The organism is uncultured Thomasclavelia sp., assembly GCF_944324745.1.
Taxonomy (GTDB): Bacteria; Bacillota_I; Bacilli_A; order Erysipelotrichales; family Coprobacillaceae; genus Thomasclavelia.
The window spans coordinates 1-57,671 of the sequence record NZ_CALUXO010000046.1; the positions used below are offsets into that span (position 1 = coordinate 1).

Genomic DNA, 57,671 nt, shown 5'->3' on the forward strand with positions numbered 1-57,671 from the left:
TTAAGTATTAATTGTTTTATCCATCTGATAAATTTATTTACTGATTTTAATCGCGATATCGCGATGTCACCATCACTCCAAAGAATTCTGATGGTACTAACTGTAAATGCATTGACTCTTTGTTTGTTGATTGTAATGAAAAGAGTCAAAATTATTCCATCAAATAAAATATTAGAGAAGCAAAGTAAATTATTTACTGTTTTAAACTATCTGGTTTTATATGCACTGTTGATTATTTTTAGTATTGAAGTTGTGGAAGTTTATAATTTAGTGACATTATTAGTCTTTGGATTATCAATTATCTGGGCTTTATTCATTAAAATATTATCACTATACATTGAAACAACTATTAAAAATGAAGAATTAATCATGGCAGAAATGTCTAATCAGTATATAGGAAAATATATTGATTTTTATCGTCAGGAAAGTGAAAATCTTCGAAAGATCCGGCATGATTTAAAAAATCATCAGATGATCCTTAAAACAATAAATCAAGTAGGTGCGTATAATCAATATATTGATGAAATCTTTTCTGGGGTAAATGATTTAATAATCAGCGGTAATATTTTTGTGGATGCCTGTTTATATGTAAAACATCAAGAATTTCCCCAAATTAATTTCAATTATGATTTAGCAATCAAAGATTTAAAATTCAATGAAAAAGATTTAACGTCAATTTTATTTAATTTAATTGATAATGCCTGTAAAGAAGCTTTAAAAAATGATTGTCAAGTAGGAGTTACTGTTAAATTTAAAAACAACATTTTAATTATTCAAGTTACTAATACAATAAGATATAAACCGAATTTTATTTCTAGTCAGGGTAGTAATCATGGTTATGGCTTAAAAATAGTCAGAAGTATTGTTAATAAATATGATGGCTTAATTTTTGTCGATTATCAGGGAGATAAGATTATATTTAATATCAAAATCAACGTTTGATGAAAAAATATAACGTTTAGTGCAATCTTGAATTAATTATTGCTTATTTATGCTATATTAATTATAGATGATAGAACTTTCCCTATATTAAGGGAATCTCTTATTTAATTAGATATCAAATAGGATATGGAAGGAGGATCGGGTAGTATTTCCACGATATTTAAGCAAATAAGTATTTATACAAGTATAGTAATAGGTTGTATAAGTGGGGTTGGAAGTTTAAATAAAATAAGCAGTAAAATATAATGGTATAAAAGAAGTTAGTTTATAATATCAAATAACTTCAAATAATTAGTTTTTTCATAATATCGGATATAGCCAGGGAACCTGGCTATATTTTTTTATATGATGCTTTAGGTAAATATCAGTAACTTTTTTAATTAAACTTTAATTTTTAGTTCATGAATAGTTAATATTAAGACCCTATACTAAATACATTGAAATGGGGAATAGTGTAATGAAAGAAAGATTTTATACTTTTATGCAAGGTAGATATGGAGTCGATCAGTTAAATACTTTTTTAATGATCATCTGTATTGCCTGTTTTGTAATTAGTTTATTTATTCAAAATGTAGTTATTACTTTTTTAGCATATGCTTCATGGCTGGTTGTTATTTTTAGAATGTTTTCTAAAAATATCTTTGCTCGTAATCGAGAAAATGAGAAATATTTAAATTTCTTTAAGCCAGTTAGTCGCTTTTTTGAATTGAAGCTAATGAGTCGTCAAGACCCAATGCATAAATATTTTTGCTGTCCTAAGTGTAAACAAAGAGTTCGTGTGCCTAAAGGGCGTGGCAAAATTATTATTACTTGTCCAAGTTGTCAAAATAAATTTGAAAAGAGAACTTAAAGATGTTTGGATATGTAGTTGTTAATAAGCCAGAATTGAAATTTAAAGAATTTGATGTATATCATTCGTTTTATTGTGGGTTATGCCGGACTTTAAAAGAAAAATATGGTCTAAGGGCGCAAATAGCCTTGAATTTTGATTTGAATTTTATTAGTATCTTATTGTCTGGTTTATATGAACCAGAAACCAAGGTGAACCAAGAGCGATGTCTTGTTCACCCGATTAATAAACATTTAGCCCGTTATAACGAATGTGTTGATTATGCAGCTAAAATGACTATTGTCTTAACATATTTTAAATGTGAGGATGATTGGTTAGATGAAAAAAAATTATCGAAGCAGGCTTATAAAAAGTTAATAAATAAAGCTTATCAAAAAGTTAAAAATGAATATCCTGATAAAGTGAATCGAATTGAGGGATGCTTGCATCAAATAAATCTTGATGAACAGGCTGGACATGTTAATCTTGATGAAATATCAAATCAATTTGGTCAAGTCATGGGTGAGATTTGTGCGTATAAAGATGATGAATGGTATGATGAATTATATCATTTAGGTTTTTATTTAGGTAAGTTTATTTATTTTATAGATGCTTATGAAGATATTGAAGATGATTTAAAAAAAGGATTGTTTAATCCATTAAAAGAATTATATCAAAGTGATAAATTTGAAGATAGATGTAAAGAAATATTAGAATTGATGATTTCAGAAGCTACGATGGCTTTTGAACGATTACCGATTATTGAACATGCTTCCATAATTAGAAATATTCTTTATGGTGGCGTGTGGACTCGATATGAAATGGTAAAACAAAAACGATTGGAAGGTAGGTAGAAATGAACCCGTATCAAATATTAGGAATATCACCAGATGCAACTGATGATGAAGTAAAAAAAGCTTATCGAACATTAAGTAAAAAATATCACCCTGATGCTAATATCAATAATCCCCGTCAGGCTGAATATACTGAGAAGTTTAAAGAAGTGCAAAACGCTTATAAAACAATTATGGATGATAGAAAACGCGGTTTTACTAATCGTACTTATGGTAATAATCAAAATACGGGTTATAACGGACAATCTAGTTATCAATATCAATATACTAATGATCAAAGTGCTTTTAATGAAGCTGCTGGTTTTATCAATGCTCGAAGATATCAAGAAGCTTTGAATGTTTTAGAACAAATTAAAACTCATAATGCCATGTGGTTTTATTATAGCGCTATTGCAATGAATGGAATTGGAAATAATATTACTGCAGTTGAATATGCGCAAACAGCGGTTCAAATGGAACCTGGTAATTTGCAATATATAATGCTATTGCAACAATTACAGGGTGGCCAACGACAGTATCAGCAAGGACAGCAAACTTATGGCTCACCATTTGGTAATCCAATTCAATGCTGCTATAGCATTATGTTGATCAACTGTTTATTAAACTGCTGTTGTGGTGGTTATGGCAGAATGTGGTAAAGGAGAGAGTTAAATGAGCAAAGTAATTGGAATTGATTTAGGAACAACTAATAGTTGTATGTCATATATGGAAGATGGAAAAGCGATAATTATTCCTAATGCTGAAGGAAACAAAACTACCCCTAGTGTTGTGGCTTTTACTAGTGATGGAAAAAGGCTAGTAGGTGAAAATGCTAAAAGACAGGCAGTTACTAATCCATCAAATACAATTGTTTCTATTAAAAGAGAAATGGGGACGAATTATCGCAAGAAAATCAATGGTAAGTATTATACTCCTCAGGAAATTTCAGCAATGATATTGCAAAAATTAAAAATTGATGCTGAAGCATATTTACACGAAACAATTAGTGATGCTGTTATCACAGTTCCAGCTTATTTTAATGATGCTCAAAGACAAGCAACTAAGGATGCCGGAAGAATTGCTGGATTAAATGTAAAAAGAATTATTAATGAACCAACAGCTGCTGCATTAGCTTATGGTTTAGAAAATAGTTATGGTCAAAAAGTTATGGTATTTGATTTAGGTGGTGGGACATTTGATGTTTCAATCATCGAAATTGGTAGTGGGGTCATTGAGGTTTTATCAACTTCAGGTGATAATCATTTAGGCGGTGATGATTTTAATGAAGTTGTTGCTAAATATATTTTAGACGAATTTAAAAAGGCTGAAGGAATTGATTTAAGCAAAGACCAGGTAGCCATGCAGCGAATTAATGAAGCCGCTGAAAAAGCTAAAATTGAATTGTCAATTATGATTACATCAATAGTAAATTTACCGTTTATTACTAACACTAAAAATGGTCCTAAGAACTTAGAGGTTGAAATTACTCGTAATAAATTTAATGAACTGACAAAACATTTAGTAGATCGCGTTGTTTTACCAATGCAAAATGCTTTAAATGATGCTCGATTAACACCAAGTGAATTAAATAAAATTATTTTAGTTGGTGGTTCTTCAAGAATTCCGGCAGTTCAAGCCAAAATCAAAGAAATTACTGGGATGGAACCAAGTAAATCATTAAATCCTGATGAATGTGTTGCTCAAGGTGCAGGGATCCAGGGTGGTAAATTATCTGGAGATGTAGCAACAACTGGTAATTTTGATGTGTTATTATTAGATGTAACACCATTAACATTATCAATTGAAACAGTAGGTGGTGTAGCAACACCATTGATTGAACGTAATACGACAATTCCAACTAGTCATAGTCAAATTTTTACAACTTCTGCTAATTTCCAGACCCAAGTAGAAATCAATGTTTTACAAGGAGAACGACCATTAGCTAAAGATAATAAGAGTTTAGGTAAATTTAAGTTAAAGAAAATCAAACGTGCAATGCGTGGGGTACCCCAAATCGAAGTTACTTTCGATATTGATGCTAATGGAATCGTTAATGTTTCGGCCAAAGATCTTGCCAGTGGAAATATGCAAAGTATTACGATAGAAAATACTTCTAATATGTCAGAATCTGACATTGAACGTGCAATCAATGAGGCAAAACAATTTGAAGCTCAAGATGCAATGTTAAAAGAAAGATTAGTATTTAAAAATGAAGTTGAAACATTAGTAATGCAAATTGATTCGGCTTTAGTTCAGCATGGTAAAAAATTAGATAAAGCAACTAAATCAACTATTAAAAATGAATTGGCTAGTTTTAAAAAGTTAATTAAAAAAGTTGATTTTGAAACATGTGATCAAGCTAAATATGATGAGATTAAAAGTGCTAAAATTAATTTAGAAAATGTAGCGGCACAATTGTTATCCATTCAATCATAAAACACAGACTTTAATCGTCTGTGTTTTTTTGATAGCGATATGCTCCCCACCAATCGGGCATTAGTTCTTTTAAAGTTATAGTTTTTCTTGTTTGATAGTCAACCATGATTTCCATATCTTCATTCTTAGGATCTAATTGCATTAAAAACTCCCGACAAGTACCACATGGCATGCCGCTTCCTTGATCGAATGGGGCCTTATCCCGAAATGCGATTAAACGTTTGATAGTTGTTTGGCCACTTTGAATATACATATTTAAAGCAGCTACTCTTTCAGCACATAAATCCATGACACCGCAACAGCTTTCAATACAAAATCCAGTGTAGATTTGACCATTGCCGCTTTCAATAGCACAGACAACATGGTGACTGTAAATAAATGGTGAAACCTCTTCAGGATGATATTCCACTTTTGCTGCATTATATAACTTTTCCCAAATATCCATAATATCCTCCAATCATTTTATGGATTTATTATAGTATTTTTTTAGTTAAGGTAAAACATTTTAAACTTGTTAATATTTTCACTTGACATTATACAGGATTTATGGGATATTTATACTCAATATAGTATAATGAATGGGGATATCATAATGAAAGAAATAATCGAAGAAATTGATCAATTAAAAAAAGAAAAAAATGCTGTTATTTTAGCCCATTATTATGTTGATGGTGCTATACAGGATATTGCCGATTATTTAGGTGATTCTTATTATTTGTCTAAAATTGCAATTGACTGCCCACAAGATGTAATTGTTTTTGCAGGGGTAGAATTTATGGGTGAAAGTGCTAAGCTTTTAAATCCCAATAAAACTGTTTTAATGCCTGATCTTGATGCTGATTGTCCAATGGCTCATATGGTTGAAGAGGCATTTATTAAAAAGATGCGTCAAGAATATGATGATTTATGTGTTGTTTGTTATATCAACTCTACAGCTAAGATTAAATCACTGTCAGATGTTTGTGTAACGTCATCTAATGCTAAGACAATTGTTGGAGCTTTACCAAATAAAAATATTCTATTTATTCCAGATCAAGATTTGGGTCATCATATTGCTAAGATGTTTCCAGAAAAGAATTTCTTGTTCTGTGATGGATATTGTCCAAGCCACTATCAAATTACCGTTGATGATTTAAAGATGGCCAAAAAGGCACATCCAAATGCTTTGATTTTGATTCATCCAGAATGTAAGCCAGAATGCGTTGCTATGGCTGATTATGCTGGAAGCACATCTGGAATTATTGATTATGCTACTAATGATAAGGAACATGATGAATTTATTGTTGTTACTGAAGCTGGAGTACTTCATGAAATGCAAAAACAAAATCCAGATAAGAAATTTTATTTGGCTAGTGATAAGCTAATTTGTCCTGATATGAAAAAAAATACATTAGAAAAAGTTCGTGACTGTTTAAAATATGGTTTAAATAAGGTAGAATTAGATGATGAGTTTATGGAAAAAGCTCGAAAACCGTTAGAAAGAATGCATGAACTTGCAAAATAAGAGGATAAATAACCATGGAATATAATTATGATGTAATTATTGTTGGGACTGGTGCAGCTGGTCTGTTTGCTGGACTTTGTCTTCCAACATCTTTAAAAATTTTAATGATAACTAAAGATAAAATCGAAAACAGTGACTCATATTTAGCTCAAGGAGGAATCTGTACTTTAAAAAGTGCTGACGACTTTGATGCTTTTTATCAGGATACTTTAAAAGCGGGGAAAAATGAAAATAATCCTGAATCAGTAAAAATCATGATTCAACAATCGCCACAAATTATGAAAGATTTAATGGATTATGGTGTTGAATTTGATCGAGATATCAATGGAAATTTGGCCTATACTCGTGAAGGAGCACATTCACAATACCGTATTCTACATCATCAAGATGTTACGGGAAAAGAAATAACTTCTAAATTAATTAAACAAGTAAAAACTCGTGAGAATATTGATATTGTTGAAAATATGACAATGTTGGATATTATCAATAAAAATAATAAAGCCAGCGGTATTGTTGTTGAAAAGGATGGAAAAAATTATCAGATCAATGCCAAAGTAATAATTTTAGCTACTGGTGGTTTGGGTGGTTTATTTCAACATTCGTCTAATTTTAGACATATTACAGGTGATAGTTTCGCCATTGCGCTTAGAAATAATATCGTATTAGAAAATATTAATTATATTCAAATTCACCCAACAACTTTATATACTACCAAACCTGGCCGTAGCTTTTTAATTAGTGAATCTGTCCGTGGTGAAGGAGCTTATTTATTAAATCCGAGAATGGAACGTTTTGTGGATGAATTATTGCCTCGTGATGTTGTTAGTAATGCTATTAAAGCTGAAATGGATAAATATAATGCTAAATATGTCTATTTATCAGTGATTCATATGGATCATAAACAAATTAAAGAACGATTCCCAAATATTTATGAAAAATGTCTAGAAGAAGGATATGACATGTTTAAAGATCCAATTCCAGTTGTGCCAGCGCAACATTATTTAATGGGTGGTATCAAAACAGATACTTGGGGACAAACTTCAATGGAAAATCTTTATGCTGTTGGTGAAACGGCTTGTAATGGGGTTCATGGTGCTAATCGCCTGGCAAGTAACTCATTGCTTGAAAGCTTAGTTTTTGCTAAAAGGGCAGCAAAGAAGATTAGTGATGAAATCGATGATATTTTATTGATCGATCGAGTTGTTGATTTAGACAGCTATGATAAAGATCAACTCGCAATTGAAAATAAACAATTGATCATGGATGAAATAAAAAGAAAAGATGGTGACTTCTATGATAAATGGTGTAAATCTTAAAGTAAATATTGATGAATATATCTTAAATGCTTTAAAAGAAGATATTACTAGTGAAGATGTAACAACCAATGCCATTATGCCCAGAGCTCAAAAAGGGAAAGTGGAGCTAATTTGTAAACAAGATGGTATTCTTTGTGGTTTAGAAGTTTATGAAAGAACTTTTAAATTATTAGATCCGGATACTTGTTTTAAAACATCGTATCATGATGGTGATCAAATTAAAAATGGTGATTTGATTGGTGTAGTTACTGGTGATATTCGGATATTATTATCAGGTGAACGGGTTGCTTTAAATTATTTGCAACGTATGAGTGGAATTGCCACGTATACTAATAAATTAGTTAATATTTTAAAAGATACTAAGACTAAGTTATTAGATACTCGTAAAACTACTCCAAACAATCGTGTGTTTGAAAAATATGCCGTTAAAGTAGGTGGCGGAACTAATCACCGTTATAATCTATCAGATGGAATTTTAATCAAAGATAATCATATTGGTGCGGCTGGAAGCATTTCTAAAGCAGTTGCTTTAGCTCGTGATTATGCGCCGTTTGTACGTAAAATTGAAGTTGAAGTTGAAACACTGGAACAAGTTCAAGAAGCAATCGCGGCTAAAGCTGATATTATCATGTTAGATAATATGGATAATGAAACGATGAAACAGGCAGTTAAACTGATTGATCATCAGGCTCAAACAGAGTGTTCTGGTAATGTTACAGAAAAACGATTATTAGAGATTGCTGAAATTGGGGTTGATTTTGTATCATCAGGTGCAATAACTTATAATGCACCAATATTAGACTTTTCAATGAAAAATTTAATACCGATTGAATAAAACAGTATCATTTCGATACTGTTTTAATTTAATTTGGTGTTTTGTTTTTCATTTTCACCATAGATTAGACAAGTTGTATAAATTTTGGGTGTCAGCTGTTCTTTATCTAGGTTGCCGTCTTGGTGAATTAGTTTATCTAAAGTAAAATAATAGCAGTATTTTCCATAAATATTGATCAATGGATGATTTAAATCATCTATTTTTTTGGCAATGATAAATAAATAGACATTATTATGATATCGTTTGGCTAAGACATTAAACTTTTGGATACTATCATTTGGCAGTTCTTTTAAAATATATTGGACATTTTCAAGATTGATTTCTTCTAATTCCTCTATTTTTAAGCCACTTTCTCCTTTAAAAAAAGAACTATTGATAATTTTTAAGATCATTTCCGGGGTACAAAACGTTTCAATAAATTGTTCATTAGTTATTTTGTCCATCTTTTTTCCTCCTCTAATATTTATATATTCCCCTAAAATAGATTTTTCTTTTTTTAAATAAAAAAGATTACAGTTACCTGTAATCAGATTTATTTATTTGCTTCGTTATTTTGACGTTCCTGATTTCTCTTTTGCATATCTTGATATGAATAAACACAACCACAATAACTTTGGCGATATAGATTATAACTTCTAGCTAGTTGAACAGACTTAAGATAACCATTATTTTTCTTAAAATCACTGTATAAAAATTTAGTAGTATCCTGAGGAAAACTAGCGCCAATTTCATTGATCCATTGGCTATTTTTATGAGGAGAAACACTCAATACAGTGGTCCAATAATCAAAGTGATTATCTTTGGCAAAGTTATAGGCATCATTCATTCGTTTTTGATAACAAAGATAACAACGTTTCCCTCCTTCTGGTTCGTCTTGATAACGGCTGATATCTTCCAAATATAATTTTGGCTGATATGGGTTTTCAATAACTTGAATATTTTGGTTGTAGTCCTGGTTAAAGCGATTGATAAAATCTAATAATTCCTGATAACGACGATGATATTCTTCACTAGGATAAATATTAGAATTAGAGTAATAAATTGTAATATTAAAAAGTGTACAGATTTCTTTTAATACATTACAGCTACAAGGGCCACAACAAACATGTAATAATAAAGTTGGATAAGAATCTTTAATTTTTTGTAATTCTTCTTGAAATTTTTTATCATAATTAATTTTCATAGCCTTATTATAACATAGATATAAAAAAAGACTATTTTAAAAATAGTCTTAGATAATCAACATACTATCACCAAAGCTAAAGAAACGATATTTTTGTTCAATCGCTTCATGATAAGCTTTAAAGATAAAATCTTTTGTGGCAAAAGCACTAATTAACATCAATAAAGTTGACTTAGGTAAATGGAAATTAGTAATTAAACAATCAATTGCTTCATATTGATAGCCAGGATAAATAAAAATATCAGTATTTTCATGAGTTGCTGTAAACTTACCATATTTTTTAATGTTAGCTTCCAAAGTTCTTGTTGATGTTGTTCCAACAGCAATGATTCTTTGACCATTAGCTTTAGCTTCATTTAGTTTATCAGCAACATCTGGTTCTATCATATAATATTCACTATGCATATGATGATCTAAAATATCATCGACTTTTACTGGTCTAAAAGTACCCAGACCAACATGTAAAGTAACATCAAGAATCTCAACACCTTTAGCCTTAATTTTTTCGATTATTTCATCAGTAAAATGCAAGCCAGCAGTTGGAGCTGCAGCACTTCCTTCAATTTTAGCATAGACAGTTTGATAGCGGTTTTGATCATTTAATGTTTCTTTGATATATGGTGGCAAAGGCATAGTCCCTAATTTATCAAGAATTTCGTAAAAAATTCCATCATAAATCATTTTGAAAACACGAATACCTTCATCTTTAACTTCCAAACATTTAGCTTTCAATAACCCTTCACCGAAAGTAATTTCAGTATCTACTTTGACAATTCTAGCATTACCAACTAAACATTCCCAAGTATCATTTCCTAAATCTTTTAATAATAAAACTTCCACATGTCCATTAGTGGCTTCTTTGATTCCAAATAAACGAGCAGGGATAACTTTGGTATTATTTCTAACTAAAACATCACCAGGTTTTAAATAATCAACAATATCATAAAAATGGCGATGCTCAATCGTTTGTTTTTCACGATTTAAAACCATTAGTCTCGAAGTATCTCGTTTATCAACTGGATGTTGTGCAATTAGTTCTTCTGGTAAATCAAAATCAAATTCACTTAACTTCATTTAAAACGCCCTCTTATAAACATCATGACCATATTGGTCTAAAAATTCTTCTTTAAAATCTAATAAACGATCATTTTTAATTGCTTCACGAATATCTTCAGCAAGTTTTAATAAGAAATAAACATTATGAATTGATAATAACGTCTTGCCAAAGATTTCATCACATTTATGTAAATGACGGACATATGCTCTAGTATAATTTTTACAAGTATAACAATCACAATTAGGATCTAAAGGTGTAAAATCTGCTTTAAATTTTTCATTATTAATATTTAAGCGTCCTTGGCTGGTCATTACGGCGCCATGGCGAGCCACTCTAGTTGGTAAAACACAATCATACATATCAATCCCACGAATTGCACATTCAATTAAATCGATTGGATTACCAACACCCATTAAATAACGTGGCTTTTCTTCAGGTAACCATTTAACAGAATCTTCAACCATTTTATACATTACATCTTTAGGTTCTCCAACGCTAGTACCGCCAATTGAATATCCAGGAAAGTCCATATTAACTAATTCTTTGGCGCACATCTCTCTTAAATCACTGTAAGCACCACCTTGAACAATTCCAAATAGAGCTTGCTTTTCAGTATTGTGGTGAGCATCTTTACCACGTTTAGCCCAGCGGATTGTTCTTTCGACACTATTTTTCATATAATCGTAATCACATGGATAAGGAGCACATTCGTCAAACGACATAATAATATCAGCTCCTAATTTGTTTTGAATTTCAATTGATTTTTCTGGTGATAAAAATAGAGAACTTCCATCAATGATACTTTTAAACTTAACGCCTTCTTCTTCAATTTTACGAGTTTTACCAAGTGAAAAAACTTGAAAACCACCACTATCAGTCAAAATTGGACCATCATAATTCATAAACTGATGTAATCCGCCCGCTTGTTCAACAATATCAGCGCCAGGCCGTAACCATAGGTGGTATGTATTAGCCAGGATAACTTGAGAATGCATTTCTTTTAACATTTCCGGAGCAATTCCTTTAACTGTTGCTAAAGTTCCCACTGGCATGAACATTGGAGTTTCAACATCACCATGGGGTGTATGTAAGATACCATAACGAGCCCCTGATTGTTTACAGACATGTTTTAATTCATAACTTATTGCCGCCATATTTTTCCTCCTTTTTACAAGCATTTTTTATTATAACCTAAACTAGTTTCAAAAACAATTTTAAAAGCGCTATTTTCATAACGCTAGATTAACTCTAATTGCTTCATTGCATATTCAATACCATCATCATCAATGCTTTTAGTAACCAAATAAGCTAAATCAAATAATTCGGGATTACCATTTCCCATGACAATCGCATATTTGACGTATTCCAGCATAGTTCGATCATTGAAACTGTCACCAAAGACATATGCATCTTCTAAATCTAAATTGAAGTAGTCAAGAAGAAACTGAATACCTGTAGCTTTAGAAAAGCCTGCAGGAACAATTTCTCCAAAATCGTCACCTCTAACAATATAATCAAAATCATGGCTGATTTCTTGTTTAAATGCTGATAAATTGGCACTGTCATCAAACCAGATCGTAAATTTATCAAATTCAATATCAGGTTCATCAAAATCTAAAACATTGCAACCATCAGCTTGGTAGTGTTCTTTTATTTCCTGTAATACTGGATGTTTGATTTCGTGATCAAAATATACTGCTTTAGAACCTTCTAAAATACCATCAATTTTATTTTTTCTAAGACTGGCAACTATTTCTAAACAACGTTTTTTATCCAACGTTTTAGAAAATAAAACTTGATCATGAAAATCTATATAGGTACCACAACCACAGATATAACCATCAGGATTTAAATCTTTAATTTTTTGATCGATTGTCGCTAAAGGACGGCCGGTATTAATAAAGATTAAATGATTGTTTTGCTTAGCTTTTTTGATTGCTTCAATTGTACTGTTACAGACAGTATGAGTTGTTTCTGATAATAAAGTACCATCAATATCAAAGAAAAGTATTTTATTAGTTTTCATCTATATCCACCCCGCTACGATTATACATGATTTATGATATGACAACAATTATTTTATGAGATGATATCTTTGAAAAGTGGCCAAAGCTTCTTTATAGCGACGTTTACTGATAGGAAGTATGGTGCCATTGTTTAAAATCGCCTGATGATCAGCAATTTTAGTAACATATTTCCAATTGACTAAATAAGACTGGCTAATCATAAAAAAATGTTTTGAATTAATCATGGATATTAATTCCTTAAGCTGATAACGGGTTTTAATGATATTTTTGGTAGTATGTAGAAAACAAAGATGTTTCTGATTTTGACAATATATTATATCACTTAGATTAATTGAATGATATTCATTTTTAGTCTTGATTAGGATTTGCGGGTTTATTTTCTCTAATTTTTTTATCAAATCATTAATTGTTTGTTTTAAATGGGTATTTAAGTTATTTTTAGTTAAAAAATCAAATGGATGAACAATAAAAGTCAGAAATACTAATTCAGAATAATCAGAAATAAAGATAATTTGGCTATCATAATGACTGTTTAAATATTGTTTTGCTAGTTCAATGCCATTAATATCACCCATTTTTACATCTAAAAATAATGCATGATAGTTTTCTTTGAAATTAAATTGATCAGGATCAAGATATTCAGTAATTGAAAGTTCGAGGTGGTATTGTTGATAAATTGTTTCAATGATGTCTTTAATTTGTTTGATAACTGTTTCATCTTGATTAATTATGGCATAACGGTGCATTTTAATTCTCCTTTATTGTTTTTGATATTATAACAAGAAATGTAATAGTTTTAACTAAATATTCTAAAAAAGACCCGTATGGGTCTTTGAAGTCAACTGTTATTAGTGACAACGTATTTATGATAATAGCAATTAATCAACGAATCAATGAAAAAAAGTAGTTTATATTTTCCAAGCGATTCTTCGTCATGATTTCCTAATACAATTATATCACTAAATTGTTGTGAAAATTTGATTTGACTATTTTGCGTTATTAAGACATTTTTTGCTAATGAAATGATTGCTGGAATTGTAATCGCCTTTTCCATTAATAGAGTACCTTCTAGAGAAATAAAAATACATTAATCATCTTTGTGAACTTGTTTGACAATCTCAATTTGATGTTCTTTTCTTGGATAAAATTCTACATATTTTCCAGAAGTCAATAAAGCTCTTTGTAAAATGTTAGCTAAATCACCAGGTATATGGGTTGCAAAAATAAAGACACGATTAGCGTTAAAAATCATGTCACAAAGTTTACTAATCGATGTGTCTATTTTTTTGAGTTTATGTTTTTAAAACAATTACTTATTTGATTTAAAAATATGTCAAAGTTAATTTTTTGAAAAGCATTGTTATCAAGAATAGTTTCATTAAGTTCTTCTTGAATTCCAATAATATCGTTTTTAAAGTCATTGAAATTTGTATAGCCTAATTTATGTGAAAATCTGCTCATACTAGATGGAGATGTAAAACATAAATTTGATAAATCTTGCAAAGAAGTTTTCTTTTTAATGATACTTGTATTTTTTAAAAGACATCGTGCAATGCTAATATCAGTATTATTATTGTCAGGTGAAGTATTGACGATGTTTTGAAGTTTATAGATTAATCCCGCCATAATTATTTAATAGATTTACCTCTCTAAATTATTCTTCTTTGTTTTTATTATATTACTTATGGCATTATATTTCAAAAAATGTCAAACAAAAACGTAAAATAAATTACTTTTTTTAATATGATTTTTTCAAAATTACCATAATTTAAAAGTGTTTTCATTATTTGAAAATTATATCAAAAGTGAAAAATCAAACCTAATTTGTATGTTGCAGCGATAATATGCAAATTTTAAAATAAAGTTAGAAAAGGGAAAGAAAGGAGGATAAATAGAAGATAAATGAAAAAAACTACAGCTTATAATAAAAATATAGGAAAAGGAAAATGTTATGAAAAAAAGAAAATTAATAGCTGCCTTAATTGCTAGTATGATGACAATTGGAATGTTTAATCAAAATGTTAATGCAACTGGTAATGAGTACATGGCAAATCCATCTTTTGAAAACGAAATTGATAAAAATACTATTCAGTTATATAAAGCTGAAAGAACAAATGAAAGAGCTTATGATGGAAATTATTCTATCAAAGTTGGTAATTATAAACCAGAAAATGAACATGAAGTACCTATCTGGTCATATAATTATGGTAAGGGAAGCGTAAATGTTATAATCAATAATGTTAAACCTAATACAACTTATAAAATAACTAGCCATTATTTTAATGAAACCGGTGTTAAAATGTCAACAGGAGTACTTGATGTAGATGGTGATTATTCTCAAGATTATCCATGGAAATTAGCTTCTGATATCAAAACTAATTCGCAAAAGAGTACAGAATGGCAAACTAATGTGCATACAATAACTACAGGACCAAGAACTAATCAAATATATGCATTTGCTTATACTGAATGGACAGGGAACGAAAGTGGTGCAGGTGTTTTCTATTTTGATGATGTTCAGATTGAAGAGGTGGGAACTGTTGAAAAGGAGGTACAAACTATTGATTATGATACAAAAATGAGTGCTTTTCCTAATACTATCCCACCAGTTCAAAATTTTGAACAGACAACTGGAATTTTTAAATTAACTAAGAAAAATCAGCTGTTTTCAACAGATGAATTTTCTAAAAATAAAACAGAGTATTTGGCTGAGTCGATGAAGGCTAAAGGAATTATTGAAGATTACCGTATCAATGTAATTAATAGTCTTGATGAGGCTAAAGGAATTACATTATTTAAACAGCCAGTTACTTTTGAATTAAATGAATTGGTTAATGATCGTGAATGTGAAAAAGATGCGTATCAAATTGATATTAATGAAAACTCAGTTAATCTATATTCCGATTATATTGAAGGAATTCAAAATGGTTCTATGACGCTTTTACAAGCATTTGTGCAAAGAGATAGTCTTAATTGTGGAGTCGTTAGTGACTATACGGATCAAAATATTCGTGGATTACAAGTAGATTCAGGAAGACGTTATTATTCTATTGACTGGTTGAAAAAGCAAGTCGAGCAAATGGCTTATTACAAACAAAATGTATTACAGTTAAGATTAAAAGATAATGAAGGAATTCGTTTTGATTCAAAAGTAGCACCAGAATTAGTTGATCGAAAAGGTGGCTTTTGGACAGCTGACGAGATTAGCGAATTAGTAAATTATGCTGCTAAATTTAATATTGAAGTAATACCAGAAGTAGATTTTCCAGGACATTCAGGTCAAGAAGCTGATTATCATCAAGAATGGAAAATAACTGATAATTGTTCTAATTTAGATTTTTCAAAACCAGAAGTAAGAGAGTATATTTATTCAATTTATCAGGAAGCTGCTGATTTATTTAATGCCAAAACAATTCACATTGGTGGTGATGAGTACTTCCAAACATCAGGATGGAATAGTGAAGGGGATCAAAAATTAGCTTCTTGGGCCCAAGAAGTTACTCAAAATTCAGCGGCCGATGAAAATGATGCTCTTAAATTATTTTTTAATGAAGCTGCTAAGCCATTTTTAGATAATGGTATTAAAGTATTGGTATGGAATGATAATTTATTTTCATTTGATAGTGTTGTTGATTTAGATGAAAGAATTGTAATTGATTTTTGGGGTGGTGGCATTTATGGTTCTATTAAAGCTTCTCAAGCAGTAGAAGCAGGTTATAATGTAATGTCTAGTTCATCATCAAATTATCACGACTTATGGCCACAACAAGATCAAAATAAGTTAGATCGTCCAGCACCAAAAAATCTTTATGAAAATTTTACTAGATATACTTATTCATGTAGTGCTTTTGGATATCCGTTCTATCATGTGGATGAAGTACTAACAAAAAATCTCGATTTAGTACAAGGACAAGTCTTCCCAATTTGGGATGATGCACATGGATATGTTCCAGAATATATTTTATCACGTACTTTATTTCCACGTTATGCTGGCTTTGCTTATAAAACTTGGGGAAGTGAGTATGCTGCTGATTTTAGTTATGAAGAATTTGAACGCTTAGCTTATGCAGTTGAGTCACCAAAATCAGCATTGTTAGGCAATCAAGTTGCTAAAAACTATACTTTATCTGATTATCAATCAATTGTAAATTCGTTAAAAATAGCGCTAGCAAATATCCAAACAGATAATTTAGAAGTACAAGCAAATATCGATGAATTAAATGAAATTTTAAATAAAGAAAATAATAAAATACTATATTCAGTTAACGAAATTGAAGAATTGATTCACAAATATGAAAATATTGAATATACTAGTGATAAAGGAAAAGTTATAGTAAAATATGTTGATGAAGATAATAATGATTTATGTAATGCAATTATTATCGAAGATGAAGTTGGAACAACTTATACTAGCGAAGCTAAACAGTTTGAGGGGTACAGTTTAATTATATCTCCTGAAAATGCAACTGGAATCATTGAAAAAGAGGAACAACAAGTAGTTTATACTTATCATAAAGATCAAACTACTGAAAATCCAGGACCATCAGGCGATGAAAATGTTCCAGATCAGACAGTAGATACAGATGATAAGGGAAGTGTCGAGATGGATAATTCAAAGACTGATTCTCAAAAAGCTGTTTCAACTGGAGACCAGATATCATTAGTAGTTCCTTCAGCTATTGCGATGATTTCAATAATTGGTATAGCTTTAGCAATTCGATTAAAGAAAAGAAAAATTTAAATTAGGAATAAACTGAGGTATTAAGATATCTCAGTTTTTACTATGTCTATAAATTATACTGTAATGCTTTATAACTATTGTACTTTTAGATAATTGTTAGTTAAAATATTTTTAGGCTAGGAATAAAAGAATAATTTTTGAGATATTATGTTTTTTTCTTTATGATAAGTTATTAATGAAATAAAAACGTTAAAAATCATTGTTTCTTTTATTCAACAAAGTTATAATAAAAAAAGTGAAGAGAAAGTAGGGGAATAATGCATGTATAAGATTGTACGTAAAGAAGTATTAAACGATGTAGTCGAATTAATGGAAATTCATGCTCCTTATGTCGCTAAAAAATGCGAACCAGGTCAATTCATTATTCTTCGTGTTGGTGAAGATGGTGAAAGAATTCCATTAACGATTGCTGATTATGATCGTGAAAAAGAAACTATTACTATCATTTATCAAATTGTAGGCTATTCAACAAAACAATTGGCAAAATTAAATGAAGGTGATGAATTAACTGATTTCGTTGGTCCATTAGGAGTACCAACTGAATTCCATGATGTTAAAAAAGTTATCGGTGTCGCTGGTGGTGTTGGAAGTGCGCCACTATATCCACAACTTAGAGAATTAGCTAATCGTGGAGTTGAAGTTGATGTCATTATCGGTGGTCGTGAAGCTCAATATGTTTTATGGGCTGATAAATTCAAAGAATTTTGTAAAAATGTTTATATTGCTACTGACGACGGATCAATGGGTACTAAAGGTTTTGTTACTACGGTCTTAACTGATTTATTAGATAAAGGTGAAACTTTTGACGAAGTTATCGCAATTGGACCAGTTCCAATGATGAAAGCAGTTGTTGGTGTAACTAAACCATTAAATATCAAAACTTCAGTATCTTTAAATCCAATTATGATCGATGGTACTGGAATGTGCGGTTGCTGTCGAGTAACTGTTGATGGAAAAGTTAAATTTGCTTGTGTTGATGGTCCTGATTTTGATGGATTACAAGTAGATTTTGATGAATTAATGATGCGTCAAAGAATTTTTAAAGAAGAAGAACATGTGATGGATGAAAAAGCTAATCGGATGTGTAATTTAATGGGAGGTGTCAAATAATGGCAAAACCAAATATGTCACCCACAAAGGTTCCAATGCCTGAACAAGAACCAAATGTTAGAAATAAAAACTTTGATGAAGTTGCTTTAGGATATACAAAAGAAATGGCAATGGAAGAAGCAACTCGTTGTTTACATTGTCGTAATAGTCCATGTAAAAATGGATGTCCAGTAGGAGTACCAATTCCTGAATTCATTAAAGAAGTTGCTGAAGGAAACTTCGAAGAAGCTTATAACATTATTACTAGTGAAAATGCTTTACCTGCTATTTGTGGACGTGTTTGTCCTCAAGAAAATCAATGTGAAGGTAAATGTGTTCGTGGAATAAAAAATGAACCAGTAGGAATCGGTCGGCTTGAAAGATTCGTAGCTGATTATCATATGGCTCACGGTAAACCAGCTGAATTAAATATTAAACCAAATGGTAAAAAAGTAGCTATTATTGGTTCAGGACCTGCTGGAATTACCTGTGCTGGTGAATTGGCTAAAAAAGGTTATAAAGTAACTGTGTTTGAAGCATTACATAAAACTGGTGGGGTTCTTTCATATGGAATCCCAGAATTCCGTTTACCAAAAGATTTAGTACAACGTGAAGTAGATACAGTTGCTGCTTTAGGTGTTGATTTTGAAACTAATGTTGTTGTTGGTAGATCAATTACAATTGATGAATTACAAGAACAAGGATATCAAGGAATTTTCATTGGTAGTGGGGCAGGATTACCTCGTTTCCAAAATATTCCAGGTGAAAATTTAAACGGTGTTTATGCAGCTAATGAATTTTTAACACGTGTTAACTTAATGAAAGGTTATCAATTCCCAGAACATCCAACACCAGTTAAAATTAGCGATACTGTTTGTGTTATTGGGGCTGGTAACGTAGCGATGGATGCTGCTAGAACTGCTAAACGTTTAGGTGCTAAAAATGTTTATATTGTTTACCGTCGTGGTGTTGATGAAATTCCAGCTCGTGCTGAAGAAGTACATCATGCTAAAGAAGAAGGTATCATCTTTAAATTATTGACGAATCCAGTTAAAATCGAAGGAGAAGATGGATGGGTTAAGTCAATGGAATGTGTACAAATGGAACTTGGAGAACCAGATGATTCTGGAAGAAGACGTCCAGTTGTGATCGAAGGTTCTAACTTTGTTATTGAAACTGGAACGGTTATCGTTGCCATTGGTCAAAGTCCAAATCCATTAATTAGACAAACTACTCCAGGTCTAGAAACTCAAAAATGGGGTGGTATCATTGTTGATGAAGATACAATGAAAACTAGCAAAGAAGGTGTCTTCGCTGGTGGTGATGCAGTAACTGGTGCGGCAACAGTAATTCTAGCTATGGGTGCTGGTAAAACGGCAGCAAAAGCGATGGATGAATATTTATCAAAGTTATAAAATAAATGATCAACTCTAAATAATTAGAGTTGATTTTTTAATTATTAACATCTAATGATAATATTATGTTACAATTAGTTATAGGTAACTAACTGTAAGGAGGAGTCGGAGTGCAAGTATTAATAATCTATTGTCATCCTAGTGCTAATAGTTTTACTGCTGCTGTTAAGGATGCATTTATTAAAGGATTGCAAGACGGAAATCATCAATATGAATTAATTGATTTATATCAGGAAAATTTCCATGAAACCTTTAGTGAAGAAGAATACATGCGTGAAGCATTTTATAATGATAGTTTACCAATAGCTAAAGATGTTATTAAAATGCAGGAAAAAATAAATCAATCCAATGTTTTAGTGTTTATTTATCCAGTTTTCTGGACTGAAGCACCAGCTAAATTAGTGGGCTGGTTTCAACGGGTCTGGACTTATGGATTTGCTTATGGAGATAAAGCAACGATGAAACAATTGGAAAAAGTGTTATTTCTAGTAACCATGGGTGGTGATTTACACGAAGAATTACGGCAAAGGCAAGTTGTAGCGATGAAGACGGTAATGTTAGAAGATCGTATTAGTAATCGTGCTAAAGAAAAAGAAATGATTGTTTTTGATCGAATGTCTCGTGATTATCCAAATCGTCGCGAGAATTTTGACCGCTTTTTAAATCAGGCTTATCAATTAGGAAAAGAACTATAATCAATCATTTGTTTATCTTTGTGATAAAAAAATTATGATTTGTTGTAGTATTTATTATCATGATAAAAATGCTATTATTTTTTTCTCATTTCGTGTATAATTGGCATAAAGGAGTGATAATAGATATGTATAAATATTTAGAACCATATGCAGCGCTGGTTGAATTTTTAGGGAAGGCATTAGGTGATAATATTGAAATTGCTTTGCATGATTTAACTTCCAAAGATCAAGAGATTGTTGCGATTATCAATAATCATAACTCTGGAAGAGAAATAGGTGCTAAATTATCGAATTTGTCATTACATTATCTTGAAGAAAAACAATATTTAGATCATGATTATGTAATTAATTATAAAACTACTGGACCAGATGGTAAGTTAATGCGTGCTGCCACATACTTTATCAAAGAAGAAGGTAAGGAAATGCCAGTCGGTATGTTGTGTATTAATGTTAATATTTCCGATTTTGAATATTTAACATCAACGATTAAGAAAATTTTAGGAATCAAAGATGAAAAAGATATTGAATTTAAAATGGATAATCCGGTAGAAATTTTATCTTCGCCATTAGACGAAATGATTGATATGTATATTAAAGAATGTCTTGAAAAAATGGGATTCCCAAGCTATTTTCTAGCAGAACGTTTGAATGTAGATGAAAAAATCAAAGTTGTAAAATATTTACAGGAAAAGGGAACATTTAAAGTAAAAGGTGCCATCGTTTTAGTAGCTGAAAAATTAGCTGTTTCAGAACCAACAGTATATCGTTATTTGAAAAAAATGGAAAAATAGGAGGAAAAGATGAACGAGGTAGTATATGTAAGCGGACATAAAAATCCTGATACTGATAGTATATGTTCAGCGATTGCTTATTCGTATTTATTAAAAGCAATTAATCGTTATAATGCTGTTCCAGTCAGATTAGGGGAAATCAATCGGGAAACTGAATATGTTTTAAAAAGATTTGATATCGAAATTCCGATGTTATTAAAAACAGTAAAACAAAAAGTGGAAGATTTAAATTATGATAAAGTGACAGTTTTTTCTAAAGAACTAACATTAAAAACAGCATGGGATTTAATGAAACAGCAAAATCTTAAATCAGCACCAATATTAGATGATCATGGTCAATTATTAGGTTTACTTTCAACATCTAATATTGTTGAAGGATTTATGGAAAAATGGGATAGCAGCTTATTAAAAGATGCGCATACTCCAATTGAAAATGTAATTGATACATTAGAAGCTTCAATTTTATATTTAAATAGTAATTTGAAGACAATTAATGGTAATTTACATATTGCCGCAATGCGTGGTGAAGAAGCTAAAAAACGGATTAAACCAGGTGATATCGTTATCGTTGGTGGTGACCGGGATGATGCAGTTAAATCATTGATTGAAGCTCAAGTTTCCTTGATTATTTTAACTGGATCACTTGAATTAGAACCAGAAATGCTTGATTTGTTGAAAGAAAAAGGAATCAGTGTTATTTCGACACCATTTAATACTTATTTAACTTCACAACAAATTATTCAGGCAATACCGGTAGAACATATTATGCAAAAAGGCAATTTAAAAACTTTTACTACCGATGATACATTAGATCATGTTAAAGAAGTGATGAGTGAAACTCGTTTTAGAAGCTATCCAGTACTTGATTTAAACAATCGTTGTGTTGGTAGTATCTCTCGTTTTGCATTATTAAAAGGATTAAGAAAAAAAGTTATCTTAGTTGATCACAACGAACGTGGTCAATCAATTCCTGGAATTGAAGAAGCCGATATATTGGAAATTGTTGATCATCACCGTGTTGCTGATATCCAGACAGTTGGACCTTTATTATTTAGAGGGGAACCACTTGGTTCAACAGCAACGATCATTACTAAAATCTTTGATGAATTAGATGTTGAAATACCAAAATCAATTGCTGGTATTTTATTAGGAGCTATTTTATCAGACACATTATTATTCAAATCACCTACATGTACGCCAGTAGATACTAAGATGGCTCGTAAACTATCTAAAATTGCTGATGTGCAAATTCAAGAATTTGCTATGGATATGTTTAAAGCCGGTACATCATTAGCTGGTAAGACTGTTGAAGAAATCTTTAACCAAGATTTTAAAAAGTTCCCATTTGAAAATGGAACTGTAGGTGTTGGACAAGTCAATACGATGGATATCGATGGTTTTGCTTCATATAAAGCTGACATGTTAGATTATATGAATCAATTTGCCCAAGATAATAATTTAGACTTTGTCTTATTGCTATTAACTGATGTTATCAATGCTAATAGTGAAATTTTTGCCGCAGGACCAAAGGCTTATTTGGTTGAACAGGCATTTAATATCAAATTAAATGAAAGTCAAGCTACTTTAGAGGGAGTTATTTCTCGTAAAAAACAAGTAGTTCCAGCTATTACTGCAGTAATGAGTAATTAAATATGAGATTAGATAAATTTTTAAAAGTATCTAGAATTATTAAGCGTCGAACACTTTCTAAAGAAATTAGTGAGAGCTCTCGTGTTAAAGTTAATGGTAAAGTGGCTAAACCTAGTACCCGATTAAAAGTCGGTGATGAGATAGAAATTGAGTTTGGTCGGTCTTTGTTAACGGTTGAAGTAAAAGAACTAAGAGAGCATGTTTTAAAAGAAGATAGTACGATGCTATATGAAATTATTAAAGAAGAAAGAATTAATCGAGATATCTAGGCAACTAGATATCTTTATTTTTATTAAATTGTTTGTAAGTAAATAAAAAAAGGTATACTATATTATATAGTAAAAGGAGGAATTATATGTACGCAAAAGTTGCATGGGAAAAGTATGATGATAAGCAAATAGAAGAAATCATGGCTTTTAATGAAGAATATAAAAGATTTATTACTAATGGTAAAACAGAGAGATTATGTGTTAAACAAAGTATCAGTTTAGCTAAGGAACAAGGATTTAAAGAATTAAGTGAATATGATGAGTTAAAACCTGGAGATAAAGTATATGTTAATAATATGAATAAAAATATTGCTTTATTTGTAATGGGGAAACAACCTTTAGAAAAAGGAATGCGTATTTTAGGAGCGCATATTGATTCACCAAGAATGGATCTAAAACAAAATCCATTATATGAAAGTGAAGGGTTTGCGTTATTAGATACTCATTATTATGGTGGGGTAAAAAAATATCAATGGGTAACGATTCCCCTTTCATTAATTGGAATTGTAGCTAAAAAAGATGGAACAGTAATTGATGTTAATATTGGTGAAGATGAAAATGATCCAGTAGTGGGAATCTCTGATTTATTGATTCATTTATCTGCCGATCAATTGAAAAAAGATGCTGCCAAAGTAATTGAAGGTGAAGATTTAGATGTTACAGTTGGCAGCATGCCATTAAAAGATGGTGAAAAAGATACGGTTAAAGCTAATGTTTTAAGAATTTTAAAAGAAAAATATAATTTTGATGAAGAAGATTTCTTAAGTGCTGAAATTGAAGTTGTACCTAGCGGTAAAGCTCGCGATTATGGAATGGATCGTAGTATGGTGGCTGGGTATGGTCATGATGATCGCGTTTGTGCTTTTACTTCATTAAAAGCAATCTTACAAATGAACGATCCTGAATATACTAGCTGCTGTATTTTAGTTGATAAAGAAGAAATTGGTAGCGTTGGAGCTACTGGTGCGCATTCATTATTTTTTGAAAACACAGTTGCCTTATTGTTAGAAAAACAAGGAATCGACAGTTTTGTTAAAACTAGACAGGCAATGGCTAATTCTAAAATGTTATCTAGTGATGTTAGTGCTGGTGTTGATCCATTATATTTAAGTGTCAATGATAAGAAAAATGCAGCTTACTTAGGTAAGGGAATTGTCTTTAATAAATATACTGGTTCTCGTGGTAAAAGCGGGTCTAATGATGCTAATGGTGAATACATGGCTGAAATTAGAAAAGTTTTAGACGATGATAATGTTTATTATCAAACTGCTGAATTAGGAAAAGTAGACCAAGGCGGTGGGGGAACGATCGCTTATATTTTAGGTAACTATAACATGAATGTTATCGATGCTGGTGTTGCTGTCTTAAATATGCATGCACCAATGGAAGTTGTCAGCAAAGTAGATGTTTATGAAGCGTATTTAGCTTATTGTTCATTTTTAAAAAATATTTAGATATTTGGCCTAGCCAGATATCTTTTTTTATGCTTATTTATATTTAGCTGGTTAGATATGGGACAAATAGCGCGAAAAATTACATAAAGTGAAAAAAATTGAATCTCTATCTTGTGTTAATATCAATAAATCTAGTACAATTAGATAAAGGCGGTGATAGAAATTGGATAAAGTTGAAGTTGTAGACTATGATGAAAATTGGCCACGTAAATATGTTTATGAGGCAAACATTATTAGAAATATTCTTGCTGGTGAGTTAATCACCATTACCCATATTGGATCGACCGCGGTACCTGGTTTAAAAGCTAAGCCAATTATTGATATTTTAGTTTTTGTCAAGGATGTAAGCGCTTTGGATGATTTAGATGATAAGTTTAAAGAGGCTGGATATCTGTGTTTAAAAGAGGATGGAATTAAGGGTAGAAGATTTTTTATGAAAGAAGATAATTCCGTTCATGTTCATGCTTATGACGCCAATAATCGAGATCGAATTGAAGCGCTAATAGCTTTTTATGATTATTTAAAGGATCATCCTGATGTAGCTAAAGAATATGAAGATTTAAAAGTGAAATTGGCGAAGAAATATCCTCGAAATATAAAAAAATACAGTCAGGGAAAGGCGGCATTTACTAAGGAAATTGAGACAAAAGCTTTGTATCAATATCGTCATAAAGATATTGAACAAATCTAGAGTTCTAAGTTATCTCTATTTGCATATTTATTAGTGGAGGTAATTTTATGGACAATAATAATATTCGCTTTGAGCATACTCCTTATCATAATGTTTATTTAAAAGATCGAAAAAATATTGAATTGACGGGAGTGAAGAATATTGAAAGTTTTGATTCTTTAGAATTTTTAATTGAAACTTCATTAGGTTTTTTAAATATTACTGGAACTGAGTTATCATTGACTCGGTTAGATCAAGAAAAAAGTGAAGTAAGTATTAAAGGAAATATTGATTCGATTTCTTATGTATCGAATAAAAAGAGTTCTAAAAGTAAAGAGAGTGTTTTTAATAAGCTACTTAAATAATGGATTTAATCAAGCAATTACAAGGGATTAGCTATTCACTGGTATTTGGCTTTCTCTTTACTTTTGTTTATAGTTTTATCAACTCTTTGTTTTATAAATACCACAAGAGTATATTTAGATATATTCTACAGCTGGTTATTGGTGTTGCTTTTGGGTGTTGCTATTATTTTGGTTTGTTAATGATCAACAATGGAGTTATTAGATTTTATTTTATTATCAGTTTATTAGCTGGTTATGTTTTATATCTTAACTATTATAATTATTATTTGATTGTGGTAATTGAAGCTGTAATTAAAGGATTAAAATATATTTTATCCCCAATTATATTCATTTTTAGAAAAATTAATGCTATAATAGGGCACATGAAGAAGGTGATTAGATGGCTAAAAAAAGAAAAATGATTAAATTAGTAAAAGGTATATCATATATGGTAATTGGTTGTGCTTTAATGATTGTCTTATTTAGCAGTGCTATGAATGTTCTTCAACGACAAGATGATATTGCAGTTTTAGAAAAGCAAAAAGCTGCTGTTGAAAAAGAAAGAGAAGAATTACAAAATGAAGTGGAATTGTTGAATGATGATGACTATGTTGCCAGATATGCAAGAGAAAATTATATTTTTTCGCGTGAAGGGGAACAAGTTTCAATTATTCCAGGAGTAGAATAAGCACTTTGTGCTTATTTTTGTGTTTTAGGGGGTAAAAAATGTTTATTAAAAAGAGTATTTATATGCGATCATTGCGTCGACGTCGTCATATTACTATTTATGTGCCAGATGATTATCAGACTAGTAATAAACGCTACCCGGTGTTATATATAAATGATGGTCAAAATGCTTTTTTTGATGAAGAATCATATATGGGCATCAGTTGGGGTTTCTACGATTATGTCAAAGAAACTAATTTAGATATTATCATGGTTGCAATTCCATGTAATTTTAATCCTAATAAACGAGAAGATGAATATGGTCCCTGGCCAATTGGAAAAGAAGTTTTAAAAATGGAATACGGTGATGATAGTTTACAGATTGGTGGCGAAGGTGATAAGTATTTACGTTTTATTATTAAACAGTTGAAACCGTATATTGATCGTCATTTTCCTACGATTGTCGATGATTGTGCGATGGTTGGAAGTTCTATGGGTGGTATAATTACCAGCTATGCTGGAATTAAATATGCTGATGTTTTTAAAAAGACTGCGTCACTTTCAACTGCGTACTGGTTTTATGTAGATGAATTCATTGATCTGATTCATAAAAGTGACATGAGTCCAGTTGAATGTTTTTATTTAGATTTAGGTGGTAATGAAGGTAATGGCGATGAAGAAATTAGCCGTATTTATTATGAAAGCAATGATATTATTTATGAAGAATTGATCAAGAAATGTGATAAAGTTCATGTGGAATTCTTTGAAGAGGCAGTTCATAATGAAAGTGAGTGGCGCAAGCGGGTGCCAATCTTCATGGATTTGTTTTATCGCCAATAAAAAAGCACTGAGGTGCTTTTTTATTTAGCTAAATTTTCAATATATTTGATTAATGGAAAATAACGATTGATCAATGTAACGATTCTACCAACAAGTACAGCTGAAATAACCGTTCCAATTCCAATTCCTTGTAATGAATGGAAAAAAAGTAAAGAAGCACAAAATGAAATTAAAATTAATGTGACATCAAAATATATTTTAATTTTACCAAAGTTTTTATTGTAAGCAGTAGAAATAGCGCGAACGATTCCTTCACCAGGAACTACAATCACATTAGGACTAACTTCAATACAGATTCCTAGGGCTAGAATAGTACATCCTATTAACAAGCTGATAAGTTTTAACATGATTGAATCTAGGACTAAACCGCTTAGAAGTCCCATTGTAATATCAATAAAGAAACTAAAAATAATATTTGCAAGAATTTGAAGAAATTGAATCGGATGAAAATCTTTTTTTAAAATGATAATCTGTATGATAATAAAAATCATATTTAAAATAAATGTAAATAATCCAAAGCTGATTTTTGTAAAAAATAGACTAAAAACATAAGGAACACTAGAAATTGGTGAAGTTCCTAAGGCACTTTTGGTAATCAAAGAAATTCCAAAAGAATTGATTATTAAACCGAGAATAAAAAAGAAATATCGTTGTAGCCATTTAATCATACTTGATCCTCCTGACATGTTGAAATAATTTGTTGTAGTAGAGTTATTAATTCTTGTTGTTGCTCATTAGAAAGATTAGCAGTTAAGAAATTATCAACATTTTGACCGATTGTCGCAATTTCCTGGGTTTTTTGCTTTCCTTTTGGGGTTAGATAAATTTTAATAGAACGTTTATCACGAGCTTGAGATTTTTTTAAAATTAGTTGCTGTTGTTCCATTTTGTGAAGCAAAGATGTAATTGTCGATTTATCAATAACACAGTATTGTCCGATTTCTTTAGGTGTTAAACCATCATATTGATTGAGACACTCAAGAATCTTAGGCTGACCAGGTAATAAATTTAATTTTTTAATTTCTTGAGTAACTAGACGATTGCTGTAATTAAAACATCGTAATAGTAAAAAGTGCAATTGTTTTTCTAACATAAACCCTCCTAATATAATTTGAATTCAAACTATATTTTAGTGATAATTACAAAATTGTCAATTATCTACAAGTATAAATCTTATTAAATAATTTTAAAAAGTGAAAATGATTAAAGAATAGCTTTTTTTGTGTTATGATACGATTAGTAAAAAATGCAGAAAGGACAGCTATTATGAAATATAAATTAATGTTATCGGATTTAGATGAAACATTACTGGTAAATCATCATGTCCCCGAATTTAATGTTGCTGCTATCAAAAAAGCTCGCAAAAAAGGAGTGAAATTTGTACCTGCAACAGGCCGGGCATTCAATATGATTCCAGAAATCTTAAAAGAAATTGGAACTTATGATTTGGCTGATGAGTATTCGATTTGTTTTAATGGTGGGTTGATTGTAGAAAATAAAAATGGGCGTATCTTAAATTTTAAAGGTCTTTCTTTTGAAGTTACTAAAATGTTATTTGAAAAAGCACGGCAATACGATGTTTGTGTTTTGATCTTTACTGTTGATATGTGTTATATCTATAATGCCGATCCAGATGAGATCCAACGAAAAACTGATCAAAAAGCACCGTTTAAAGTGGTTGATGAGTATAATATGGATAATTTAAAAGATGAAAAGATTGCTAAGATTTTATTTGAACGTCGTGATATGGCTTATTTAAAGCAGATTGAAGCTGATTTAAAAGCTGATATTGTAGGTAAAGCGACAGCCAGTTTTTCGTCAAATCGGTATTTAGAGTTTAATGCTAATGGTGTAAATAAAGGATTTGGACTTCGCTGGCTGGCTAATTATTTAAAGATTGATATAGATCAAACTATTGCTATTGGCGATAATTATAATGATGTTGCGATGATCAAGGAAGCAAAGCTGGGAGTATGTGTTGCCTGTGGTGAAGATGACATTAAGGAAATAGCTCAATATGTCACAAAAGCTGATTATGATCAAGGTGCTGTAAAAGAAGTGATTGAAAAATTTATATTGGAGGATAATGAAAATGGGTTATAAATTAATTGCCTGTGATTTAGATGAAACTTTATTAAACGACCAGCATCATGTTGGTAGTCGCAATGTTGCGGCAATTCAAAAAGCGAGAAGGGAATATGGGGTTAAATTTGTACCTGCGACAGGACGAGGATTTATGCAAATTCAACCGGAGTTAAAAGAATTACAATTAATCGATTTGCCAGAAGAATATGTAATTTCATTTAATGGTGGTGCACTTAGTGAAAATAAAGGCAATCGGCTAATTGAATTTAAAGGCTTAGAGTTTGCAAAAATGAAAGAAATATTTGAAGCAGGTTTAAATTTTGATGTTTGTATTCATGTTTATACACCAGAACACTTATATGTATTTAATTTAAGTGAATCAGAACGGCAAAGACTGATTGAACAAAAATTAGAAGTTATTTATCCTAAAGAAAATAGTGTGGATTTTCTAAAAGATACGTCTATTTCTAAAATATTGTATCAAAATATTGATGTTCCATATTTGATGAGTCTTGAAGAAGGGTTAAAACCAATTACTGATGGTTGTTGTGCAGTTAGTTATTCATCTAACCGTTATATGGAATTTAATGCTTTAGGAGTAGATAAAGGTCAAGGATTAATTGATTTAGCGAATAAATTAAATATTCCAATCGAAGATACAATTGCCGTAGGAGATAATTATAATGATATGGCAATGTTAAAAGTGGCGGGATTATCAGTTGCGGCTAATAATGCAGTTGCTGATGTTAAAGCGGCCTGTGATTATACTACAAAAGCAGATAATAATGAAGGTGTAGTGGCTGAATTGATTGAGAGGTTTATTTTCAATGAGATTTAAAGAGATTGCAGAGGCTGAGTTTCAAAAAGATTATTATCGCCGATTACATGATTTTGTCGAAAATGAGTATGAACATAAAACAATTTTTCCGCCAAAACAAAATATTTTTCGAGCTTTGAATCTATGTGATTATGAGGATGTTAAAGTTGTTATCCTGGGTCAGGATCCATATCATGAACTGCACCAGGCTAATGGTTTGGCCTTTAGTGTTTATCCCGGTGTTCGAATTCCACCTAGTTTAGTTAATATTTATAAAGAATTGCATAATGATTTGGGAATGAAGATTCCTAATCATGGTGACCTAACAAAATGGGCTAAACAAGGGGTGTTACTTTTAAATAATGTTTTAACAGTTGAACAAGGAAGAGCTAACAGTCATGCGGGAAAAGGCTGGGAAATCTTTACTTTAAATATTGTAAAAGCTTTAAACGAAAGAGAAAAGCCATTAGTGTTTATTTTATGGGGGAATAATGCCCGGGCTAAAAAACAATATATTGATACTTCGAGACATTTAGTTCTTGAAAGTGCTCATCCATCGCCACTTTCAGCCAGCCGTGGTTTCTTTGGTTCGCGACCATTTAGCAAAGCTAATCAGTTTTTAAAAGAGCATGGTATTGCACCAATCGATTGGCAAATTGAAGACATTTAATGATATTAACAGGGCATTAAGTTATATTGAATCAAAGCGAACTAAAAGAACTTTGGAACAATTTAAAGCTACAGTTATAAAATATGGCTTTAATTATCAACAAAAAAAGATGATTCATATAGCGGGAACCAACGGTAAAGGTTCTACTACTAATTATTTAAAAGAAATTTTAATGGCACATGGTTATCAAGTCGGAACTTTTACCTCACCTTATATTATTTGTCATAATGATCGCATATGTATTAATGGACAAATGATCAGTGATGACGAGTTATTATCAATTATTAACGAACTGATACCTATAATTGAACAGGAACAATTATCAATGTTTGAGATTGATACATTGATAATGCTTAAATATTTTAATGATAATGATTTAGATTTTCGAATTATAGAAACGGGAATCGGGGGGTTAAATGACAAGACTAATATCATTGATAGTTATTGTAGTGTGATTACTAATATTGGTTATGATCATCAGTTTATGTTAGGAAATACGTTAGAAGAAATTGCAAGACATAAAGCTGGTATTATTAAGAAAAATCAAATCTGTTATACGACCGAAACTAATTGTAAGTTGATTGATATTTTTAAATCGCAATGTCAAGTTTGTAACAGTCAGCTAAAGCCAGTAAAAATTGATTGTGATTATAGCTATCCATATCATTTTACTTGTTTAAATCATCGATATACATTAAAAAATTGTGCAAGCTATCAAGTATCTAATGCTACTTTGGCAATTAATATAGCTAATGATTTAATTGCTGTTGATCCTAAATTAATCCAGCAGGCTTTAAATAAAGCTCATTGGCCGGGTCGTTTTGAAAAATTTGGAAATATTTATTTAGATGGTGCCCATAATATTGACGGGATCAAAGCTTTGATCAAAACTATTAATGATCAAAAAATTTCTGATGTTCTAATTGTTTTTAGCGCCTTAAAAGATAAAGATATCAAATTGATGAAAGGATTATTAGCTGGTTTTGATTTAATTGAAGCAAGTTTTCAAGATGAACGTTCAACGTCCCGGGCTCCGGATTTTAAAATTATTTTAAAAGCAAATCAGGACAAATATCAAAATATTATTGTAACTGGCTCTTTGCATTTTATAAGTGCGGTTCGTAAATATTTATTAACATCAAAAAATGATAATTGATATAGTTAGTTATTTGTAAATATGGGAATTGACTATTATTAGTCGTTCCTTTTTTATTAAAAATGGACCTCTAAAGTTTTTTTAGAGGTCCATTATTGATAAGGATGTTGATAATTGAGGGGTTCATCAAACTCAGCCCAAGTTAAATAGACTAGTTGTAATAAATAACGTTTATCATTTTTAGGATCATGAATGATAAAATGATCACGTCCGGCTTGTTCGATTACTCCTTTATATACTTTATCGCGCCATTCATTACTGCTAGAATACGTAAAATAAAAACTACCTAGTTTGCCAACGTTTAGTCGGAGGATATTTTCGATATAAGCCTGATCAATAACTGGAGCCGGAGTTAATGTAGTATTGCTTCCTGGGGTAGTTTGGTTACTTGGAGTGTTAATAGTACCGTCTTCATTGGTTGTAGTATTTTCATCTTGACGGACTAAATATGGGTTTAAATCGTTGAAATAATTCATGTATAAAATTCTCCTTTATTTTTTATAAATCACAGTTTAAGTTTAAGCCAGGGTTATAGAAACAATGTTGTTTATATCGCCCTGAAAGATTGCCATAGAAAGTTTGGGGACAAGCTACATCTGAGCCAGGGTTTTTAAACCATAAGGCATTAGTGGCTGGTTCATTTCGATAGCCGTTGATGCAACGCAAAGCTAAATTTCGTACAAGGGAAGTAACTGGTTCGTTGAATAATGGGGTTCCAACACCGGAAAAAGCATTTTTTTGATAGATAACTTCAGTGATCGTCCGGGTATTTCTAAAAACATCACAATTGGCTACCACACGATTGATAACAACATTTCCAACTAAAAGCATTCCTTGTTCTCCTTCGCCAAGGGCTTCTGACTGAATCAACCGGGCTAATAATTCAACTTCTTCACTGGAATATTTAACTCGTGCCAATTTATCACCTCGCTAATATCATATGCGGTTGGATTAAAAAAATGCTTGTTAGTTTTTAGTTAATTTAAATCGAATTCTTTTTGAAAAAAATTTACATAAAATCCTTTTTAAGAGGTTTATTACAAAAATAAATGAGAGTATAATAAATGACAAGATATATTATTTACATTTCGTATAATAAATCTCGAATTTATTTTTATTTTATGTTAGAATAGTATTATAGGTAAAGCGCTTACATTAGACAAGGAGGTATTTTAAAAAATGGGAAAAGAGATTGTCGCAATGATTTTAGCCGGAGGACGTGGGACACGTCTAGAAGCACTAACGGCTAAAGTAGCTAAACCAGCAGTGCATTTTGGAGGAAAATATCGTATTATTGATTTCCCTTTGAGTAACTGTGCTAACTCAGGGATTGACGTTGTTGGGGTATTAACTCAATATGAATCAGTATTATTAGGTACTTATGTTGGCTCTGGAACTAAGTGGGGGCTTGATGGTAAACAGTCATTAGCAGCTATCCTGCCAGCACGTGAACGAGGGGAAGTTGGGGCTACTTGGTATGCAGGTACAGCTGATGCTATTTATCAAAATATCAGCTTTTTAGATCAATATGACCCTGAATATGTTTTGATCTTATCTGGTGACCATATTTATAAAATGGATTACGATAAGATGCTTGCTGCTCACAAACAACGTAAAGCCGCTGCAACTATCGCTGTATTAAATGTTTCTTTAAAAGAAGCAAGTCGTTTTGGAATCATGAATACAAATCCTGATGGAACTATTTATGAATTCGAAGAAAAACCTGCCAAACCTAAATCTACATTAGCTTCTATGGGTATTTATATCTTTACTTATAAAGAATTAAGAAAATACTTAATTGACGATGCTAAAAACGAAGACAGTAAACATGACTTTGGTATGAATATCATTCCAGATATGTTAGCTGATGATAAAAAATTATATGCTTATGAATTCGAAGGTTATTGGAAAGATGTTGGTACTGTAGAAAGTTTATGGCAAGCTAATATGGACTTGTTGAATGATACAGAACTAGATCTTTATAATATTAAACGCGATTGGAAGATCTATACTGAAGATACTTTGGAAAAACCACAAATTATTGGAGATAAAGCTAATATCAAAAATTCAATGGTTACTCAAGGATGCCTGGTAAATGGTAATGTTGAAGGATCAGTTTTATTCAATAATGTCAATGTTGGTGAAGGTGCTAAAGTAATCGATTCAGTTTTAATGCCAGGTGTACTGGTTGAAGAAGGTGCTGAAGTATATAAAGCAATCGTTGATGAAGGCGTAGTTATTCGTGCCAATACAAAAATTAATGAAGAAGCCAAAGAAGTCGCTTTGATTAGTGATAATAGTAAGTAGGGGAGGAAATAGAGATGGTTAAAGCAATTGGTATTGTAAATTTACACTCTGATGTAGATTTTGTCGGTCTTACAGAAAGAAGACCAGTAGCGTCTGTTAGTTTCTTAGGACGTTATGCATTGATTGACTTTGTTTTATCAAACATGTCGAACTCAGCAATCGATGCGGTTGGAGTATTAATTCAACGTAAACCTAGATCATTGTTGAAACATTTAGGTAATGGTAATTCATGGAACTTCAACTCTAAAGCCGGTGGCGTATCTATTTTATATAATGAAAAATACGCTAATAACCCTAATTATAATCATGACATCAATAATTTGATTGAAAATATTGCTTTCTTAGAAACTAATAAAGCTGATTATGTAGTAGTTGCACCTGCACATATTATTACAACTATGAATTATGCTGATGTAATTGATGCTCATGAAAAAGCTGGAGCTGAAATTACTATGGTGTATAAAAAAGTTCATGATGCAAATGAAGCTTATATTGGATGCGACTGCCTGACAGTTAAAAATAAAATGGTTACTGCAATTGAAAAGAATCGTGGAAGTCGTAAAGATTGTTGTGTTTCAATGGAAACATATGTATTTAATGCTAAAACTTTATTAGAAGTTATGAAAAAAGCTCAAAAAATTAGTTCATTCTTTAGTTTAAGAGATGTTTTGGCTTATTTATGTGATGAAAAACAAATTAATGCTTATGAATATAAAGGATATGCTCGTTGCATGGATTCATTAGAACATTATTACCAATACTCATTAGAGTTCTTGGATCTAGATGTATCATCTGCTGTATTTAAGAGCAATTGGCCAATTTATACTAATACTAATGATACACCACCAACTAAATATTTATCAGAATCTAAAGTAAATAGTTCATTTGTTGCCAATGGGGCAATGATTGATGGTACTGTTGAAAATAGTATTTTAGGTCGTAATGTAACAGTTGGTACTGGTGCGGTCGTTAAAAACTGTATCTTATTCTCTGGAGCTGTTGTAAGTCCAAACGCGCATTTGGAAAATGTAATTATGGATAAAAATTCTAAAGTAGAACATAAATTGGACTTAAAAGGTGATTCTACTACACCATTATATATTATTGAAGGAGATGTAGTTTAATGCGAGTATTATTTGCTACATCAGAAGCAACACCATTTATTAAATCAGGTGGATTAGCTGATGTATTAGGTTCTTTACCAAAAGAAATGGTAAAAAAAGGTGTCGAAAGTATTGTTGTTTTACCTAAGTATCAAGATATGAAAATGGCTGATGAAATTCAGTTTGTAACTAATTTCGATATATGGGTAGGATGGCGTAAATTATATTGTGGTGTCTTTACTTATGAATTGGATGGAGTTCGTTTCTACTTTATTGACAATGAACAATATTTTAAACGTCCAGGTTTATATGGTTATGATGATGATAATGAAAGATTTGCTTATTTTGATTTTGCCGTTTTGGAATTAATCTCTCATTTAGATTTGAAACCAGATATTTTACACTTACATGACTGGCAAACAGCAATGATTGCGATGTTGTATAAAGAAAGATATTGTTATTATGAACATTATGAAAATATTAAAGTTGTTTTCACAATTCATAATATTGCTTTCCAAGGAAAAGCTGATCCTGCTTTACTAAGTGAATTATTTGGTTTAGATAATTATTTGTATTATAACGGAAACTGTCGTAACGATGGGTGCTTTAATATGATGAAAGCTGCTATTTTCTATAGCGATATTGTAACTACTGTTTCGCCAACTTATGCAAAAGAAATTTTAACGCCAGAATATGGAGAAGGATTACAAAATATTTTGGAAATGCGTAAGTATGATTTGTATGGTATTTTAAATGGAGTTGATTATGATGTAATCAATCCAGCTACTGATCCTGAAATTGTGAAAAACTATGATATTAATACTGTTTTTGAAAATAAAGTAGCTAATAAATTAGCTTTACAAAAAGAGGTAGGATTACCTGAGAATAAAGATGTACCATTTATTGGTGTCGTAACGCGTTTAACTAAACAAAAAGGATTAGATTTGATTTTAAATCAGTTTAGTGAAATGTGCAGTCGTGATATTCAAATTGTTATATTAGGAGCTGGAGATCGAGTTTATGAAGATGCTTTAAAAGGTATTGCTTACCATCATCCAGATAAAGTATCATTACAATTAAAATATGACTTTGGTTTATCATGTCGAATTTATGCTGGTTGTGATATGTTCTTAATGCCTTCATTGTTTGAACCATGTGGATTATCTCAAATGATGTCTTTAAGATATGGTACAATTCCAATTGTAAGAGAAACTGGTGGATTAAAAGACAGTGTGCAACCATATGATGAATACGCTCATACTGGAACCGGATTTAGTTTTGCTAACTTCAATGCGCATGAAATGATGCGGACGATTGACTATGCTTTAAAGGTTTATAATGAAGATCCAGAAGCATGGAAAGGTATCATGACTCGTGCTATGAGTGCAAAATTAGACTGGGATACAAGTGCTGACCAATATTTAAAAGTATTTAAATCTTTGTTAGGATAATCCATATAATAAATACTTATAGTTGAAGAGGAGTGGCAATACTCCTCTTTTGCTTAAAAATAATTAATCACAATTACATGAAAATATACGGAGGAACGAGATGATAAAAGCAATTTTTTTTGATATTGATGGGACTTTAATATCAAAGCAACAAACTTGCATTAGTGAACAGGTAATAAAAGCATTAAAACAATTACAGGAAAAGGGAATTAAATTATTTATTGCTAGTGGGCGCCATTATTTAGAAATGGAAGAATTAGGAATTAACCAACAGTTTACTTTTGATGGTTATTTAACGATAAATGGTGGTTATTGTTTTAATCAAGATGGTGTTATTTATAAAAATCCCATTGATCCCGATGATGTAGCAAGAATTGTTGCCTATGTTCAAAAACAACATTTAGCCTGCAGTTTTGTTGAAAGCAATAATTTATATATTAATCTAATAGATGATTATGTTATTGCGGCTCAAAAAGCCATTAATACATCGTTGCCACCAGTTAAAGATATCACTAGGGCTTTAAAGAATGATATTTATCAAATAGATCCATTTGTAGGGAAAGAGGAGATAGCTAAATTAGTTGCTTTGCTTAAACATTGTAAATACACTAAATGGCATGATGGTGCTTATGATATTATCCCAAAGGTTGGTGGAAAGAAAGCAGGAATAAAAGCCGTGTTGGATCATTACGGAATCGAACTTGCGGAAACGATGGCTTTTGGTGATGGTCATAATGATTTAGAAATGTTGGAATATGTTGGAACTGGTATTTGTATGGCCAATGGGCACCCAGAAACTCTTGAACGTAGTGATTATGTGACAGATACTGTCGAAAATGATGGGATTGTAAAAGCATTGTCACATTTTGGCTTAATTGATTGAGAAAATATGGTTGTAATAATCTAATTAGTTGTGTAAAATGGGGTTAGTAAGGAGAGAGTGATAATGAAAAAATCAATCCTGTTACTTATGGTAACTGTATTGCTGGTAACCTTAACAGCCTGCGGAGCGCAGGATAAAAAAGTGAATTTACAAAAAACCGGAGAATTATATACAACAGAAGAAGGCGTTAGTTTTTATTATCCCAGTGATTATGAAATATCGGTATCTTCTAACCCTGAGGTGACTGATTATAATACGGTTGAATTTAATAAAGATAATAATACTTTGTATTTTTTAGTAGTAAATGATGAAAGTGATAATGTAGCTTCTGATAAAAGTGAATTATATACTGGTGTCTTAGAACAAGGACAGGCTAGTAATATTGAAGTATCGAAACCAGTTTTAAATAGTGGTTTGGATGTGTATCAATATATTTATGAATATAGTGATACCGGAATAAAGAATAAAGAGATTGTTTATTTTTTAGACGATGTTACATATATCTATGGATACCGTTCTGTCAAAGATGAGTTTGAAAAAAATGAAGCAGACATGACTGTTTATTTAGAAAGCTTTTCAATGACGGCAGGTAAATAAGTTGTATTTTAGGGGATATTTTGTTAAGATTAAAATACAAATTAAATTTACGAGGGCAGATTATAGCTGCTTGATGGTAGAAGAAATAAAATGGATAAGATAAAAGCATCTGCTATCGAGAAATCATTGATAGTATTATGCTTTTTTATTTATGGAGGTTATGATGAAACTATTTAATACACTAACAAATAAAAAAGAGGATTTTAAGCCGATTAAAGAGGGAGAAGTTAGTATTTATGTCTGTGGACCAACGGTTTATAATCATGCTCATATCGGAAATACCCGACCAATGATCGTTTTTGATGTTTTAAGAAGAACGTTCGAATACTTAGGTTATAAAGTTACTTTTGTTTCTAATTTTACTGATGTTGATGATAAAATCATCAAAGCTGCTAAACAAGAAGGAATCAGTGAAAAAGAGTTAACAGATAAATATATTAAAGCTTATGAAGATGTTCGGCGGGATTTAAATTTATTATTTCCAACTTATGCCCCACGAGTTACCAATACCATGGATGCCATTATTAAATTTATTGATGGTTTAGTAAAAGATGGATATGCTTATGTTGTTGATGGTGATGTTTATTTTAGAGTTACCAAAATTCATGAATATGGACAGTTATCAGGAATTAGAATTGAAGATTTAATTGCCGGTGCCAGTGAACGAGTAGATGATAATGATAAAAAAGAAGCACCTGTTGATTTTGCTTTATGGAAAAAAACTGATGAAGGAATTCAATTTGATAGTCCGTGGTCTAAAGGGAGACCTGGCTGGCATACTGAGTGTGTAGTTATGATCAATGATATTTTTGAAAATGGATTAATTGATATTCATGGAGGGGGACAGGACTTAAAATTCCCACATCATGAAAATGAAATCGCTCAATCAATGGCATGCCACCATCATCCAATTGCTCATACTTGGATGCATAATCAAATGATCAATATTGATAATCAAAAAATGTCAAAATCATTAGGAAATGTTGTTTGGGCTAAAGATATGATCAAACAGCTTGGATGTAATGTTTATAAATGGCTAATGCTATCTAGTCATTATCGTAACCCATTAAATCTGACTGATGATGTAGTTACTAATGTAAAAAAAGAAGTTGCTAAAGTAGATAATGTTATCAAAACAGTTTCTTTATATTTGCAGGTAAATCATGTTGCTGACTGTGATTATGATAAAGCAACAGTAGATGAAATGGTAGCGGCATTGGAAGATGATTTAAATACTTCATTAGCATTAACAAATATCTTAAATCAGGTAAAAAAATTAAATCAATTATTTAGACAAAAAGATAAAGACAATCAGGCTATCAGTCAAAATTATCAAACTTTACTAAAAATGGTTGATGTGATGGGCTTTGTCTATCATCCAAAACAGTTAAATGATGAAGAATTAAAATTATATCAAGATTGGAATGAAGCTAAAGCTAATAAAGATTTTGATACTGCTGATAAATTACGTAGTCAGTTAATCGAAAAGGAGATTATTTAATGCGCCCGGATTTGATGAATCCTAGTGTCTTAGCTTATTTAGGTGATAGTGTTTTTGAAGTGATGGTACGAAGTTATTTGATCAAAGAAAGTGGTTTGGCTAAAACTCATGAACTTCAAAAGGAAACAGTGAAATATGTTACTTCAATAGCACAATCTAATTTTATGCATGCAATGTTAAAAGAAGGTTTTTTTAGTGAAGATGAAATAGCGATTTATAAACGTGGACGAAATACCAAAGGAAGTAAAAATGAAAAAATCGAACATCTGCATTCAACGGGCTTTGAAGCAATTATCGGGACATTATATTTATTAGAAGATTTCAAGCGAATAGATGAGATATTTTCGCGATACAAAAGCTATATAAAAGGTAAATAAAAAAGAGATAAATTTGAGACGAAAATAGGTGAAAAATATGAAACAATATATATATGGTAAAAACACGATATTAGAAGCTTTAAAGGGAGAAAAACGTGTATATACTGTGTATATCCAAAACAATTTTAAAGACAACAAAATTATTGAACTTTGCAAAAGAAAAAATGTTCCATGTCGACGAATTGACAAGTCAGAATTTATCAAACGGGTTGGAAATGTCGTTCATCAAGGTATTATAGCTGAAGTTGAGGGCTATCGCTATTATTCGCTTGATGAAATAATTACCGCTATTCCTGAAGATAAACAGCCATTGTTGCTAATGCTTGATGGATTGGAAGATCCCCATAATTTAGGGGCAATTTTAAGAACTTGCGATGCTATTGGGGTTGATGGAGTTATTATTGGTAAAAAGCGTAGCGTTGGATTAAACGCCACAGTTGCCAAAGTGTCCACTGGAGCAATTGATCATGTAAAGGTTGCTCAAGTAACTAATTTATCAAGAACTTTAGAAGAATTAAAAAAACGTTCATTTTGGGTAGTTGGTTGTGAATTAAATCAATCTCAAGATTATCGGGCGATTGATTATAATATGCCATTAGTTGTAGTGATTGGATCTGAAGGTTTTGGAATTTCACGGCTGGTAAAAGAAAAATGTGATTTTAATGTTGTTTTACCAATGGTTGGACATGTTACTTCATTAAATGCATCAGTAGCCACAGCAGTGATTTTATATCAGGTATATAACTCACGTAACCCTTTATAAGCAGAAGGGAGGTAACCAATGAATGGTTACAGCGTTGAGGAATTGTATTATTTATATTTACAGGGCTGTCCGATTGCCAAAGAATATTTGATAAAGTATATATATCAGCAAATAGCGATTATTTTAACGCATTATTATTATGGTGGTTTATATCGTGATGAACAGGAAGATTATATACAAATTATCATGATGCGTATTTGTAAGTCTTTAAATAATTATCGGCCCGATAAAGGGATGGCAGTTAAGAGTTTTATATCAATGTTAATTGAAAGTGCAATTAAATCGGTAGTAGTAAAAAAACGTGGACGTGTCATTCGGGAAAGAAAAAAAGTTTATTCATTAGATGATTATTGTGATAAAGATCAGCGCTTACGCTATGTTGATAATATCAGTGATAATCAAGATCCTAATCAATATTGGCTTCAACAGGAATGGTATCAGGCAATCGATGCCTATATTTTAAAACAGTGTTCAAAATTTGAACAGGAAGTTGTTAAGTATCACAAAATGGGTTTAAGTAATAATGATATTGCCAAGAAGTTAAAAGTTGATATTCGAAGCATTTATAATGCTAATTATCGAATTCATCGTAAACTGGCAAAATTTAAATCTATTTGACTATCATTTACTTTTGTGTTAAATTAATATAACGTAGAAATGAGCTGATAAAATGAAAGAAAAAGTGATTTTAGTATGTACGGAGTGTTTATCTCGAAATTATACAATTACTAAAAATAAACGAGTTAATGTAAAAAGATTAGAACTAAATAAATATTGTAAAAGATGTGGACGCCACACTTTACACAAAGAAACTAAATAGGGAGGATTAGGTGTGAAATTTCGTGATTGGTTTACTTTAAAAGGTATTAGAAGTGAAATTAAGAAAATTAGTTGGTTATCAAAAAAAGAATTAGCCCAAAATTCAGCAATTGTATTAGCTTTTTGTTTTATAATGGGATTATACTTCTTTGCAGGTGATGCCATTATTGCATTTATTTTAAGAACATTGGGGATGAATTAATATGACAGGAATGAATGATGAAGGAAGACGCTGGTATGTAGTTAATACATATTCAGGTCATGAAAATAAGGTTAAAGAAAATCTAGAAAAACGTGTTGAATCAATGGGGTTGCAAGATGTTTTATTTCAAATTGTAATTCCTGAACATGTTGAAACTGAAATTAAAGATGGTAAAAAAATCAATAAGACCAAAAATATGTTCCCTGGATATGTTTTAGTGGAAATGATCATGACTGATGAAGCATGGTATGTCGTACGTAATACATCTGGGGTTACTGGATTTATTGGTTCTTCTGGTGGTGGGGCGAAACCATTTCCACTTCCAAAAAGTGAATTAGAGCCAATTTTAAAGAAAATGGGTATTAGCAGTGAAATATCAGTTGATTATGAACCAGGTGATCAAGTAAAAGTTGTGGCTGGTCCATTTGCTGGTAAGAGTGGTAAAGTTGAATCTATTGATACTGAAAAGGAACAAGCTAAAGTATTAATTGACTTTTTAGGAAATTTAACACCAATTGAAATAGATTTAGTTCAGTTAGAAAAGGCGGATTTGTAATTAAATCCGTTTTTTATTTTTGATGGTAATTTTATGGTAAAAAAAGGTATAAAAAGTCTTTTTTAGGTAATTATTAGTGTATAAAAAATATTTTTTCAAAATTTGAAAAAAATTGAAAATGAATTTTTTATCTTAAAATGTCATTTGTAAAAATAAAAAAATGCGCAGTAAGTCAAGGCTTTTTCAGAATTTTATGATGTGATAAAATGTTTTATATATTAAACATCTTATTTAATAATTGAAATTTCTGCGATTATATCGATAAAATTTGCAATTTTAAATAAAATATGATATTATGCAAAAGACGTTTAAGATAGGAAGTGAATTAATGAAAGAAAAACGTAAAAAACAATTAGTTGATTTTATTAATGAAAACATTATCAAACGGAAAGCTATGTTCATCCCAATTTTAGGGGTGTCTGTATTTATGTTAGTAGGTTACGCTGCAATCGATAAAGAAGCGCCGGTTATCGTTTCTAATCGAGTTGAAGTGCCTTACGGTGAAAAATTGGATTTAGACGTGATTAATATAACTGATAATCAAGATTCAAGAGAAGATCTAACAATTGAAGCTAAGGTTAATCAAGTTAATGTTGATCAATTAGGTGTTTATAATTTAGAAGTTCAAGCTACTGATGCTTCTTTAAATACAACTACTAAAACAGTTAGTGTGGCAGTTGTTGATAATGAGGCACCGGAATTCAAAGTAGCTGGGTCAACAAAAGGTTATATTGTTCAAGTTCCTATTAATGGAAGCAATGATATAACTAGTTATGTAACCGCAACAGATAATGTTGATGGTGACGTTTCACCATTTATTGAAGCTAGTCAACCTTTGGATGCTAGCCAAGCTGGAATTCAAGATATCACTTTAACAGTTACTGACTCATCAGGTAACGTTAGTGAAAAAACATTTGAATTTGCTGTTTCTGATTTAACAGCTCCAGTTGTAACTTTACCACAAGGTAATGATATTACAATTGATTATGGAACAGAGTTTAAATTAGAAAATTATTTAGTAGCTACTGATGATATGTCAGCTGTAACTAATACTGTTAGTGGAACAGTTGATACCACTAAAGAAAATGAAGTACAAACAATTGAAGTTGTTACTGCTGATGAATCACAAAATGAAGTTCATACTACTTTAAACTTCACAGTTAAAGATATTAGTGGACCACAAATCACTTTATCAACTGCTGCTGTTGAAGTTGAAAAAGATGCGGCTTTTGATCCTCGTCAATATTTAGTATCAGCGATTGATAATAAAGATGGCGATGTTACTGCTAATGTAGCTGTAAGTGGTATTGATACAAGTAGTACAGGTGATAAAACGGTAACCTTTACAGTTAGTGATAGTACTGGAAATCAATCTAGCGCTAATTTAACGGTTAAAGTTTATACACCAGGAAGTAAAATTTTAGAGACAGCATATACTAAATTAGGTACTCCTTATGTTTATGGAGCTAGTGGACCAAATTCATTTGATTGCTCAGGATTTACTTCATGGGTATATCGTCAACATGGAATCTCTATTGCCAGAACGGCTCAAGGACAATCACAAGGTGGGACACCAGTAGATCGTGCTAATCTGCAGCCAGGTGATTTAGTTTTCTTTGGTTCTAGTACAAGTAACATTACTCATGTTGGTATTTATGTTGGTAATGGACAAATGGTACATGCGCCACATACAGGTGATGTTGTAAAAGTATCTAGTTTAAATCGTAACTATGTCTGTGCTAGAAGATATCTATAACAACAATTTGAGAAGGGACATTTGTCTCTTCTTTTTTTATTTGCCGGCATATGCTATATAGGAGGGGTAAAATGAATCAATTTGATATTATTAGAGTTTTATGTCGACAAAATCCTCAGGCTTATGCTTTAATACGGGGACCTTTAATTACAGGTTCAATGCTGGCATATCCCTTTGAAGATGGAACAATTGTTGTTGTAGAAGCTCAGGGTCTACCGGTTACAGGATGTAATTTAGGAATTCATGCTATTCACATTCATGAAGGCAGCAGCTGTTCAGGTGAAGGAGATAATGCTTTTAGTCAGGTAGGTGGCCACTATAGTACTAATACTTGTCCACATCCATATCATGCTGGCGATTTGCCACCGCTTTTTTCAAGTGATGGTCGGGCCTGGATGGCCGTATATATTGATAAATTTACACCTGAGGACATCGTTGGAAAGACGATTGTAATTCATCAAAATTTAGATGATTTTACGACGCAGCCATCTGGAAATGCTGGTAAAATTATTGCTTGTGGTCAAATTATGCAATTATATCAATAATATTTACATTTCCTAAGTTAAATATTAACTTTAATTGTGTTACAATAAACACGCGGAGGTAAAAAATGGGTAAATTATTATTTTTTGATATTGATGGTACATTGATAGAATGTAATCAAGGAATTTATGCAATTACTGATAATATCAGAGTTGCATTAGATCAATTAAAAGCTAACGGACATGATGTTTTTTTAGCGACTGGCCGTTGTAAATGTTTCATTACTGATGGAGTTATGAACTACCCATTTAGCGGGTATGTAACATGTAATGGTGGATATGTTGAATATTTAAATAAACCAATTTATAAGGCTGTAGTTCCAAGTGAAGCGATTAAAGCAACAATGGAATTAGCCCGGCAATATAATTTAAATTATTATTTTGAAAGTAGTGATTATATCTATGTTCGTGATCGCAATGATCCTCGACATATTGAATTTGCGGATAATTGGGGAATGAAACCAGAGACTATTATTGATGATTTTGATCCTGAGGCCATTGAAACCTATATTGGAATGATTGTAGTTAATGATAAAAGTGATATTCCAGTTATGGTTGAAAAATTAAGTCCATATTTTGATGTTCAAAGACATCAAAGCGATTATTCGTTTGACTTGACTTTAAAAGGTGTATCTAAAGCGGTTGGAATTGAAAAGCTTGTCGAGCGGTTGAATCGTAAGATTGATGATACGATTGCTTTTGGTGATGGACGAAATGATATTGAAATGTTAGAAACGGTTGGAATTGGTGTGGCAATGGGAAATGCGGTCCCAGAAGCTAAGGCCGTTGCTGATTATGAAACTGATCGAATTGAAAATGATGGGATCGTTAAAGCTTTAGAACATTTTAAATTATTATAATTGGAGATTTGAATATGATCAAATTAGGACATCGTGGCTATAGTGACAAATATCCAGAAAATACGATGATTGCTTTTAAAGCGGCAATTGATGGCAATTTTGATGGGATAGAAACTGATGTACATTTGACTAAAGATAAGCAATTAGTTTTGATTCATGATGAAACAATCGATCGAACTTCTAATGGAACTGGGTCAATTAAAGATTATACGTATCAAGAATTATGTGAGTATAATTTTAATTATCATTTTAAAGACGTTACAGCAAAACTGCCTTTGCTGGTGGAATTATTAGATTATTGTCAAGATAAGAATGTTATTTTAAATTTAGAAATTAAAACTGATAAAATTCACTATCCAGATATAGAATTGTTGACTTATAATTTAGTTAAAGATAAGGGATTATTGGACCAGGTGATGTTTTCTTCGTTTAATCTAGATAGTTTATTGAAACTACGACAAATTGATCCTAGTTTATATTTAGGATATTTATTTGAAGAAGATTATCAAAAAAATAAGGCTCTTGTTTTGAAACATCATTTTCATTGTCATAGTAAATATGTATTTTTAACGCCTAATGAAATTAAGGAATATCGTCGACATGGTCTGGATGTAAATACCTGGACAGTTAATGATCGAGAAGTAAAAAACTTTTTGGTTAAAGCTGGTGTTAAGACTATAATTACAAATGTTGATATCTAGGGTAAAAGTATTTACCCTAGTTTTTTTGTATGATATAATATTGTAAACGTTTCCATTAGTGTAATGAAGATTTTATTGTGAAAAAATGCACAATATTGCTTGTGTTTTTCATCAATTTAAGGTACACTATCCGTGGAAACAAATTAAATATTTCACAATGAATCGGAGGAAGAAATAATGGCAGAAAAAAAAGCTGTTAACAAACCAGCAGAAATGACAAACGAAGAAATCGATGCTTATGTCGATCAACTGGTTTCTAAAGCATTAGTAGCTTTAGAAAAATTTGAAGACTTTACTCAAGAACAAGTAGACTACATCGTAGCTAAATGTTCTGTAGCTGGTCTTGATGCACACGGTACTTTAGCAGAGGCCGCAGTAAATGAAACAGGACGTGGAGTATTCGAAGATAAAGCCGTTAAAAACTTATTTGCTTGTGAATACGTAACTAACAATTTACGTCATTTAAAAACGGTTGGTATCATTAATGAAGATCCATTAACTGGAATTACTGAAATCGCTGAACCAGTAGGTGTTGTTTGTGGTATCGTTCCAACAACTAACCCTACATCAACTACTATTTTTAAATCATTAATCTGTTTAAAAACAAGAAATCCAATTATTTTCTCATTCCATCCAAGTGCAACTGCATGTTCAATTATGGCAGCAGTAGTAATGCGTGATGCAGCTATAGCAGCTGGTGCTCCTGAAGACTGTATCCAATGGTTGGAAACTAAATCTATGTATGCAACTACAGCATTAATGAAACACCCAGGTGTTGCAACTATCTTAGCAACTGGTGGTAACGCAATGGTTGCTGCAGCTTACTCTTGTGGTAAACCTGCATTAGGTGTAGGTGCTGGTAACGTACCTGCTTATGTAGAAAAATCTTGTATTTTACCAAGAGCAGTAAATGATATCGTATTATCAAAATCATTCGACAATGGTATGATTTGTGCTTCTGAACAAGCAGCTATTGTTGATAAAGAAATCTACGAAGAATTCAAGAAAGAAATTAGCCGCTTCAAAGTATACTGGGTAAACGCTGAAGAAAAAGCTAAACTTGAAAACTATATGTTCCCAGATAAAAACAAAGGTGTATTACCTGCAGTTGTAGGTAAACCTGCTACTTGGATTGCTGAACAAGCTGGAATCAAAGTTCCTGGAGATACTCAAATCCTTTTAGCTGAATGTAAAGAAGTTGGACCTAATGAACCATTAACAAGAGAAAAATTATCTCCTGTATTAGCTGTATTAAAAGCTGAAAGCACTGATGATGGTATCGCGAAAGCAGCAGCTATGGTTGAATTCAATGGTTTAGGACACTCAGCTGCAATCCATACAGAAAATCATGAAATTTCTAAACGTTTTGGACATGCATGTAAAGCTATCCGTATCATCGAAAATGCACCATCTACATTCGGTGGAATCGGTTCAGTTTATAACGCATTCATTCCATCATTAACATTAGGTTGTGGTTCTTATGGACATAACTCTGTATCTAACAACGTAAGTGCTGTTAACTTAATCAATATTAAGAGAATAGGGAGACGTAATAACAATATGCAATGGGTTAAACTTCCTCCAAAAATTTACTTCGAAAAAAATTCGATTAAATATTTAAGAGACATGAAAGAAATGGAAAAAGCCATGATTATTACTGATAGAGGTATGTATAATCTTGGTTATGTTGCAAAAATTGAAGATGTTATCAGAAGAAGAAGAAACAAAGTTGATATTGAATTATTCTTCGATGTTGAACCAGATCCAAGCTTAGAAACAGTAGAATCTGGGGTTGAATTAATGAGAAAATTCGAACCTGATACAATCATCGCTATCGGTGGTGGATCACCAATGGATGCTGCTAAAGTTATGTGGTTAATGTATGAACATCCAGAAGTATGCTTCGATGACATTAAACAAAAATTCATGGATATCAGAAAACGTGCCTTCAAATTCCCTGAATTAGGAAAGAAAGCTAAATTAATCTGTATCCCAACTACATCAGGAACTGGATCTGAAGTTACACCATTTGCCGTTATTACTGATAAAAAAGCAAGCAAAAAATATCCATTAACTGACTATGCATTAACACCAACAGTAGCAATCGTTGACCCTGAATTCGTAATGAGTTTACCAGCTTCAACAGCTGCAGATACTGGTATTGACGTATTAACTCATGCAATGGAAGCATATGTTTCTCTTTTAGCATCTGACTTTACTGATGGTTGGGCTAAACAAGCAGTTAAATTAGTATTTGATTACTTAGATGAATCAGTAAATAAAGGTACACCACTTGCAAGAGAAAAAATGCACAATGCAGCTACAATCGCTGGTATGGCATTTGCTAATGCATTCTTAGGAATGAACCACTCATTAGCTCATCAGATCGGTGGAGAATTCCACGTACCTCATGGACGTGCTAATGGTATCTTATTACCACATGTAATTAGATATAATGGATCTATTCCAACTAAATTAAATATCTGGCCAAAAATTGAAAACTATAAAGCTGATGTTAAATATATGGAATTAGCACAATTAATCGGATTAAATCCAAAAACTCCTGCAGAAGGTGTTGAAATGTTTGCTAATGCAGTAGAAGAATTGATGGCTAAAGTTCACTTAGCATCTAACTTCAAATCTCAAGGAATTGATAAGAAAGATTGGGATGAAGCTATTCATAGAATTGCTATGAATGCTTATGAAGATCAATGTACTCCAGCTAACCCTAGAATGCCTATGGTTAAAGATATGGAAGAAATCTTAAGAGTATCTTGGGATTATGAAAATCCATATGCAAGCAAATATGAAAAAAAATAATTTAAATAACTTAATTTGGAGATAGTAAAATGCTATCTCCTTTTTTCTTGACATATTGTTGGTTATTTTTTAATAACTTATGTGATATAATGAGTTATAAGTTTAATAAGCGAGGTGATTAAAATGCGTCGTAATATTTATAATGCAATATATTATTGTTTATTAGGAGTATTTTTAATTATGATAGCTATGTTAGCTTTGATCCAGCAAGAAAAATTTTTGCTTCATGTTTTTGATTTATTAGGAATTATTTTAATTGTTAATAGTTTATATGAGTTAAGTGTATTTTATCGTCGTCATTTTAAAGGATCGCTATTGCAGATTGTCTTTAATCTATCAGGTGGTATCTTGATTATTTTATTTCCAGATATTCCAATTAGATTATTATTGATTATTTTTGCTTTATACATTACATTAAATGGGATAATCAAGTTTATTTGTTATTTAAACTATAAAAAAGATCGCGTTAGTTATCGTTTGCATGTTTTGGTCGGTTCATTATTTTTGATTATTAATGGCTTAGCATTGCTGGGTGGTAATTATATGACATATCAAAATATAATGTTTTTTATCAGTGGTTATGGCATATTATTAGGGGTTAATTATATTATTGACGCTATTTTTATTATTATTCCCCAGCAACAAAGAGATAGCCTAAAACGACGCTTTCGGATACCATTACCGTTATTTATATCAGCATTATTACCAAAAGTGATGATGGATCATATCAATGAATGTATGAAAAAGCGAATAGAAGAATATGAAATTATTGAAGATAAAGAAGCTAATATTGAAATATGGATTCATGTTAGTGATGATGGTTTTGGAACAGTAGGACATTGTGATATTTGTATCGATGAACAGGTAATTTCATATGGAAATTATGATCGTGATTCAATAAGTATGTTTGAAGCTATTGGAGATGGAGTTTTATTTATCGCTCCTAGAGATCGATATTTAAAGTTTTGTATTGAAACATACCAGCAGACAATTTTTAGTTATAATTTAAAACTGACAATAAAGCAACTTAACAGTGTAAAAAGAGAAATTGAGCGGATGATGAAGCATACTTATAGCTGGTTCCCTCGAGCATATTATGAAAATAATTATTGTAAGGATTATGCCAGCAAGGTCTATTTAGCCACGAAAGCAGCCTTTTTTAAATTCAAGGCCGGAAGATTTAAAACTTATTTTGTTTTGGGTTCAAATTGTGTAAAATTAGTTGAAAAGATCATGGGTAAAGGTGGTTTAGATATTATTGATCTTAATGGGATCATTGCGCCAGGAACATATCAGACTTATTTAGAAAAAGAATTTCAAAGATTGAATGGATTAGTAGTTTCAAAAAATATATACAACAGATTGACAAAGTATCCGAAATAATTCATAATTAGTCTGTATTATGGTTATGTCAAGGAAAACAATAATACTGCATAGATGCCCCCTCTCCCATATAAATCATCTATGCATAAAAAGGAACAAGAAAATTGTTCCTTTTTTCATATAATCAACTTATAGTTCATACAATGTTCATAAACATTTTGTACTATATCATTGTCGTCAAGACAAGAGATAATATTAAAAGTATAGGTCACCCCCTTCTTCCCCAAATTCAATGACCTATACGTGAAAGGAAACGCTCCCCACGTTTCCTTTTTTTCTAAGTTGATAATGAAAAAAAATTCTTGCTTGAATAATAAAAATTTGGTAGAATGTAAAAGGGCAATTAGATGTCTTCCTTAGGAAGGCATTTTTATTTTTATATTATTAAAATAGAAAAGGAGATTTCTAGATGGCAAAATATATTTTTGTAACTGGTGGTGTTGTATCTGGTTTAGGTAAAGGATTAACTGCAGCATCATTAGGTCGAATTTTAAAACAAAGAGGATTAAAAGTGTTTATGCAAAAACTAGATCCTTATATCAATGTTGATCCTGGAACAATGTCGCCATATCAACATGGTGAAGTTTATGTTACAGCTGATGGAGCCGAAACTGATTTGGATTTGGGACATTATGAAAGATTTATTGATGAAGAGTTAAATCGTAATTCTTCAATTACTACTGGTCGAATTTATAGTGATGTAATTTCAAAAGAACGTCGTGGTGATTATTTAGGGGCAACCGTCCAAGTAGTACCTCATATTACAAATGAAATTAAAGCGAAAATTTATGCAGCAGCATCAAGTTCTAATGCTGATATCGTAATTACTGAAATCGGAGGAACGACAGGAGATATCGAAAGTTTGCCTTTTATTGAAGCAATTAGACAAATTCGATTAGATTTAGGATATGAGAATACGCTTTATATTCATACTACTTTATTACCATATATTGGTGCTAGTCATGAAGTAAAAACTAAACCAACACAACATAGCGTTAAAGAATTACGGGGATTGGGAATTCAACCAGATTTTATTGTTTGTCGTAGTGAAAAACATATTGATAAAGAGTTAAAAGATAAGATTTCTTTATTCTGCAATGTGCCAACTCAAAATGTTATTTCAAATTATGATGTTGATGTATTATATGAATTACCAATGATGTTATTAGAACAACATATGGATGATTTAGTTCTACAACATTTACAAATTGATTTACCACCTGCTGATATGGGTGAGTGGCAGCAATTAATCAATCGAGTTAAAGGTTTGAGTGATGAAATAACAATAGCATTAGTTGGAAAATATACTCAATTACCAGATGCCTATTTATCAGTTAATGAAGCCTTACGTCATGCTGGATATTATGAAAATAGTATTGTAAAAATTGATTTTGTTGATTCTGAAGAAATTACTAAAGAAAATGTTGCTGAAAAGTTGCAAGGTGCCGATGGAATGATTGTTCCTGGTGGCTTTGGAAATCGTGGAATTGAAGGAATGATTACGGCAATTGAATATGCTCGTGTTAATAAATTGCCATTTTTTGGAATCTGCTTGGGAATGCAATTAGCGTCAATTGAATTTGCCCGTAATGTTTGTGGCTTAAAAGATGCTAACTCACTAGAATTCGAAGAATTAGGAAAAACACCAATCATTACTTTAATGTCTGATCAGTCATTAATGGATATGGGTGGAACACAACGTCTTGGTAACTATAAATGTGATTTGGTACCAGGTACTAGAGCGCATCAGTTATATGGTAAAGATGAGATTAAAGAACGCCATCGCCATCGTTATGAATTTAATAATAACTATCGCGAATTATTAGAATCAAAAGGATTAGTGATTGCCGGAGTTAATCCAGAAAGAAATTTAGTAGAAATAATTGAAATTGAAGATCATCCATATTTTGTTGCTTGTCAATTCCATCCTGAATTTACAAGTCGACCTAATCGTTCTCAACCATTATTCCAAGGTTTAATTACGGCAGCTCATAAAAGAAAATATGAAAAATAGTTAGGATTTAATGGATTGCATTGTTTAATTGGATAATGTAATCCATTTTATTTTGAATATCTAGAATTAAAAGTGAGTAATTTATTTGTTTTTACTTAAACTTTAAAATAGCTAATAGCCCCTAGAATATGGATATTTTTTGTGTTAGAATATCCCGTGAAGGGGTGAAATTATGTATCGAATTGGACAATCAACCGATATTCATCAATTAGTACCAGGTAGAAAGTTAATAATTGGTGGAGTTGAAATAGAATCAGAATTAGGGTTATTGGGTCATAGTGATGCTGATGTCTTAAGTCATGCCATAATTGAAAGTATTATTGGTGCTTTAGGATTAGGCGATATTGGTAAACATTTTAGTGATAGTGATGATCGTTATAAAGGAATCAGTTCGTTAGTTTTGATGGAAAAAACTTATGAAATGATGGATAAACAGGGCTATGAAATTAGTAATCTTGATGCTTTGATTTTGATTGAAAAACCAAAAATGGCACCTCATATTCCCAAAATGAAATCAAATATTAGTCGGATTTTAAAATGTGATCCCAATAAAATTAATATTAAGGCAACACGTGGTGAAAAACTGGGATTTATTGGTCGCAGTGAGGGAGCAGTTAGTCAATGTGTTGTGATGTTAAAAAAGAAAGGAATTTAAAATGGAAAAAGTAAGAGTTAGATATGCGCCAAGTCCAACTGGACATTTACACATTGGTGGTGCTAGAACAGCATTGTTTAATTATTTATTTGCTAAACACTATGGTGGTGATTTTATTTTTAGATTGGAAGATACTGATATTGAAAGAAATATCGAAGGTGGTGAAGCCAGTCAATTAGATAATTTAGCCTGGTTAGGAATTATTCCTGATGAATCACCATTAAATCCAAATCCTAAATATGCCCCATATCGTCAAACTGAAAGACTAGATTTATATCGTAAATATGCAAATGAATTATTAGAACGGGGATTAGCGTATAAATGTTTCTGTACACCAGAAGAATTGGACGAAGAACATGATCGTCAAGTTGCTGCTGGTAAAGCGCCAATGTACAATGGAAAGTGTCGTAATTTATCACCAGAAGAAGTGGCTGAAAAAGAAGCAGCTGGAATTCCATATACTATTAGATTAAAAGTACCTGCTAATAAAACTTATGAATTTAATGATATGATTCGTGGTCATGTGTCATTTGAATCAAATGATATTGGTGATTGGGTAATTGTAAAGGCTAATGGAATTCCAACTTACAATTTTGCTGTAGTTATTGATGACCATACTATGGATATCACTCATGTTTTTAGAGGCGAAGAACACTTGAGTAATACACCTAAACAAATGATGGTTTATGAAATGTTTGGATGGCAACCACCTGTTTATGGTCATATGACATTAATTGTTAATGAACAAAGAAAAAAACTATCTAAACGTGATGAAAGCATTATGCAATTTGTTTCTCAATACAAAGAAGAAGGATATTTGCCAGATGCAATGTTTAACTTTATGGCATTATTAGGATGGTCACCAGAAGGAGAACAAGAGATTTTTACTAAAGAGGAATTAATTAAAGAATTTAGTGAAAAACGTTTATCTAAGTCACCATCAATGTTTGATAAAAACAAATTGACATGGGTAAATAATCGTTATATTAAAGAACGTCCGTTAGAAGATGTAGTTGCTTTATGTCTTCCATATTTACAAGAAGCTTATGATTTATCAACAAAAAGTGATCAATGGATCAATGATTTAGTAGCAACTTATCATGATCAATTATCATATGGTAAGGAAATTGTTGGTTTGGTAGAGTTATTTTTCACTGATGAATTAGTATTAGATGATGAAGCTAAAGAATTTATGAAAGACGAAAGTATTCCTAATACTTTAGCAGTATTTAAAAAGCATTTAGAGGCAGTTGAAGATTTTACTAAAGAAAATATTCAAGCATGTATCAAAGCAACTCAAAAAGAAGCTAAAGTTCGAGGAAAAATGCTTTATATGCCCCTTAGAATTGCAACAACAGGAATTATGCATGGTCCTGATTTAGCAAGTTCTATTTGCTTGCTTGGAAAAGAAAAAGTTTTATCTCGTTTATAATTAACAAAAAATCATGATTAAGTTCATGATTTTTTTTGCGCCTAAAAATAGCATTTTGAAACTAAATAATCGCTTAAAAATTGTTATAGTGGTATAATAAAAAGTGTTTCATTAAAAGTTCACAATATTAAGATAAAATATAGACATACGATTGGCTTAAAAACTCTTAATTATTTATAATTAAGATTGATTTTTATTAAGAAAAAGACTAAGATAGTGCGTAAGCAGAGGTAAGTGATTAATAACAGGAAGGTGATATCATGAAAAATCGTATTATTGCAGTGATTTTGTCTTTTTTTATCGTTATTAATACTGTATTAATTGCTTGTGCTTTAAATGTTACTCCTTTAACTGTCAAAAGAGAAGTATTTGTCTATGAATATGGAAGTGCCATCTCAACAGCACCTCAGGACTATATTAATGCCAATGAATCGATATTGGAACAGGTAACATTAAACTTCTCTAATTTAAAAAATGAAATTGGTACTTATCACGTTTCAGCGACTTATTTAGGAGAGGAATATCCGTTTGTTATTGAAATTGTTGATACAACAAAACCAGTATTCACATTAAAAGCCGTTACTTTTAATGTTGATTTAAATAAAGAAATATATGCAATCGATTTAATAGAAGAAGTTGAAGATAACTCAGATTATACAGCTTATTTTATTGATGAAAATGGCGATAAGTCATTATCACGTTCATACAGCGAAAAAGGATCATATGTTGAAAATATATTAGTAGCAGATAGTGCTGGAAACGAATCTTCATCATTAAGAGTGAAGATTGTCGCTGGTCAAAACGGTAATAATCCAACATTATCAGGAATTGATGATATCGAAGTGTTAAAAGATACTAGTTTTGATCCGTTAAAAGATGTCAAAGCTACGGATGGTAGTGGTAATGATATTACAAGTAATATAAAAATATTAAAAAATAATGTTGATACTAGTGAAGTTGGTGAGTATGAAGTTATTTATTCAGTAACTAATGACAAAGGAAATACTTTACAGCGAACAAGAAAAGTAACAGTAGTAAAAACTGAAAAAACAGGTGATTAGATGATTACAAATGCAATAATAATAATATCGATAATAATTTTTATCATTATTAATTTTGTTGATAAAAGTGACGATAAAACATCTTTAGCAATCAAATATGGGGCCTTTTATATGCCCCGTATTGAAATAAAAAAAGAATGTTGGCGATTTATAACAGCTAACTTTGTTCATATTGATGTTTTACATATCTTTATGAATGCCTACTGTATCTATAATCTAGGACATTTTTTAGAATATCTTTTAGGTACCGGACCATATATTTATCTGGTTTTAGTAACTTGTTTAGCTACAAGCTTGGCTTGTTATTATCAGGCTAAACATTTTGTAGCCAGCTATAATAGTGTGACTTTAGGAGCCAGTGGTATTTTTTATGGCTATCTAGGGGCAATTATTGCTCTAGGAATATTTGTTGGTGGTTATTTTGGGTATGTTTTACAACGCTATTTATACGTTATTGTAATTAATATCGCCTTTACTTTATTAAATCGTCAAATTTCTAAAGCTGGTCATTTAGGTGGTTTAGTAGGCGGTTTTTTAGCGATGACTTTATTAATTGGGACAATGATGTGGCGCTTTTAGTTGATGGGGACGCTTGTCCTGATTTATTGGAAATTAAAAAAATCGCAATCAAAAATCATGTTGAAATGACAGTTTATGTTGATTATGCCCATTTTATCCAGGATGATTATTTTAAAACGGTAATTTGTGAAGTAGGAAAAGACAGTACTGATTTTACTTTATTAAAGGAAGTTACAGCTGGTGATGTAGTAATTACTCAGGATTATGGTTTGGCTGGTATGGTTCTTAGTAAAGGAGCTAAAGTAATTCATCCATCAGGTAAAATTATCGATGATCAAAACATTGATGAATTATTATTATCGCGGTATTTATCTGCCAAGCAGCGCCGTAGTAATAAGCATATATCAGGACCCAAAAAAAGGGATAAGTTAACTAGACAGTATTTTCTTAACCAGATTGATAAAAATTTAAAATAAAACAAGGAACCAAATTCGGTTCCTTATTTATTTTCCACTATCACCATAATTTTTTAAAACCCGAGCACTTGGGTCATCAACATCACAGTTTTCCCAATTTTTATTTGGCATCCAAAAATCTTTAACCCATTTAGCTTGTCCTGGATAGAATGATTCAAAAATATCCCGATATAGTAATGACTCTTTAGTAAATGGAGTAGCAAACGTATATTTTTGTTTAGCTCGTTTTAAATCTTCATCACTATATAATTCTTCAGCATATTCCTTTAAATAATCAACCATAGAATGACCCACAGCATCAGAAAAGGCTGCTTTTTCTCTAAATAAGATTTCATCTGGTAAATATCCTTGACCCTCAAATGCATGACGGAGTAGATATTTTCCTTTATTATAAGTGTTCATTTTTTTAGCTGGATCAATACTCATAGCATAATTGACAAAATCAATATCAGCAAAAGGCACTCGACCTTCTAAGGCATGAGCGGAAATACAACGATCAGCCCGTAAAACATCATACATATATAATTCTTTAATTCTTTTTTGAGCTTCTTGTTGGAACTCTTGAGGATTTGGAGCAAA

Annotated in this window: 63 protein-coding genes (1 of these 63 running past the window's edge); 49 read left to right on the top strand and 14 right to left on the bottom strand. The window is 31.2% G+C overall.

Translation table 11 applies throughout. The features are described 5' to 3' along the window. The 5 genes from Q0K54_RS05270 to dnaK form a co-directional block, all read left to right on the top strand. Nucleotides 1-942 (top strand): sensor histidine kinase (locus Q0K54_RS05270; protein ID WP_294578802.1); only part of this gene is annotated, 942 nt, incomplete at its 5' end. A gap of 457 nt (nt 943-1,399) precedes the next feature. After that, nucleotides 1,400-1,792 (top strand): hypothetical protein, encoded by a 393-nt coding sequence (locus Q0K54_RS05275; RefSeq protein ID WP_294578803.1) that lies wholly within the window; start codon nt 1,400-1,402, stop codon nt 1,790-1,792. Nucleotides 1,793-1,794: 2 nt separating this feature from the next. Next, a complete protein-coding gene (locus Q0K54_RS05280) occupies nt 1,795-2,625 on the top strand; it encodes a DUF5685 family protein (RefSeq protein ID WP_294578804.1) in 831 nt (276 codons plus the stop codon). 2 nt (nt 2,626-2,627) lie between these two features. Continuing rightward, nucleotides 2,628-3,263, top strand: a complete 636-nt coding sequence (locus Q0K54_RS05285; RefSeq protein ID WP_294578805.1) for a DnaJ domain-containing protein — start codon at nt 2,628-2,630, stop codon at nt 3,261-3,263. Between the two features lie 13 nt (nt 3,264-3,276). Further along, on the top strand, nt 3,277-5,040 hold the full coding sequence (gene dnaK, locus Q0K54_RS05290) for a molecular chaperone DnaK (RefSeq protein WP_294578806.1): 1,764 nt from the start codon (nt 3,277-3,279) through the stop codon (nt 5,038-5,040). Nucleotides 5,041-5,050: 10 nt separating this feature from the next. Here the strand turns inward: dnaK and Q0K54_RS05295 are convergent, their stop codons facing one another. After that, on the bottom strand, nt 5,051-5,485 hold the full coding sequence (locus tag Q0K54_RS05295; protein ID WP_294578807.1) for a cytidine deaminase: 435 nt from the start codon (nt 5,483-5,485) through the stop codon (nt 5,051-5,053). A gap of 147 nt (nt 5,486-5,632) precedes the next feature. Between Q0K54_RS05295 and nadA the strand changes: the two genes are divergently transcribed. From nadA to nadC, 3 genes are read left to right on the top strand one after another with little or no spacing between them, the layout of a single operon-like run. After that, nucleotides 5,633-6,544: a quinolinate synthase NadA gene (gene nadA, locus Q0K54_RS05300; RefSeq protein ID WP_294578808.1), complete on the top strand. Its 912-nt coding sequence runs from the start codon at nt 5,633-5,635 to the stop codon at nt 6,542-6,544. Nucleotides 6,545-6,558: 14 nt separating this feature from the next. Next, nucleotides 6,559-7,860 carry an L-aspartate oxidase gene (locus tag Q0K54_RS05305; RefSeq protein WP_294578809.1) on the top strand — a complete coding sequence of 434 codons (1,302 nt, stop codon included), beginning with the start codon at nt 6,559-6,561 and terminating at the stop codon, nt 7,858-7,860. Next, the gene (nadC, locus tag Q0K54_RS05310) at nt 7,838-8,695 is read left to right on the top strand and encodes a carboxylating nicotinate-nucleotide diphosphorylase (RefSeq protein ID WP_294578810.1); all 858 of its coding nucleotides are present in this window, start codon (nt 7,838-7,840) and stop codon (nt 8,693-8,695) included. Before Q0K54_RS05305 ends, nadC begins: the two co-directional genes overlap by 23 nt. 23 nt (nt 8,696-8,718) lie before the next feature. Here the strand turns inward: nadC and Q0K54_RS05315 are convergent, their stop codons facing one another. The 8 genes from Q0K54_RS05315 to Q0K54_RS05350 form a co-directional block, all read right to left on the bottom strand. Next, complete coding sequence (locus tag Q0K54_RS05315; protein WP_294578811.1) at nt 8,719-9,138, bottom strand: hypothetical protein; 420 nt, start codon at nt 9,136-9,138, stop codon at nt 8,719-8,721. Between the two features lie 89 nt (nt 9,139-9,227). After that, complete coding sequence (locus tag Q0K54_RS05320) at nt 9,228-9,878, bottom strand: epoxyqueuosine reductase QueH (RefSeq protein WP_294578812.1); 651 nt, start codon at nt 9,876-9,878, stop codon at nt 9,228-9,230. Between the two features lie 48 nt (nt 9,879-9,926). Then, the gene (gene queA, locus Q0K54_RS05325) at nt 9,927-10,952 is read right to left on the bottom strand and encodes a tRNA preQ1(34) S-adenosylmethionine ribosyltransferase-isomerase QueA (protein ID WP_294578813.1); all 1,026 of its coding nucleotides are present in this window, start codon (nt 10,950-10,952) and stop codon (nt 9,927-9,929) included. Continuing rightward, a complete protein-coding gene (gene tgt / locus Q0K54_RS05330; protein WP_294578814.1) occupies nt 10,953-12,089 on the bottom strand; it encodes a tRNA guanosine(34) transglycosylase Tgt in 1,137 nt (378 codons plus the stop codon). Between the two features lie 83 nt (nt 12,090-12,172). Next, nucleotides 12,173-12,961: a Cof-type HAD-IIB family hydrolase gene (locus tag Q0K54_RS05335; RefSeq protein ID WP_294578815.1), complete on the bottom strand. Its 789-nt coding sequence runs from the start codon at nt 12,959-12,961 to the stop codon at nt 12,173-12,175. A gap of 48 nt (nt 12,962-13,009) precedes the next feature. Then, complete coding sequence (locus Q0K54_RS05340; protein WP_294578816.1) at nt 13,010-13,708, bottom strand: LytTR family DNA-binding domain-containing protein; 699 nt, start codon at nt 13,706-13,708, stop codon at nt 13,010-13,012. 92 nt (nt 13,709-13,800) lie between these two features. Beyond that, entirely contained in the window at nt 13,801-14,016 is a 216-nt protein-coding gene (locus Q0K54_RS05345) for a hypothetical protein (RefSeq protein WP_294578817.1), read from the bottom strand. A gap of 33 nt (nt 14,017-14,049) precedes the next feature. After that, the gene (locus tag Q0K54_RS05350; RefSeq protein WP_294578818.1) at nt 14,050-14,214 is read right to left on the bottom strand and encodes a hypothetical protein; all 165 of its coding nucleotides are present in this window, start codon (nt 14,212-14,214) and stop codon (nt 14,050-14,052) included. 699 nt (nt 14,215-14,913) lie between these two features. On the opposite strand from Q0K54_RS05350, the gene Q0K54_RS05355 reads away from it, so the two are divergent. From Q0K54_RS05355 to Q0K54_RS05410, 13 genes are all read left to right on the top strand, one after another. Continuing rightward, complete coding sequence (locus Q0K54_RS05355) at nt 14,914-17,703, top strand: family 20 glycosylhydrolase (protein WP_294578819.1); 2,790 nt, start codon at nt 14,914-14,916, stop codon at nt 17,701-17,703. Between the two features lie 261 nt (nt 17,704-17,964). Then, nucleotides 17,965-18,813: a sulfide/dihydroorotate dehydrogenase-like FAD/NAD-binding protein gene (locus Q0K54_RS05360; RefSeq protein ID WP_294578820.1), complete on the top strand. Its 849-nt coding sequence runs from the start codon at nt 17,965-17,967 to the stop codon at nt 18,811-18,813. Beyond that, complete coding sequence (gene gltA / locus Q0K54_RS05365; RefSeq protein WP_294578821.1) at nt 18,813-20,207, top strand: NADPH-dependent glutamate synthase; 1,395 nt, start codon at nt 18,813-18,815, stop codon at nt 20,205-20,207. Before Q0K54_RS05360 ends, gltA begins: the two co-directional genes overlap by 1 nt. Nucleotides 20,208-20,317: 110 nt before the next feature. Continuing rightward, nucleotides 20,318-20,902, top strand: a complete 585-nt coding sequence (locus Q0K54_RS05370; protein WP_294578822.1) for an NAD(P)H-dependent oxidoreductase — start codon at nt 20,318-20,320, stop codon at nt 20,900-20,902. Nucleotides 20,903-21,027: 125 nt separating this feature from the next. Then, a complete protein-coding gene (locus Q0K54_RS05375) occupies nt 21,028-21,693 on the top strand; it encodes a transcriptional regulator (RefSeq protein ID WP_294578823.1) in 666 nt (221 codons plus the stop codon). 9 nt (nt 21,694-21,702) lie between these two features. Beyond that, nucleotides 21,703-23,343, top strand: a complete 1,641-nt coding sequence (locus Q0K54_RS05380; protein WP_294578824.1) for a putative manganese-dependent inorganic diphosphatase — start codon at nt 21,703-21,705, stop codon at nt 23,341-23,343. Nucleotides 23,344-23,345: 2 nt separating this feature from the next. After that, the gene (locus Q0K54_RS05385) at nt 23,346-23,612 is read left to right on the top strand and encodes an RNA-binding S4 domain-containing protein (protein WP_294578825.1); all 267 of its coding nucleotides are present in this window, start codon (nt 23,346-23,348) and stop codon (nt 23,610-23,612) included. Between the two features lie 86 nt (nt 23,613-23,698). After that, nucleotides 23,699-25,066, top strand: a complete 1,368-nt coding sequence (locus tag Q0K54_RS05390; RefSeq protein WP_294578826.1) for an aminopeptidase — start codon at nt 23,699-23,701, stop codon at nt 25,064-25,066. Nucleotides 25,067-25,229: 163 nt separating this feature from the next. Beyond that, the gene (locus Q0K54_RS05395; RefSeq protein ID WP_294578827.1) at nt 25,230-25,757 is read left to right on the top strand and encodes a GrpB family protein; all 528 of its coding nucleotides are present in this window, start codon (nt 25,230-25,232) and stop codon (nt 25,755-25,757) included. Between the two features lie 47 nt (nt 25,758-25,804). Next, entirely contained in the window at nt 25,805-26,101 is a 297-nt protein-coding gene (gene yabP / locus Q0K54_RS05400; protein ID WP_294578828.1) for a sporulation protein YabP, read from the top strand. Continuing rightward, nucleotides 26,101-26,502, top strand: coding sequence for a spore cortex biosynthesis protein YabQ (gene yabQ / locus Q0K54_RS13775; RefSeq protein ID WP_374011452.1), 402 nt, complete (start codon nt 26,101-26,103; stop codon nt 26,500-26,502). The genes yabP and yabQ overlap by 1 nt, the downstream gene beginning before the upstream one ends. Continuing rightward, nucleotides 26,481-26,768 (top strand): septum formation initiator family protein, encoded by a 288-nt coding sequence (locus Q0K54_RS05405; RefSeq protein WP_294578829.1) that lies wholly within the window; start codon nt 26,481-26,483, stop codon nt 26,766-26,768. Before yabQ ends, Q0K54_RS05405 begins: the two co-directional genes overlap by 22 nt. A 38-nt stretch (nt 26,769-26,806) precedes the next feature. Next, entirely contained in the window at nt 26,807-27,586 is a 780-nt protein-coding gene (locus Q0K54_RS05410) for an alpha/beta hydrolase (protein ID WP_294578830.1), read from the top strand. 20 nt (nt 27,587-27,606) lie between these two features. Here Q0K54_RS05410 and Q0K54_RS05415 read toward each other — a convergent pair whose 3' ends face one another. Both Q0K54_RS05415 and Q0K54_RS05420 read right to left on the bottom strand, forming a co-directional pair. After that, the gene (locus Q0K54_RS05415; RefSeq protein WP_294578831.1) at nt 27,607-28,254 is read right to left on the bottom strand and encodes a YitT family protein; all 648 of its coding nucleotides are present in this window, start codon (nt 28,252-28,254) and stop codon (nt 27,607-27,609) included. Next, nucleotides 28,251-28,679: a MarR family winged helix-turn-helix transcriptional regulator gene (locus tag Q0K54_RS05420; RefSeq protein WP_294578832.1), complete on the bottom strand. Its 429-nt coding sequence runs from the start codon at nt 28,677-28,679 to the stop codon at nt 28,251-28,253. Before Q0K54_RS05420 ends, Q0K54_RS05415 begins: the two co-directional genes overlap by 4 nt. A gap of 173 nt (nt 28,680-28,852) precedes the next feature. Here Q0K54_RS05420 and Q0K54_RS05425 point away from each other — a divergent pair, with 173 nt between their 5' ends. The 4 genes from Q0K54_RS05425 to Q0K54_RS05440 are packed head-to-tail and all read left to right on the top strand — an operon-like array spanning nt 28,853 to nt 32,314. After that, a complete protein-coding gene (locus Q0K54_RS05425) occupies nt 28,853-29,689 on the top strand; it encodes a Cof-type HAD-IIB family hydrolase (protein WP_294578833.1) in 837 nt (278 codons plus the stop codon). Further along, a complete protein-coding gene (locus tag Q0K54_RS05430) occupies nt 29,679-30,509 on the top strand; it encodes a Cof-type HAD-IIB family hydrolase (RefSeq protein ID WP_294578834.1) in 831 nt (276 codons plus the stop codon). Before Q0K54_RS05425 ends, Q0K54_RS05430 begins: the two co-directional genes overlap by 11 nt. Further along, entirely contained in the window at nt 30,499-31,158 is a 660-nt protein-coding gene (locus Q0K54_RS05435; protein ID WP_294578835.1) for a uracil-DNA glycosylase, read from the top strand. Before Q0K54_RS05430 ends, Q0K54_RS05435 begins: the two co-directional genes overlap by 11 nt. Then, complete coding sequence (locus tag Q0K54_RS05440) at nt 31,145-32,314, top strand: folylpolyglutamate synthase/dihydrofolate synthase family protein (protein ID WP_294578836.1); 1,170 nt, start codon at nt 31,145-31,147, stop codon at nt 32,312-32,314. Before Q0K54_RS05435 ends, Q0K54_RS05440 begins: the two co-directional genes overlap by 14 nt. Before the next feature lie 92 nt (nt 32,315-32,406). Here the strand turns inward: Q0K54_RS05440 and gerQ are convergent, their stop codons facing one another. Further along, nucleotides 32,407-32,790: a spore coat protein GerQ gene (gene gerQ, locus Q0K54_RS05445; protein WP_294578837.1), complete on the bottom strand. Its 384-nt coding sequence runs from the start codon at nt 32,788-32,790 to the stop codon at nt 32,407-32,409. A 22-nt stretch (nt 32,791-32,812) separates the two neighbouring features. Next, complete coding sequence (locus Q0K54_RS05450; RefSeq protein WP_294578838.1) at nt 32,813-33,232, bottom strand: cell wall hydrolase; 420 nt, start codon at nt 33,230-33,232, stop codon at nt 32,813-32,815. A 261-nt stretch (nt 33,233-33,493) separates the two neighbouring features. Between Q0K54_RS05450 and Q0K54_RS05455 the strand changes: the two genes are divergently transcribed. The 24 genes from Q0K54_RS05455 (at nt 33,494) to Q0K54_RS05570 (ending at nt 57,092) form a co-directional block, all read left to right on the top strand. After that, on the top strand, nt 33,494-34,621 hold the full coding sequence (locus tag Q0K54_RS05455) for a glucose-1-phosphate adenylyltransferase (RefSeq protein ID WP_294578839.1): 1,128 nt from the start codon (nt 33,494-33,496) through the stop codon (nt 34,619-34,621). Between the two features lie 14 nt (nt 34,622-34,635). Further along, the gene (gene glgD, locus Q0K54_RS05460) at nt 34,636-35,745 is read left to right on the top strand and encodes a glucose-1-phosphate adenylyltransferase subunit GlgD (protein ID WP_294578840.1); all 1,110 of its coding nucleotides are present in this window, start codon (nt 34,636-34,638) and stop codon (nt 35,743-35,745) included. Continuing rightward, nucleotides 35,745-37,175, top strand: coding sequence for a glycogen synthase GlgA (gene glgA, locus Q0K54_RS05465; protein ID WP_294578841.1), 1,431 nt, complete (start codon nt 35,745-35,747; stop codon nt 37,173-37,175). Before glgD ends, glgA begins: the two co-directional genes overlap by 1 nt. A gap of 100 nt (nt 37,176-37,275) precedes the next feature. Then, a complete protein-coding gene (locus Q0K54_RS05470; protein WP_294578842.1) occupies nt 37,276-38,058 on the top strand; it encodes a Cof-type HAD-IIB family hydrolase in 783 nt (260 codons plus the stop codon). 63 nt (nt 38,059-38,121) lie between these two features. Further along, on the top strand, nt 38,122-38,655 hold the full coding sequence (locus Q0K54_RS05475) for a hypothetical protein (protein WP_294578843.1): 534 nt from the start codon (nt 38,122-38,124) through the stop codon (nt 38,653-38,655). A 163-nt stretch (nt 38,656-38,818) separates the two neighbouring features. After that, complete coding sequence (gene cysS, locus Q0K54_RS05480) at nt 38,819-40,156, top strand: cysteine--tRNA ligase (protein WP_294578844.1); 1,338 nt, start codon at nt 38,819-38,821, stop codon at nt 40,154-40,156. Continuing rightward, nucleotides 40,156-40,533: a Mini-ribonuclease 3 gene (locus Q0K54_RS05485; protein ID WP_294578845.1), complete on the top strand. Its 378-nt coding sequence runs from the start codon at nt 40,156-40,158 to the stop codon at nt 40,531-40,533. Before cysS ends, Q0K54_RS05485 begins: the two co-directional genes overlap by 1 nt. Before the next feature lie 37 nt (nt 40,534-40,570). Further along, nucleotides 40,571-41,296: a 23S rRNA (guanosine(2251)-2'-O)-methyltransferase RlmB gene (rlmB, locus tag Q0K54_RS05490; RefSeq protein ID WP_294578846.1), complete on the top strand. Its 726-nt coding sequence runs from the start codon at nt 40,571-40,573 to the stop codon at nt 41,294-41,296. An 18-nt stretch (nt 41,297-41,314) separates the two neighbouring features. Continuing rightward, nucleotides 41,315-41,914, top strand: coding sequence for a sigma-70 family RNA polymerase sigma factor (locus Q0K54_RS05495; protein WP_294578847.1), 600 nt, complete (start codon nt 41,315-41,317; stop codon nt 41,912-41,914). A 52-nt stretch (nt 41,915-41,966) separates the two neighbouring features. Further along, complete coding sequence (gene rpmG / locus Q0K54_RS05500; RefSeq protein ID WP_294578848.1) at nt 41,967-42,116, top strand: 50S ribosomal protein L33; 150 nt, start codon at nt 41,967-41,969, stop codon at nt 42,114-42,116. Between the two features lie 12 nt (nt 42,117-42,128). After that, nucleotides 42,129-42,317 carry a preprotein translocase subunit SecE gene (gene secE, locus Q0K54_RS05505; RefSeq protein WP_294578849.1) on the top strand — a complete coding sequence of 63 codons (189 nt, stop codon included), beginning with the start codon at nt 42,129-42,131 and terminating at the stop codon, nt 42,315-42,317. A 1-nt stretch (nt 42,318) separates the two neighbouring features. Continuing rightward, nucleotides 42,319-42,873 carry a transcription termination/antitermination protein NusG gene (gene nusG / locus Q0K54_RS05510; RefSeq protein WP_294578850.1) on the top strand — a complete coding sequence of 185 codons (555 nt, stop codon included), beginning with the start codon at nt 42,319-42,321 and terminating at the stop codon, nt 42,871-42,873. A gap of 328 nt (nt 42,874-43,201) precedes the next feature. Further along, the gene (locus Q0K54_RS05515; RefSeq protein WP_294578851.1) at nt 43,202-44,629 is read left to right on the top strand and encodes a C40 family peptidase; all 1,428 of its coding nucleotides are present in this window, start codon (nt 43,202-43,204) and stop codon (nt 44,627-44,629) included. A gap of 71 nt (nt 44,630-44,700) precedes the next feature. Beyond that, complete coding sequence (locus tag Q0K54_RS05520; protein ID WP_294578852.1) at nt 44,701-45,174, top strand: superoxide dismutase family protein; 474 nt, start codon at nt 44,701-44,703, stop codon at nt 45,172-45,174. Nucleotides 45,175-45,239: 65 nt separating this feature from the next. Beyond that, on the top strand, nt 45,240-46,031 hold the full coding sequence (locus Q0K54_RS05525; RefSeq protein ID WP_294578853.1) for a Cof-type HAD-IIB family hydrolase: 792 nt from the start codon (nt 45,240-45,242) through the stop codon (nt 46,029-46,031). A 14-nt stretch (nt 46,032-46,045) separates the two neighbouring features. Beyond that, nucleotides 46,046-46,732, top strand: a complete 687-nt coding sequence (locus Q0K54_RS05530; protein ID WP_294578854.1) for a glycerophosphodiester phosphodiesterase — start codon at nt 46,046-46,048, stop codon at nt 46,730-46,732. A gap of 177 nt (nt 46,733-46,909) precedes the next feature. Continuing rightward, complete coding sequence (adhE, locus tag Q0K54_RS05535; RefSeq protein WP_294578855.1) at nt 46,910-49,552, top strand: bifunctional acetaldehyde-CoA/alcohol dehydrogenase; 2,643 nt, start codon at nt 46,910-46,912, stop codon at nt 49,550-49,552. A 123-nt stretch (nt 49,553-49,675) separates the two neighbouring features. Further along, nucleotides 49,676-50,935 (top strand): HdeD family acid-resistance protein, encoded by a 1,260-nt coding sequence (locus Q0K54_RS05540; protein WP_294578856.1) that lies wholly within the window; start codon nt 49,676-49,678, stop codon nt 50,933-50,935. A 409-nt stretch (nt 50,936-51,344) separates the two neighbouring features. Beyond that, nucleotides 51,345-52,949, top strand: a complete 1,605-nt coding sequence (locus Q0K54_RS05545; protein WP_294578857.1) for a CTP synthase — start codon at nt 51,345-51,347, stop codon at nt 52,947-52,949. Between the two features lie 172 nt (nt 52,950-53,121). Next, nucleotides 53,122-53,604 carry a 2-C-methyl-D-erythritol 2,4-cyclodiphosphate synthase gene (gene ispF / locus Q0K54_RS05550; protein ID WP_294578858.1) on the top strand — a complete coding sequence of 161 codons (483 nt, stop codon included), beginning with the start codon at nt 53,122-53,124 and terminating at the stop codon, nt 53,602-53,604. Nucleotide 53,605: 1 nt separating this feature from the next. Next, nucleotides 53,606-55,036: a glutamate--tRNA ligase gene (gene gltX, locus Q0K54_RS05555; RefSeq protein WP_294578859.1), complete on the top strand. Its 1,431-nt coding sequence runs from the start codon at nt 53,606-53,608 to the stop codon at nt 55,034-55,036. A 260-nt stretch (nt 55,037-55,296) separates the two neighbouring features. Next, complete coding sequence (locus Q0K54_RS05560) at nt 55,297-56,097, top strand: immunoglobulin-like domain-containing protein (RefSeq protein ID WP_294578860.1); 801 nt, start codon at nt 55,297-55,299, stop codon at nt 56,095-56,097. Further along, nucleotides 56,098-56,676, top strand: coding sequence for a rhomboid family intramembrane serine protease (locus tag Q0K54_RS05565; protein WP_294578861.1), 579 nt, complete (start codon nt 56,098-56,100; stop codon nt 56,674-56,676). After that, entirely contained in the window at nt 56,664-57,092 is a 429-nt protein-coding gene (locus tag Q0K54_RS05570; protein WP_294578863.1) for a DUF188 domain-containing protein, read from the top strand. Before Q0K54_RS05565 ends, Q0K54_RS05570 begins: the two co-directional genes overlap by 13 nt. Before the next feature lie 27 nt (nt 57,093-57,119). Here the strand turns inward: Q0K54_RS05570 and asnB are convergent, their stop codons facing one another. After that, nucleotides 57,120-57,671: the 3' end of an asparagine synthase B gene (gene asnB, locus Q0K54_RS05575; RefSeq protein WP_294578864.1), read on the bottom strand. 1,035 nt of this gene lie beyond the right edge of the window; 552 of the gene's 1,587 nt are visible here — the last part of the coding sequence; its start codon lies off the right edge, out of view; the stop codon is at nt 57,120-57,122.

Bases quoted from the DNA above. Each gene is read 5' to 3' on its own strand.
- Q0K54_RS05430 (WP_294578834.1), top strand. From the start codon at position 29,679: ATGGGTTATAAATTAATTGCCTGTGATTTAGATGAAACTTTATTAAAC.
- Q0K54_RS05360 (WP_294578820.1), top strand. From the start codon at position 17,965: ATGTATAAGATTGTACGTAAAGAAGTATTAAACGATGTAGTCGAATTA.
- Q0K54_RS05520 (WP_294578852.1), top strand. From the start codon at position 44,701: ATGAATCAATTTGATATTATTAGAGTTTTATGTCGACAAAATCCTCAG.
- Q0K54_RS05315 (WP_294578811.1), bottom strand. From the start codon at position 9,138: ATGGACAAAATAACTAATGAACAATTTATTGAAACGTTTTGTACCCCG.
- Q0K54_RS05560 (WP_294578860.1), top strand. From the start codon at position 55,297: ATGAAAAATCGTATTATTGCAGTGATTTTGTCTTTTTTTATCGTTATT.
- Q0K54_RS05335 (WP_294578815.1), bottom strand. From the start codon at position 12,961: ATGAAAACTAATAAAATACTTTTCTTTGATATTGATGGTACTTTATTA.
- Q0K54_RS05405 (WP_294578829.1), top strand. From the start codon at position 26,481: ATGGCTAAAAAAAGAAAAATGATTAAATTAGTAAAAGGTATATCATAT.
- Q0K54_RS05530 (WP_294578854.1), top strand. From the start codon at position 46,046: ATGATCAAATTAGGACATCGTGGCTATAGTGACAAATATCCAGAAAAT.
- Q0K54_RS05515 (WP_294578851.1), top strand. From the start codon at position 43,202: ATGAAAGAAAAACGTAAAAAACAATTAGTTGATTTTATTAATGAAAAC.
- cysS (WP_294578844.1), top strand. From the start codon at position 38,819: ATGAAACTATTTAATACACTAACAAATAAAAAAGAGGATTTTAAGCCG.
- yabQ (WP_374011452.1), top strand. From the start codon at position 26,101: ATGGATTTAATCAAGCAATTACAAGGGATTAGCTATTCACTGGTATTT.
- Q0K54_RS05390 (WP_294578826.1), top strand. From the start codon at position 23,699: ATGTACGCAAAAGTTGCATGGGAAAAGTATGATGATAAGCAAATAGAA.
- Q0K54_RS05305 (WP_294578809.1), top strand. From the start codon at position 6,559: ATGGAATATAATTATGATGTAATTATTGTTGGGACTGGTGCAGCTGGT.
- tgt (WP_294578814.1), bottom strand. From the start codon at position 12,089: ATGGCGGCAATAAGTTATGAATTAAAACATGTCTGTAAACAATCAGGG.
- Q0K54_RS05340 (WP_294578816.1), bottom strand. From the start codon at position 13,708: ATGCACCGTTATGCCATAATTAATCAAGATGAAACAGTTATCAAACAA.
- Q0K54_RS05410 (WP_294578830.1), top strand. From the start codon at position 26,807: ATGTTTATTAAAAAGAGTATTTATATGCGATCATTGCGTCGACGTCGT.
- Q0K54_RS05345 (WP_294578817.1), bottom strand. From the start codon at position 14,016: ATGGAAAAGGCGATTACAATTCCAGCAATCATTTCATTAGCAAAAAAT.
- Q0K54_RS05355 (WP_294578819.1), top strand. From the start codon at position 14,914: ATGAAAAAAAGAAAATTAATAGCTGCCTTAATTGCTAGTATGATGACA.
- Q0K54_RS05380 (WP_294578824.1), top strand. From the start codon at position 21,703: ATGAACGAGGTAGTATATGTAAGCGGACATAAAAATCCTGATACTGAT.
- nadA (WP_294578808.1), top strand. From the start codon at position 5,633: ATGAAAGAAATAATCGAAGAAATTGATCAATTAAAAAAAGAAAAAAAT.
- Q0K54_RS05435 (WP_294578835.1), top strand. From the start codon at position 30,499: ATGAGATTTAAAGAGATTGCAGAGGCTGAGTTTCAAAAAGATTATTAT.
- glgA (WP_294578841.1), top strand. From the start codon at position 35,745: ATGCGAGTATTATTTGCTACATCAGAAGCAACACCATTTATTAAATCA.
- gerQ (WP_294578837.1), bottom strand. From the start codon at position 32,790: ATGAATTATTTCAACGATTTAAACCCATATTTAGTCCGTCAAGATGAA.
- dnaK (WP_294578806.1), top strand. From the start codon at position 3,277: ATGAGCAAAGTAATTGGAATTGATTTAGGAACAACTAATAGTTGTATG.
- Q0K54_RS05420 (WP_294578832.1), bottom strand. From the start codon at position 28,679: ATGTTAGAAAAACAATTGCACTTTTTACTATTACGATGTTTTAATTAC.
- gltA (WP_294578821.1), top strand. From the start codon at position 18,813: ATGGCAAAACCAAATATGTCACCCACAAAGGTTCCAATGCCTGAACAA.
- Q0K54_RS05470 (WP_294578842.1), top strand. From the start codon at position 37,276: ATGATAAAAGCAATTTTTTTTGATATTGATGGGACTTTAATATCAAAG.
- Q0K54_RS05385 (WP_294578825.1), top strand. From the start codon at position 23,346: ATGAGATTAGATAAATTTTTAAAAGTATCTAGAATTATTAAGCGTCGA.
- Q0K54_RS05495 (WP_294578847.1), top strand. From the start codon at position 41,315: ATGAATGGTTACAGCGTTGAGGAATTGTATTATTTATATTTACAGGGC.
- Q0K54_RS05275 (WP_294578803.1), top strand. From the start codon at position 1,400: ATGAAAGAAAGATTTTATACTTTTATGCAAGGTAGATATGGAGTCGAT.
- nusG (WP_294578850.1), top strand. From the start codon at position 42,319: ATGACAGGAATGAATGATGAAGGAAGACGCTGGTATGTAGTTAATACA.
- Q0K54_RS05295 (WP_294578807.1), bottom strand. From the start codon at position 5,485: ATGGATATTTGGGAAAAGTTATATAATGCAGCAAAAGTGGAATATCAT.
- Q0K54_RS05455 (WP_294578839.1), top strand. From the start codon at position 33,494: ATGGGAAAAGAGATTGTCGCAATGATTTTAGCCGGAGGACGTGGGACA.
- Q0K54_RS05475 (WP_294578843.1), top strand. From the start codon at position 38,122: ATGAAAAAATCAATCCTGTTACTTATGGTAACTGTATTGCTGGTAACC.
- gltX (WP_294578859.1), top strand. From the start codon at position 53,606: ATGGAAAAAGTAAGAGTTAGATATGCGCCAAGTCCAACTGGACATTTA.
- rlmB (WP_294578846.1), top strand. From the start codon at position 40,571: ATGAAACAATATATATATGGTAAAAACACGATATTAGAAGCTTTAAAG.
- Q0K54_RS05485 (WP_294578845.1), top strand. From the start codon at position 40,156: ATGCGCCCGGATTTGATGAATCCTAGTGTCTTAGCTTATTTAGGTGAT.
- Q0K54_RS05415 (WP_294578831.1), bottom strand. From the start codon at position 28,254: ATGATTAAATGGCTACAACGATATTTCTTTTTTATTCTCGGTTTAATA.
- Q0K54_RS05545 (WP_294578857.1), top strand. From the start codon at position 51,345: ATGGCAAAATATATTTTTGTAACTGGTGGTGTTGTATCTGGTTTAGGT.
- Q0K54_RS05525 (WP_294578853.1), top strand. From the start codon at position 45,240: ATGGGTAAATTATTATTTTTTGATATTGATGGTACATTGATAGAATGT.
- queA (WP_294578813.1), bottom strand. From the start codon at position 10,952: ATGAAGTTAAGTGAATTTGATTTTGATTTACCAGAAGAACTAATTGCA.
- adhE (WP_294578855.1), top strand. From the start codon at position 46,910: ATGGCAGAAAAAAAAGCTGTTAACAAACCAGCAGAAATGACAAACGAA.
- nadC (WP_294578810.1), top strand. From the start codon at position 7,838: ATGATAAATGGTGTAAATCTTAAAGTAAATATTGATGAATATATCTTA.
- Q0K54_RS05565 (WP_294578861.1), top strand. From the start codon at position 56,098: ATGATTACAAATGCAATAATAATAATATCGATAATAATTTTTATCATT.
- rpmG (WP_294578848.1), top strand. From the start codon at position 41,967: ATGAAAGAAAAAGTGATTTTAGTATGTACGGAGTGTTTATCTCGAAAT.
- ispF (WP_294578858.1), top strand. From the start codon at position 53,122: ATGTATCGAATTGGACAATCAACCGATATTCATCAATTAGTACCAGGT.
- Q0K54_RS05320 (WP_294578812.1), bottom strand. From the start codon at position 9,878: ATGAAAATTAATTATGATAAAAAATTTCAAGAAGAATTACAAAAAATT.
- Q0K54_RS05350 (WP_294578818.1), bottom strand. From the start codon at position 14,214: ATGATTTTTAACGCTAATCGTGTCTTTATTTTTGCAACCCATATACCT.
- Q0K54_RS05285 (WP_294578805.1), top strand. From the start codon at position 2,628: ATGAACCCGTATCAAATATTAGGAATATCACCAGATGCAACTGATGAT.
- glgD (WP_294578840.1), top strand. From the start codon at position 34,636: ATGGTTAAAGCAATTGGTATTGTAAATTTACACTCTGATGTAGATTTT.
- Q0K54_RS05280 (WP_294578804.1), top strand. From the start codon at position 1,795: ATGTTTGGATATGTAGTTGTTAATAAGCCAGAATTGAAATTTAAAGAA.
- yabP (WP_294578828.1), top strand. From the start codon at position 25,805: ATGGACAATAATAATATTCGCTTTGAGCATACTCCTTATCATAATGTT.
- Q0K54_RS05375 (WP_294578823.1), top strand. From the start codon at position 21,028: ATGTATAAATATTTAGAACCATATGCAGCGCTGGTTGAATTTTTAGGG.
- Q0K54_RS05540 (WP_294578856.1), top strand. From the start codon at position 49,676: ATGCGTCGTAATATTTATAATGCAATATATTATTGTTTATTAGGAGTA.
- Q0K54_RS05425 (WP_294578833.1), top strand. From the start codon at position 28,853: ATGAAATATAAATTAATGTTATCGGATTTAGATGAAACATTACTGGTA.